The organism is Microcoleus sp. PH2017_09_SFU_O_A (assembly GCF_020738625.1).
Classification (GTDB): domain Bacteria; phylum Cyanobacteriota; class Cyanobacteriia; order Cyanobacteriales; family Microcoleaceae; genus Microcoleus.
Map to the genome: position 1 here is coordinate 112,450 of NZ_JAEQCF010000005.1, position 56,543 is coordinate 168,992.

The following is a 56,543-nucleotide window of genomic DNA, read 5'->3' on the forward strand; positions in this document are numbered from 1 at the left end:
CTTGTTGCTATTTTTCCTGTTTTTCGAGGTAGAACTAATTCCGCTTTACCTGTTAATTGCAATTTGGGGAGGCGAGCGCCGAGGCTATGCCGCTACTAAGTTTTTAATCTATACGGCATTTTCGGGAATAGTATTGCTGGCTGCTTTCTTGGGTGTAGCTTGGCTCAGCGGTGCTTCTAGTTTTGATATGGTTGGTGCAGCCGGTGCATCGCATTTGGAAGGAGGCTCGCCGTTGCCTTTGGTCAGACAAATTGTGTTGCTGGCAGGGATATTGCTCGCTTTTGGGATTAAGATTCCATTAGTGCCTTTTCATACTTGGCTGCCAGATGCTCACGTAGAAGCTTCGACTCCGGTTTCGGTGCTGCTGGCGGGGGTGCTGTTGAAGCTGGGAACCTACGGGATGCTGCGCTTTGGTTTGGGTTTGTTCCCGGATGCGTGGGCGGTGGCTGCGCCTTGGTTGGCGAGTTGGGCGGTGGTGAGTGTGCTTTACGGGGCTAGTTGCGCGATCGCCCAAAAAGACATGAAAAAAATTGTAGCTTACAGTTCGATCGCGCACATGGGCTACATTTTGTTAGCTAGCGCCGCAGCTACTGAGATTAGTATGATAGGAACTGTGTTGCAAATGGTTAGCCACGGTTTAATCTCCGGGTTGCTATTTTTGAGTGTCGGGATTGTTTACAAAAAATCCGGCAGTCGCAACATAGATGTGCTCAAAGGTTTGTTCAATCCCGATCGCGGTTTGCCGGTAATTGGCAGTTTAATGATTGTCGGTGTAATGGCGAGTGCCGGCATTCCCGGGTTGTCGGGATTTATTGCTGAATTTTTGATATTTAGGGGCAGTTTACCAGTGTTTCCGATCCAAACTTTGCTCTGCATGATCGGGACTGGTTTGACTTCAGTTTACTTTTTAATTATGGTCAACCGCGCCTTTTTCGGGCGCCTTTCCGATTTGGTGGTGAATTTGCCGCAAGTCCGCTGGGGCGATCGCATTCCTTCGCTAGTTTTAGCCGTAATCATCACCATCATGGGATTGCAGCCGGGAGTTTTAGTGGCTTTGAGTGAGAAAACTGCGATCGGCTTAGTATCGACTGTACCCGCACAAGTTAAACAAGTTGCTCAAAACTTGGAGTGAAATCTTTCATAGGTATGTAGTTGCGCTTGAGCGCCGGCCGGCGAAGAGAGCAACTACAAACCTAAAACATAGTTATTCAATGTAGTTGTGCGTTGACTCGCTCTCATGAACCCTCAAGCGCAACTACGAACCAAAGCTAAAACATAGTTATTCAATTAAGGTTGAGGAAATCAAATGACAAGTACCGTATTAAAACCATCTTCCCATCCCCTATCCGCCTACATTGACATCTTGGAATCAGGCAAAGCTTTACTTCCAGAATCTACCGAAAATGTAGTAGAAGTGGTTGGAGTTCTCAAAAGTTACGCCATAGTTCTTGATGCGTATTCTCGCAATCTTAACTACATCGCAGAAGAACAATTTTTAGTGCTTTTCCCGTTTTTTAAATATTTCAACGGAGAAGTGACAGCGCCGAAATTACTGCGCTATTTGTGGCACGATCGCATAAATTTTGAGTATGCCGAATATTGCATGAGAACCATGATGTGGCACGGCGGCGGCGGTTTGGACAGTTATTTGGATACTCCAGAATTTAGCAATTTGGCCGAAAAGGCGATCGCAGCTAAGTTAAAAGGCAACTTTTTGATGCAGGGACTCCACAAAGCATTCCCAGAGTTTTTACCCGAACAAGTGCGGATGTTGGCTTATTACACGGGTTTGGGGCAGTTTTGGCGGGTAATGAGCGATTTATTTATCGATTTGTCCGATCGCTACGAAGCCGGTACAATTAAGTCGATCGCAGAGATAGTAGATTTCGTCTTAGCCGGTTTAGTAAGCGCCGCAGCCCTACCAATCACCTACAGCGTCAAGATTCGCGGCGAAGTCTACGATATCCTGCCCGCATCGGCCAACTTGACATTTTTAGCAGATGTAGCAGTACCTTATGTAGAAGCAGTTTTCTTTAGAGGAACAGCTTTTTTTGGCACAGTTTCCTACAACGCCCAAGCACATCAAATCCCAGAAGAACAAAAAGAATTTAGCTACGGGGCTTTGTTTGCAGATCCTTTACCCATCGGAGGTGCAGGAATTCCACCAACTCAATTGATGCAAGATATGCGGCATTATCTGCCCGATTATTTGCACGAAATTTATCGAACTAGCTGTCGCGGTGAAGACGATTTGCGCGTACAAATTTGCCAAAGTTTTCAGAAGTCGATGTTTTGCGTGACAACAGCGACTATTTTCGGTTTAGCACCTCATCCGATGAACACCTCCGATCCTGAGGAAAAAAAGGCTAATCGGGCTTATTTAGAAGGTTGGATGGATCGATTTGGCACTTCTCGCTTGGATTGGGCAAATCAGCCAACTATCAGGGCTTGTCAGTTGTTCCCGGAACGTTAGTCAGTTGACAGTTGACAGTTGACAGTTGACAGTTGACAGTTGTCATTATTCATTAGTCATTTGTTGTTTGGTAATAACGAATGACTAGACCTCTTGAAAAAATAGCTGGGACGGGCAAGATGCCCGTCCCACAAAAAGTTTTTTCTCTTGTGGGATGGGCCGGAGAACCCGTCCGAAAATTTGATTAAAAGGACTTTTGCAAGAAGTCTACTAATTCCCAATGCCCAATGCCCCATGCCCAATGCCCCATGCCCAATGCCCAATTCCCAATTTATCCTACTGCAAATTCAGTTAAATGTCGCCAGTTAGGCGGGTCAAAAGCCAGTATAATATCTTGTTTGGGAACTCCTAATTCAACAAGTTCGTTAGCAATACCCACCTCAGTACCATCCTGCTGAATCCAGATTTTATTATCTATAATATCCAAGTGCAAAACAGGGCCATAAATTCGCTGCTGATTGCGCCAGCCCACATAGATTAATTGATAATGATCGCGAGTGGTATCAAAGATAGTTTGAGCCTGAATGCGCTCATCCCAAACCAGACTGGCGTGTTGGGAGAGCAGATTTTGGATGTGTTGCCGATAAAGGTCTACATTTCCCATTGTGCAATCGCCTCCTGTTCTGTATTATAAACAATCAAATGGATTTGATTTTGTTGAACCACAGACCGAATAAACCCTGTTGTGAAAAAACTATCGTAGACATTGCTAGGTACTGCTAGGTATAAAATTCGGTCAACTTCCTGTTTTTCTAAAGCTGCTCTATAACTAATAAATTGTCCTAAAGCTGTGTAAAATTGGGAAATTTTAGATGGGCCAATAAAGCTTTTGATTTCAACGGCAATTTTCTGTCCGTCTTTTTGGGCCGCAACCACCTTTTCGGCACCCAAGTCGATGTAAAGTTCTAGAGTTCCTGCTTGTAAAATGTATGGATCGTGAGTGATCTGCCATCCATCTTTCTGGAGAGCGGTTTTAACGACTTCGTGAAAGATATCTTTAGCAGGCACGGCTTTACTAACTCTCTGTGTTTAATATCTGGATAGTTGTATTTTAACTCAGATTCAGCACCCAGATGACAATTCGAGTTCGGAATCTGGGTTGTAGGATTTGTGAGAGTGAGAAAACTTTGACTTGTGGCTTGTGACTTTGGACTGTCACGCACTGTTTCCCAATTCCCAATTCCCAATTACCAATTCCCAATTCCCAAAGTATCTAGATTCGGACAAGAAGACTCAGGCCGTGAGAATCAGTTCCACAAGTTCCCAGCAAACCATAGGTTTCAGCTAAATCTTTGACTAAAGCAGTTTGTTTGGGACTCGGTTTCCAAGGATTAGGATTACCGTAAGCATAGTAAATTTCTACGCCGTCAATGCCAAGACGGGCTGCTTCTGGGATTAGTTGATCTGCGATCGATCGATACCGGCAAGGATGTGCTAGAACCGCTAAACCTCCTGCTTCCTGAATCGCTTCAATTACCCTGGCTGCGGAATAAGAAGCGTGGCTTTCAGTGCCTTTACCTCGCAAGTAAGGTGTGAGACTGGGATGTTCAGGATCGAAGGCGTAAGCGAGAATGTGTACGTCGTTTTTGAGCAATTCAGCGTTAATTTCAGCGCCAGTCCAAAGAGTCGGCGCTGCGGTAGTCCTGTCGGGATGCTTTAATTTCCAGTTATCCAGCCAAATTTGAGCTTGAACGTAGCCTTTGGTGCTGTGGTGATCGGTGATAGCGAAGCCTTTGAGGCCACCTGCGATCGCAAGTTCCATCAATTTCTCGGGCTTCAATCGCCCGTCGGAGTAGACTGTGTGCATATGGAAGTTATAGGAACCCGGACAGCTATCGGCATCAATCGTCTGCAAGACTTGTTTGAGTGCCGAGATATTCTGGGATTCTGGTTTGAGGCTAGAACTTGTTGAGGGAGCGAGATTGACCGTCATAAGCATTATTATAAAAAAAACTAGCTTTGTTAACTATATCTAATTTTTTCTTTAAATGTTGGGGGCTGATACCCACAGGTACTTTCAACAGTTGACAGTTGACAGTTGACAGTTGACAGTTTGAGAGAAACCTCTACCCTTAAGTCTGAGGATTGAAGTAATGAATAGTCTGAGTTTAATTTCTCCCGGGCGGGCGGGCTTTCAACCAATTCTTTCTGGCAAAGCGTTAGTCGCACTTTAAACCTGCGGCGGCGGCTGTCGGAAATTCGATCGGCACAAACGTAACACCAAATTGTTCTCTAGCACACGCAACAACGTGCGCTAAAGCTTTAGGAGGGTTTTTCCGATTTCCAGTTGTCAAGTCAAACTCAATTATACCCGTGGCACCGTCAGCTTTAAAGTCTGGAGATGCTAAGGTTTTTTGCATTCCTTCACGGCTGGGTTCTGGCTGTAATTCTAGGGATTTAATCAGCGTTTTAGCGGCATCGTAGGTTAAAGCCGATCGAGTATTGACTGGGCCTCCCCACAATTTTTCAGCATTAACTGGAAACTTTTTATCAAAACTGATTAACGGATGCCAAAACACGGATACGGCGAGTTTTTCAACAGACTTTACCTGTTTTACTGCTTCTAAAGTTCTCGGATCGTATAGAGTCCAAGGGCCAACAATCCAATTGAGACCATCGTTGATTTTAATCATATCGAGCGCGTGTTCGAGAGAATTAGTGACTTGACCGTCGGGAAAGAGAGCTATGGCTGTTATTTTGGCTTTCTCAACTTCTTTGATAGCTGCTTCGGCGTTAAAATCATTTTTAGATAAGTCGTAATTACTGGATCTAAAAGTCGAACCTCCTTCGGCTTCAAATTGCTTTTTGAATTCTTCCCACAAAGATGCGCTAAACGGACTATTGGGATTGTAAAAAACGGCAACTCTTTTTTGACCGACTTTAATCAGTTGATTTACTAAGCCTTCAGCTTCTTTGCTAGTTGTTGGGGCTGTCCGAAAGAAAAATTTCCGAGGTTTGCGCGTTAGTTCTTCTGTTGTGCTTCCCGGAGAAATGAGGGCCAGTTTATTTTGATTGTAAATATCTACTGTTTCTACCGTCATGTCACTGGTGTAGTGTCCGATGACTGCTAGAATATTTGGTTGAGTGACTAGATAATTTGCCCTTTGAACTGCGTAGGATTTGATATTGGCGTCATCAGCAATGATTACTTTTAGACCTTTTCCTTTAATCGATTTTGCTTCGAGAAAGCCTTGACCGGGAAAATCTCGTTCGCTGTTATTTGCAGAGAGGAGACCTAAATTAACTTCGGTTTGAGCTTGACCAATACCGCGCAGCAGTTCTTCGGCTAAACTTGCATTGACTATAGTTCCTGTCCCGTCCTGATTTCTGCGAATGGGAACAACAATTGCGATGGTATAATACTCTGCACCTATCGCCTCCAGCAGAGCATTGTTGGTGTAAATTAAAGTTTCTGGATCTCTGCGATCTTCCCGCCAGGACTGTTTGAACAATTTTAAAGCTTCAGGATAATTTGCTTCTGCAAATTCATTTATTGCCCTTTGTTTTGACCACATGGCGGCGGTTTTTACTAGGAGTTTTTCACCGGAACTTACACCATCTGGGGAGGGTGTAGGTGAGGCTGTAGGTAGGGTCGATTGCGGGGAATTTTTATGGATTATCGGGGATTTTTTGATGTTTGAAATTACGATCGCCCCTGCGGCAATTACCGCAACACCCAACAGCAGCCAGCGAAAGCGCGATCGCCCCTGCGGCGGAGTTTGGCCTGACTCGGGTTCTTTGCTCGGTGGCGAATCCTGGTTTGGCGAAACTTCATCAGAATCAGACGCTCCCAAATTCGGCGCAGGTTCGAGTAATAGAGGCGATCGCATCGCGTTCAAGTCTCGCAAAACCTCAGTCACAGATTGATATCGATTTATTCGATAGTGGAAGCGAACCATCTGATCGAGAATATTTTTTAGATTATCACTCACTGGTAGCGGAGTGCGATCGGACGTGGAGTCATGCCAGATAATTTCACCAGCACCATCGTAGTTTTTGAGCTCTGTGGGATGCTTCCCGGTGAGAACTTGAATCACGATCATCCCTACGGAGTAAATATCATTACCAGCATGGGCAGTACGCCCATTTGATTGTTCCGGAGACATATAACCGCTGGTGCCGATCGCCTGCGATGTGAATATTCTACCTGTAGAGTCAGCAGTCAAAGTGCTGATTTCTTTGACAGCCCCAAAATCAATTAAAACAATTTTGTTATCTGTTGTGCGCCGAATTAAGTTAGAAGGTGTAATATCGCGATGAATAATATTTTGTTTATGGACGAACTTTAAAATTTCCAGAATTTCCAGCAACAAGGCGATCGCCCGATCCTCTTCCCACTGTGTACCTGGAGTGAGTTCTTCCTTGAGCTGATGTCCTTCAATGTATTCTTGAATTAAGTAAAAATGGTCGTTTTCTTCAAAGTAAGCGAATAATTGGGGAATGCACGGGTGATTGCCGAGACAGCGCAAAGCACTAGCTTCCTTTTCAAATTGCGTCCTTGCCTTCTCCAAGACGTGCGGAGCATTCGATGAAGGAAAAGGAATTTCCTTAACAACGCACTCGGGATTTCCGGGTTTGGCTAGATCGTTAGCCTTGTAGGTAATCGCAAACCCTCCCTGTCCCAATTTCTTGATAATTTGGTACCTTTCGTGAAGGATATACCCTGGCTCTAGACACATATATTTTTCAGCACCTGTTGACTGGCTCCGGTCTTTGATGTTGATTATACGCTTTTTTGTTCCTAGATACACTTTGGCAACATATCAAGTTCGTCTGTGCCCATATCAAAAACATTATAACTTTCAGCAATTTCTCATTTCCAGTTGTCACTGACTAATAAATAATGATGATTGATGATCGATCGCCAATGACTAATTATGTTTCCCCTAACTTGCTAAGAACAAAAGCAGCTAAAAACCCGCAGACAGTAATTAAGCCAGCAAAATCGTGAGTTTCCTCGAATGCTTCGGGAATCATCGTATCTGAGATCGTGGCTAAAATACCCCCTGCTGCGGCGATCGCCAATCCGCTATCGCTTGATTCTGTTTTAGCAGGGTGCAAAGAGCCCGATCGCTTGCGGTGTTTTGCTCCCTGCTGACTCAAACACCAATTGGCGGCTGTATAAACAGCAGCGCCGCCCAAAAAGCCGATCGCCGTTGAGTCAAAACCGCCGCGCTTGTAAGCTTCATCCATCAACTCAAAAGATAGCGCCCAAATCAGCACACCGGCGCCAAAAGCCATAATTGTGGCGATCGCGCGCTGGGGAATCCTGATAAAGTAACCCACCGCCGCTCCCAGTAGCAGAGCCGAACCACCCACTAAACCCCAAAATTCTGCCTGCAACCACACTGGAAACATGACTACGCACCTCAAAGCAAAAATTTTTAGACCTGCATAAAAATTATAGATCTTTTATTGGGGGGAGGCAGCGGATACAGCACTTTTCAACCCAGGGATGTACTCTCCTTTGGGCTGGTATTTTCTAATAAGTTATGACTGACATCACGTCTGGTAAAATCATCTTTATAAGTTCGTAGTGAGGACTTCAGTCCTCTAATTTTTATGAGGACTGAAGTCCTCACTACGAACCAATTTTACCTGTATTTTTAATAAATTATGATTAATGATTACTAATAAAAAAAATCCCAGGCATAACCTGGGAATGGGAAATATTAATAAAAGTAATGTTGTTTTAATAAATTGAATTTGCCGGAAAGCGGCGATAATTTGGGTAATAATCGAGCAGCACTGGTAGATTTGAGAGCGGACTGCGGGGCGGGCATTCCGGTTCCGGTGCCGCACCCATCGCATTTTCCAATCTCAATAAAACACTTGCGTTCATGTTGGATCACCCGTTATGCTTGGCTGCTGTTGCGAGTCTGGCTTGCCAGATCCAACAGTTGCGCCCAACGTTTTTGGACTTGTTTGGGGGTGCAGTTGAGTGCAGTGGCGATCGCCTTGTCGCATTCTTGATTCCGCTTCATTGCTAACAGTTGTTGTTGTTCGGGCGACAGTTGAGCGCGAAAATCTTTCCATTTGTCTGAAGTCATGCCCAGCTTTTGATCGACATCAGCACCCAGCCATTCGTGGACGAGTTTCCAGTTTTGAGTGCGGGCAAATTTTTCGACGTGGTACTTAAACCGTTGTTGCAGGTAGTCGCGCTGGCGGGAGGACAAACCGAGAACTCGATCGATTTCCGAAGCCGAAAGGTCTTGCAATTTTAAAGTTAAGTAGCTAACACATTCTGGCTGATTTTGCGATTCCAGATAAGCAATCAATTCAGCGACTACTCGATCGCGCAACACAGCATCAGCCGGATCGACAGTTTCCGAAACCATTTGTTCGCGGACTTGTTGCAGCGCCGGAGAGCGGCTGTACATTTCTGCATCTTCTCCCTTGCCGGATTCTACAGCCATTTCAATGTCGATCGCAGTTTCGGGAGGTTGGCCCTTAGCAAATCCTTGAGCGCGAAGCACGATCAGGCGTTGGCGGTTGCGGCCGGGTAAACCGATTTGGCGCTTGGCGTATTGTTCGGTGAAAGCCATGTACTCAGCCAATTCAATCTGGGTGCGGGGAGTGTAGTTGAGATCCAGTTGGTGTTCGCGGCGGAAAGCGCGCAAAGCTTCGATGTAAAAGCCTTGCAAAAAGTCTTCAATCATGTTGTAGCGAGCTTGGAAGTTCAAGTTCGATCGGAAAGAAGCAACATGACGGTAAATCATCGATGCGAGGTGAGAGTGCAGTTGGACGCGGCCTTGTTTGGAACCGAGGCGGTAGAATTCGAGAGTTTTTTGCAACCGGTGTTCGGCCAAGGTGATTTGCCAAGCTTCAACTTCGCCGGAAATTTGGATGCGATCGCTTTTTTGGCAAATCCGTTCGACTTCCTTAGCAATTCGCATCGCCACTGCTTGAGCGCTGCGGCTGGCAGTTTTCATTTCTGCTTCCAACTCTTTGAGGGCGAATTCAGCCAAAGCCAAGACATCGATGCTGGAAACTGTATTGATTTCGGCGGTTTGTTCGGTGGAGGCGGCTGGAATGAAGTTGAGGTTAGAAACAGTGTTGCAGTTGACGGGGTTGGTGGCAGTTGTGACAGTCATGGCGTTTATCGGGTGGTAGCGCAGTGCGAGGACATTTTTCAGGGAGCGAGGCGGCAGTTGCTGGCGGTTTCGCTTGGCACGGCTGATTCAACTCTCTATGTATTGAATATAGGGAAATACAGATAGGCACAGTGATGCCAGTGTTCCACTCTCTCATGCAACATTTTTTGGCTGCCGAATCTGATTTTAAGCGCTGGCTGTTGACGATAGATTTTATTGCCTTCAAAGCCTGACTGTACAAGCCTTCTGAGCTGTTATGCGGGTGTGGCGATCGCGACAAAGATGGACGGTGTTCCGGGGCCGCTGAGTGGACAATTTAGCAACTGGCCTTTTGAGGGGGTTTTCGGCGTCGGAGATTGCGGAATTGAGACTCGGCAGAATGTAGCGAACTGCACTATCTTCAGAACCTACGCCACAGCAGTTGGGAAACCCGGTCAATTTAGAAATTTTCTTTTAAAAGGGGCAACGGCTTTTTTTGAACGAACCGCGAAGACGCAAAGGAGGCGAAGGAAGATAAGAGAAGTACAGAGGCCTGTCAAACCTATTCACGCCGATTCTCTCTCCAACACCAAAGTCACCGGGCCGTCATTATCTATAGACACTTGCATCATGGCTCCAAACAAACCTGTTTCAACTTTTAAGCCACTCTGGCGCAACTTTTCGACAAATTTTGCATAAAGTTTTTCGGCGGCTTCAGGGGCGGCAGAGCGATCGAACGACCAGAAGCCGACCTTTGCGACAGTCGCCGTAGAGAGTAAACTGACTGACCGAAAAAATTGGGATACAAGCCCCGTCTTTTTAGGACGGCTTTAATTCTGGATATTGTTAGCAACTGGCAGTATATAGCGGTTCTCAGAAAGATTCGCGGATGTTGTTGGGCTTGGGCCCTCTTGGTTTAAGCGGTTATATAAGCTGTCAGTCATACCTCATCTTTTTGATAAAGGCTATAGCAGTATAATAGAGTAAATAAATAGCCAGTAAAAATGAAAGCAAGGTATCAATTCCGTTTCTATCCCAGCAACCAACAGCAACAGAGTTTAGCTCAGTTGTTTGGTTGTGTGCGGGTAGTGTGGAATGATGCTTTAGCCGTTTGCAAACAATCCGAAAAAAAACCGAAATCGGCAAACCTTCTTCATCAGGTTATCACTCAAGCCAAACAAACTGAGGAAAGAGCATGGTTGAGTGAAGTCTCAAATATTGCACTACAGCAATCTGTAGCAGATTTGGAGACAGCCTTTAAGAATTTTTTTGAGTCATGCAAGGGAAAAAGAAAAGGGCGCAAAGTCGGTTATCCAAAGTTCAAAAAACGCACGAATAGCCAGTCTGCCCGGTTGACTCGCGGAGGCTTCTCAATCAAAGAAGATGGGGTTTATTTAGCTAAAATTGGTATTGTTAAGCCAATTTGGTCGAGAGCACTGCCGTCAGTTCCTAGCTCTGTCACAATCATCAAGGATTGTGCTAACCGCTACTTCCTGAGCTTTGTTGTAGAGATAAATCCCGATATAGTCGAAGCTAAAAAACACAGCATCGGCATCGATTTGGGTATTAAAACCTTTGCAGCAATGAGCGACGGAACATCAGCTAAAAGTCCAAGCTACAAACAGTTAGACCGAAAAAATCGCAGATTGCAACGCAAGTTGGCAAGGCAGCCCAAGGACTCAAAGCGCCGAAACAAAACTCGCATTCAGATTGCTAAATTACACAACCAAATGGGGGATACCCGTAAAGACTTTCTGCACAAACTATCGACCAAAGTTGTTAGTGAGAATCAAACTATTATTTTGGAAGATTTGAATGTGTCGGGTCTGGTCAAAAATCGGAAACTTGCCAGAGTAATTAGTCAGCAAGGATGGTACGAGTTTAGAGCTTTATGTGAGGCTAAATCTGAAAAGTTTGGCAGAGAATTCAGGGTAATTAGTCGCTCTTAACCAACTAGCCAAGTGTGCTCAGATTGCGGGTTTAAGTGGGGTAAAATAGACCTATCTGTTCGTTCGCTAGTGTGCCTTAATTGTGGTACTCAGCAAGACAGGGATTTAAACGCTGCGAGAAATATAGAAAAAGTCGGGATAGGGCATTGCCACGACTCTAAATGTACGCAGAGAGAAGGTAAGACCACGAAGGAGGCACATCTCGATGAAGCGTAAAGAATCCCCGCGCGTTTACGCCGGGGAGTATGTCAAAACCAGCAACTCGCCGCCGATGTCTTGTACGGACTTGTCCCAGCGCCCGCCGTCGCTGGCCGAGTCGGGAAACAAACGCAATTATAGGCATTTCCGAGCCATCCAGTCGAGTTCTGCTTCGGTGTCGGTGTCCGCAATACCTACAAGCAAGTTGAGTCCGCAGCCAATTTTGCCGATAATTTTACCGTTAACTTGGACTTGAGATGATTTGACTCGCTGGATGATGACTCGCATGGGAAATCTCAAACAGTCCTGGACATATATAGGGATAAATTCTTAGGTACGTAGTTGCGCTTCAGCGCTCTTTCCGATATCCCAAAAAGAGCGCTTAAGCGCAACTACGTACCTGGATTTTAAGAGCGCTTAAGCGCAACTACGTACCTGGATTTTAAGAGCGCTTAAGCGCAACTACGTACCTGGATTTTAAGAGCGCTTAAGCGCAACTACATACCTGGATTTTAAGAGCGCTTAAGCGCAACTACGTACCTGGATTTAATGTGACAGTTGCGTCCAGGTTAGTTTTTCCCGAATCCTTTGCCGCGATTGGGTGCAGGCATACAGAGACAGTTTTCGATTTGCGATCGCAAAGTCTCGGTATCCAAACCCTGACCGATCAGAACAAGTTGGTTTTTCGGCTCACCTTTCCACTGATCGTCATCCATTGAAAATCGCTTGCCGCTCAAGTGAAAAATATGCCGTTTCGGACTTTCTTCAAACCACATAATCCCTTTCGCGCGAAACACGTTTGTTGGCATTTGGTGGTCTAAGAAATATTGAAATTTCCTCAGAGAAAACGGCTTGTCGCTTTGGAAAGAAATTGAGGTAAATCCGTCATTGTCTAAATGGCCGGAGTGGTCGTGATGACCGTGATCGTGATGATCGTGATGACCGTGATCGTGATGATCGTGATGGTCGTGATGGTCGTGATGATCGTGATCGTGATGGTCGTGATCGTGATGATCGTGACTGCTAGAAGTTTCCTCAGATTGGAAATATTTGTCAGATTCAAACAATCCGACGCTGAGGACTAAAGGTAAGGGAACTTGCGATTTTACCGTTCGCAAAATTCGAGCGCCTTCTTTGATATCGCGAATCTTAACTTCCAACAAATCTAAATCTGCTTCTTCAACCAAATCTGTTTTGTTGAGAATAATAATATCGCCGTAAGCTATTTGACTGTAGGCTGCTTCTGAGTTGAACAAATCTAAGCTGTAGTTGGCTGCGTCTACTACTGTAACTATTGAATCTAGACGGGTCATGTCGCGCAGTTCTGTGCCTAAAAAAGTCATCGCTACTGGCAGCGGGTCTGCGAGTCCGGTGGTCTCGACTACTAGATAGTCGAGCTTTTCTTGACGTTCTAAAACTTTGTAAACTGCATTAACCAAATCTTCGTTAATTGTGCAGCAGATGCAGCCGTTGTTCAGCTCGACCATGTTGTCGTCTGTAGTGACAATCAGTTCGTTGTCGATGCCGATTTCACCAAATTCATTGACTAAAACTGCTGTTTTCAAACCTTGCTGGTTGGTCAGGATGTGGTTGAGCAGGGTTGTTTTGCCGCTGCCGAGAAATCCTGTAATGATTGTAACGGGCAATCCGTGTTTGGGAGCGTCCATCGCCGTTTCTGTCTCGGACTGAGTTGTAGATTGCATAACTTGACTGTCAAATAATGTCGATCGCACTTTCCTTGTGGTTCTTATTGTATCTTATTTAAGCTCAGCCCCCATCAACCCGGTTTCTGGGAGAAATTTTGGGTTTCGCGGCATGGCATCTACGCATCAACCGCAAATAAGCTTCAGAGTACGAATGCTATTGGCTTACAGCCTGTTTTTCCGGTAAATCCAGCGGCGACAAATTTGGGGCAGACAATCGCTTCGTGCGATCGACCAATTCCCCCTGCTCTATGATGGTTTTTGCGATCGCGCTGCTTCATTCAGTTGACCGCTTGACCGCTTGACAGTTGATAGCGACATCTACCTGGAAGTCCGAGGATTGGAGTAATGAATAGTCTGATTTTAATTTCTCCCTAAAAGGGTTCCGGCTTTTAACCAATTCTTGGGTGCATCTGGTTTTTGAAGAGGGCGAAGCATGACCGCATATAAGTTATTAGTTATAATCTCATATTGATTTCGGTCATGCTTCGCCCCTACAAACATATTTACCAAAGTGAGATGCACCCCAATTCTTTATGGTAAGATATTTATTTTTAACTATCAATTAAAATCGGGCGGTGGCTAACAACAGCCACCGCCCTCAAGATAGTATTATTGCACTATCTAAATCTGTGCTTACGCAGGAAGCAAGACTGTATCGATGATGTGGATGACGCCATTATCAGCAGCAACATCGGCTGTGGTAACGGTAGAATCATTGATTTTGACGCCATTGGAAGCATCAATTTTCACTTCTGAACCTTCAACTGTTTTGGCAGATTTCAGCTTGACTACATCAGCAGCCATAACTTTGCCAGCAACGACATGATAAGTCAAGATTTTTGTGAGCTTAGGAATGTCCTTAAGCAGTGCTTCTACAGTACCTGCGGGAAGCTTAGCAAAAGCTTCGTCTGTGGGTGCGAAAACTGTGAAGGGCCCGGTGCCTTTGAGAGTATCGACTAAACCAGCAGCTTTGACGGCAGCAACCAGAGTTGTAAAAGAGCCTGCCGAAACGGCGGTATCAACGATGTCAGCCAAGTGAGTCACCTAGGTTTTGTCTTCCATAAATCAATATAACGCTTAAAAGTTAATTTAGCTACCTAAATTTTTCTTTTATTTATTCAGTTATTCTGATATAAATAGCAAAATATTCTTCTAGAAATAACTTATAAAATACCTGTCTAAAGGTAGATAAAAATATCGAAATTTTATTGTATTTTAATGCAAAACAACCTGTTCCTAAATACATTGGTAAGCCGATCGCGAATCGTGCGATCGCCCAGGCGCAGTATGAAATGTAAACGCAGAGCGATCGACATAAATAACTGAGCTGGCAAAACCTTCAAGATCGATCTTTGCCAAAAGCGCACACAAAGTTTCTGCCTGCTGAGGTCATTGGTATCCTAAAAACTGCGTTACACTTATACAGGTATCTTTACAAAACAACATACAAACATGACAGTTGCCTATCCCCGCAAGCTTCGCAACGGCATGGGAGCGCGCGAGATTTTAAGTCAAGTGGTGCGCGATCGCGAAATCCACTTGATTACCCTCAACCGCTACCGCTACAGCGAACAGCGCAGTTGCAAAGACCTCACCGACTTGATCGAGCAGCTAGACGGCGAACCGGCCGAACTCGTGCGGGATCTTTCCCGGCATATCTCGGACGAAGCGCGACACGCCATGTGGCTTACAGACTTGCTCGCAGACATCGGCGAGAAGGTGGGAACGCCGCCAGGAGTCTCCTACATTGACGAATTTGAAAGGTTGCTCGACAGCGACCAAAAAGACCCTACCAAAGACCGCGAAGATTTTGTAATTTCTTCCCTAGCGGCGATTAACGTCACCGAGAAGCGGGGATGCGAGTATTTCTCAGCGCACATCCACGCCCTCAAAAATGCTCCTCAAACCGACGAAAACGTCAAAATCCGCGAAACCATCGAAAAGATTTTTCCCGAAGAAGCTGGTCACGTCCGCTGGGGCAACCGCTGGCTGGGTAAAATTGCTGCGAAGAGCCCGGCACACCGCGAGAAGGTGGAACAGGCGAAACGCAAGTATGCAGCGATCGAACAAGCAGCATTTGCATCGGGAATGGATATCATGCTGGGAGCAGAACTGCGTCGCGTCACCCGTCTCGTGGACATTGCCAACACGATGCCGATGTGGGAACGCCCACAATACCTGATGGAACGCTTGCCAGCCACTCTGCTCGCCCCCGATTTGCAAATGACCAGAGTCGATGTAGCTCAGCGGGCCTGGAACCGAGATCCGCAAGCATTTGTGGAGAAATTTGTGCCGATGTTCCTCAATGGATTAAAACCGATTGAGAAGAAGCCCGCGGCTGCTAAGCCCAAGGCTTAGATACAGGTGAGGGAGAGCTCAGGATATGGGTTCCCAGGCACAGCCTGGGAACCACTCATTATTTAAGTCATACCGAATTCTTTAATGTAAAATCCAAAACCTAAAATCCAAAATCCTATAAGTCCTATTTTGCTAAGTCCTGAAGAGGAAGTAAACTGTATTGGTAAAGATTATTGGAACACTTTTCCGTTTAAATATTAATCATGACTAACAGCGAGCCAAACCCACAAACACCTTCCGCAGAAAGCCTCTCTAGCGAAAGCGCGATCGCCTCCGAGCAGGTCGAAAAAGCCACAGCAGTGAGCTATGCCGAAGAAATTGAAACTGTGATTGCCAGCATGGCTGTAGACCAAAAAGTGATGGTCGGTCAAAATGAAGCTGGCGGACATCTTTGGAAATTCAAGTACGGGAGCGTTGAAGTGTTCGTGCAACTCACGGGCGAAACCGAAAATGATACTTTAACTGTTTGGGCTTTTGTGCTTCAGTTGCCGGCAAAGAATGAAGCTGAATTAATGCGGAAACTGCTAGAAATGAATTGGCTGGCTACTTTAGAATCTCATTTTGCGATCGTTGACAACCAAGTTGCCGTAATATCAACTCGGACGATCGCCGAAATCTCTGCTGGGGAAATGTCACGCGCTATTACTATTGTAGCCACCATCGCCGATGACAACGATGACTTGCTGCAAGCAGAATTTGGTAATTAGTCATTAGTCATTAGTCATTAGTCATTGGTCATTAGTCATTAGTCATTGGTCATTAGTCATTGGTCATTGGTCATTGGTAATTTGAACCAACTGTCAACTGTCAACTGTCAACTGTCAACTGTCAACTGTCAACTGTCAACTGTCAACTGTCAACTGTCAACTGTTAACTAATGACTAATGACTAATATGCAGGCCCTGCGATCCAAGAAATCGCGATTCCCAGCCCCAAACCGACGAACACTTGAAAAGGAGTGTGTCCCAGCAACTCTTTCAGGCGAGCCTCATTAAAGTTGTGGTCTTCCTCAAAAAACTCGTCGATAATTTGGTTGAGGATTTGAGCTTGTTTCCCTGCTGCTTGGCGGACTCCAGCAGCGTCGTACATGACAATAATTGCAAAGATGGCTGCGATCGCAAATTCTGGACTTTCCCATCCCATCGTTTGTCCGACTCCCGCAGCCAAAGCGCCCACAAAAGATGAGTGAGAGCTGGGCATTCCGCCCGTTGTTACCAAATACCGCAGATTAAACTTACGATTTTTGATTAATTCGATCGGCAATTTAATGATTTGAGCCGACAGACAAGCGATCAAAGCAACTATCAGTACATGATTGTGTAAGATGCCGCTGCAAATTTCCTGCATATTCTTTAGTATTTCTAGTTACTGCGGCTGGTAATAAAATCGGCGATTCCCAATAAAGGCTGGGCTTTACTTCCAAACACTGCCAATTGAGCCTTAGCATCAGCAACAAGCTCTTTGGCTTGGCGCCGAGACTCCTCAATTCCCCACAAACTCGGATAAGTCACCTTTCCGGCTTGAACATCTTTGCCAGCGGTTTTGCCCAATTCTTCTTGAGTAGCAGTAATATCCAGAATGTCATCAATTATCTGGAAAGCCAGCCCAATATTTTTAGCAAAACGCGAAAGCCGCTGCAAATCCGCAGCAGAAGCCCCAGCCAGAATTCCCCCACAAACCACGCAGGCTTCTAACAGCGCGCCGGTTTTGTGAGCGTGAATGTAGGTCAAAGTTTCTATAGAAACATCTTTCAATCCTTCCGATTCCAGGTCAAGTACCTGACCGCCTACGAGTCCAGCAGCGCCAGATGCCCGCGCTAAATGGGCGATCGTCTGCAACACCTGTAGGGGGGGTACGTTCTCAGTTTTAGTGGCGATAAATTCAAAGGCATAGCTCAACAAACCATCGCCAGCCAAAATTGCGATGTCTTCGCCGTAGACTTTGTGGTTAGTCAGTTTGCCGCGCCGATAGTCGTCGTTGTCCATTGCCGGCAAATCGTCGTGAATTAGCGACATGGTGTGGATCATTTCCAAAGCGCAAGCTGTGGGCATTGCCATTTGGGAAGTGCCACCGGCGATTTCGCACCCAGCCAGACACAGGATCGGACGTAGCCGTTTGCCCCCTGCTAGCAGTGAGTAGCGCATGGCTTCGTAAATTTTCTCTGGGTAGATGACCTGGATCGCACCGTCGAGAGCTACCTCGATCGCCTTTTTTTGTTCGACTAGGTAAGTAGATAAGTCGAAAGCGGATTCCGGTTGAGACGAATCCATTTCTGTTGCTGCAAATACCATCCCTTGCTCTCTTGTACTGAATGTGACGAAAGGATACTGTGAGTTGTTTTGGTCGATCGCGCCGACTTTTAGGGGGGCGATCGCTCGAAATCTGAGACTCAATTTAATCATTTTACGGGTGTTGTTGCACAGAAACTTATTAGTGTGGATGTCAAGGATTTAGTTTTGCTTGAGGGTTGGGATATGAAGTTGTTGACACCGGAACAGATTCGGGACTGAATCTGCTTTTCTGAGCAGTCAAGAGATGTGCGATCGATCGCTCTGCTTCACCAAACTATTTTGTTAAATTTTATTGAGTCGAGCGCTACCGTGGATATGAACTAGCCTACTGTACAATCACAAACCACATATTGGACTTGGCTAGGCCGACGAGAGCGATCGCCAACCGCCACAACTCAGCCGTTGGTCGGCAAAAATACCAATAAGACTCAACAGAAGGTTACACGCCGATTATGCAACCATTTAAATTGCCAGAATTTTATATGCCTTGGCCGGCGCGGCTGAACCCTAATCTGGAAGCCGCGCGAGTTCATTCCAAAGCATGGGCTTACGAGATGGGGATACTTGGCTCAAAAGAAGAAGCCCAAGGCCAGCCTATTTGGGACGAACGCAAATTCGATGCCCATGACTACGCCTTGCTTTGCTCCTATACCCATCCAGACGCACCAGCAACGGAACTAGACTTAGTAACCGACTGGTATGTGTGGGTATTCTTTTTTGACGACCACTTTCTGGAAATCTACAAGCGTAGTCAAGACATGGTTGGGGCGAAGGAATACCTCGATCGACTGCCAGCATTTATGCCGATCTACCCTAACGACACCCCTCCCGTTCCCACCAACCCAGTAGAGCGGGGCTTGGCAAACCTGTGGTCTCGCACCGCCTTTACTAAGTCTGTGGAATGGCGGCAACGATTCTTTGAGAGTACCAAAAACCTCTTGGATGAGTCGATGTGGGAACTTGACAATATCAACCAAAATCGAATTGCCAACCCCATCGAATACATTGAGATGCGGCGTAAAGTTGGCGGCGCACCCTGGTCTGCGGATCTGGTGGAACACGCCGCGTTTGTAGAAGTTCCGGCCAAAATTGCCGCAACTCGACCAATGCGGGTCTTGAAAGAAACATTTGCCGATGGAGTACATCTACGCAACGACCTATTCTCCTATCAAAGAGAAGTAGAAGATGAAGGCGAGAACTCGAACTGTGTATTGGTCTTAGAACGCTTCCTCAATGTGAGTACCCAAGAGGCGGCTAACCTCACTAATGAACTGCTGAACTCACGGTTATATCAGTTTGATAATACTGCTGTCACCGAGTTACCTTCCCTGTTTGAGGAGTACGGAGTAGATCCAGTAGAGCGTGCCCATGTTCTCCTTTATATCAAAGGACTTCAGGACTGGCAGTCGGGCGGTCACGAGTGGCATATGCGATCGAGCCGCTACATGAACAAACAGGAAGCGGATAATTCTGCGACACCAACGATTCTGGGTGGGCCTACTGGACTAGGCACATCGGCGGCGCGGCTTGAGTCGTTATACGCCAACTTGGGTTTAGGAAGGTTCAAGAGCTTTACTCACGTTCCCTACCAGGCTGTAGGGCCAGTGAAATTGCCCAATTTTTATATGCCCTTCTCTACTACTTTGAATCCCAATCTGGATGCCGCGCGGAATCATTCTCAGGAATGGGCGCGCCAAATGGGGATGCTGGACTCACTACCGGGCATTCCTGATGCTTTCATCTGGAATGACCACAAGTTTGATGTTGCTGATGTAGCCCTATGCGGTGCGTGGATACATCCAAAGGGGTCTGAGCATGAGCTAAATTTAACAGCTTGCTGGCTGGTTTGGGGAACCTATGCCGATGATTACTTCCCAGCACTCTACGGGAATAACCGCGACATGGCTGGCGCGAAAGTGTTCAACGCCCGACTGTCGGCGTTTATGCCTCTCGACGACTCCACCCCCCCAGCGGTGCCTACCAATCCGGTGGAACGTGGCTTGGCAGATATTTGGTCTCGAACTGCTGGCCCGATGTCTGCTAATGCGCGGACTGAGTTCCGCCGTGCGATCCAGGATATGACTGACAGTTGGGTGTGGGAACTTGCCAATCAAACTCAAAATCGGATTCCAGACCCGATCGATTATATTGAAATGCGTCGTAAGACGTTTGGTTCGGATTTGACAATGAGCTTGTCTCGACTAGCCCAGGGCGGCGAGATACCAATGGAGATTTACTACAGTCGGCCAATGCGATCGCTGGAAAATTCCGCGGCCGACTTTGCCTGTTTCACTAACGATATCTTCTCCTACCAGAAAGAAATCGAATTTGAAGGGGAAATCCATAATATCGTACTGGTTGTGCAGAATTTCCTCAACTGCGATATAATCCAGGCTGTCGAGATTGTGAACAATCTGATGACCGCGCGGGCGCAACAGTTTCAACACATTGTCGCCACCGAACTGCCAGCCCTTTTTGACGATTTCAACCTGGATGAAAGCACTCGCGAGAAACTGCTTGCATATGTCGAGAAACTAGAACAATGGATGTGTGGCGTACTCAAGTGGCATACGAAAGTAGACCGCTATAAAGAGTTTGAATTGCGTAATAGTGCTTCGCCAATAGTGCGACTGCTCAACGGGCCCACAGGGTTTGGCACTTCGGCAGCACACATCAAATCTTTGGTCGGTGCAAGCAGTTTTTTGGCCAATAATCGGTAAATTTGAATCGAATTGTATCTTTTTGTCAAAGATACGATTTGATTGTCTCTTTTTACAAGATAATCTGTCTTGCTAACTTAGGTTTTTCTCGATCGCCCATTCGGTGAAGTAAAACCAAGTTGTTTTTTGAGTAACTAGAAAGTGAAGAATTAGTTTATGACCTATTCCAATGATTCGGGTTCAGATGTTGAGAATCAGCAGCCTCAGTTGAGTTTAAGTACAGCAGCAGCCCGTAATTTGGCGACGACCACCAAATCTGCACCGCAGATGCAGGAAATTACCTCGCGGTGGTTGTTGAAACTGTTGCCGTGGGTGCAAACAAAGGGTGGTGTATATCGAGTTAACCGTCGATTAAGTTATACCGTAGGTGATGGAAGAGTCTCTTTCACCAACACTGGCGCAACTGTACAAGTAATTCCCCAAGAACTTACTGAGTTGCCATTGCTCAGAGGGTTTGAGGACACAGAAGTTTTAACTGCGTTGGCCAACCAGTTTGTGCAGGAAGAGTACGCTGCCGGGGACACGATCGTTGAAATAGGTCAAGCAGCCGATCGAGTATTATTGATCGCCCGTGGTAAAGTTAACAAGATTGGTCTTGGCAAGTATGACGAACAGGTTGTTTTAGATGTACTCGCTGATGGCGATCGTTTCGGTGATGAATCTCTAGTAGAATCTCAAGACACCTGGCAGTATACCCTCAAAGCTCTTACCAGATGTATCGTATTAGCATTACCTCAACAGGCGTTTGAGCAAATCCTTAACCAGTCCGAAGCTTTACAAAATCAGGTCGATCAGTTCCGCGCCATCCTCAGCCAGCCACAAACTACTGAAGGTGAAGCTGCTATTAATGTATCTGCGGGACATCGCGGCGAGACTGAGTTGCCTGGTACTTTCGTTGATTACGATCTCTCACCCCGCCAATATGATTTGAGCATTGCCCAAACCGTGTTGCGGATCAGTACCAGGGTAGCCGATCTGTACAATGAACCAATGAATCAGACCGAGCAACAATTGCGTCTGACTGTTGAGGCATTACGGGAACGTCAAGAACACGAAATGATCAACAACCCAGAATTTGGGTTGCTGCATAACGCTGACCTCAAACAACGCATCTACAGTAGCACTGGCGCACCTACGCCGGACGACATGGACGAATTGCTGGCTACGGTATGGAAAGACCCTGGCTTCTTCCTGGCTCATCCCCGCACGATCGCAGCCTTTGCTCGCGAGTGTAACCGCATAGGCATCTATCCACAAAGCATTGACATGGGCGGCCACCAAGTACCGGCTTGGCGTGGTGTACCGATCTTTCCCTGCAACAAGATCCCCATCACAAATACCCGCACCAGTTCTATCCTCTTACTCCGCACTGGTCTTGAAAAACAAGGCGTTATCGGTTTACATCAAACTGGTATCCCTGACGAATATCAACCTAGCTTGTCTGTCCGCTTCATGGGCATCAGCGAAAAGGCAATTATGTCTTATCTCGTCACAGCTTACTACTCCGCAGCCGTCCTAGTTCCTGACGCACTCGGCATCCTCGAAGATGTAGAAGTCGGTCGTTAATTAGACCTCGACCATATTTATTGTGGAACAGGCATCCTGCCTGTTCAAAACTTGTTTTTCCAATAATTATTGTGGAACAGGCATCCTGCCTGTTCAAAACTTGCTTTTCCAATAATTATTGTGGAACAGGCATCCTGCCTGTTCAAAACTTGCTGTTCAAAACTTGCTTTTTTGGAGAGGTCTAAGAGGTCTATTGGTGCTGAGAGGTTAAGGCAAATGATTTTTGTCGATCGGTAATTACGCTCTATTTTAAGCGTTAAATCCAGTAGACTTCTCTCAAAAAGCTTGTCTGGAACAGGCAAGATGCCTGTTCCACAATAATTATGGGAGATGTCTAGTAATTATTGACAAAACAATTGCCTTAACCTCTCACCTATTAGAGCGGGTATTTTTGTTAGTAAGTAAAGGATGAGGTAATGACATATTCTAATGATTCGAGTTTGGAAGTTGAAGGTCAGCAACCTCAACTGAGTTTAGGTACAGCCGCAGCCCGTAATTTGGCGACGACAACCAAATCTGCACCACAGATGCAGGAAATTACATCGCGGTGGTTGTTGAAGATGTTGCCGTGGGTGCAGATAAAAGGTGGTAATTATCGGGTAAACCGTCGTTTAACCTATACCGTGGGTGATGGGAGAATTACTTTCACCAATACAGGCGCGACTGTGCAGGTAATTCCCCAAGAACTTTGTGAATTACCCTTGCTGCGAGGGTTTGATGATGTTGAAGTGTTGACGGCTTTGGCCAGTCGATTTGTGCAACAGGAGTTTGCACCCGATGATATCATCGTGCAGTCAGGTCAACCAGTCGATCGGCTTTTCCTGATCGCTCATGGTAAAGTTAATAAATTTGGTCTTCCCAAATATGAAGAAGAACCTTTATTGGGCGCGTTAGCTGATGGGGATCATTTTGGCGATGAGGTTTTAGTAGCGTCTCAAAGCAATTGGAAGTTTACGGTTAAAGCTGTGACTCGATGCACAGTATTAAGCTTACCACAACAAGCGTTTAGGGAAATTCTGAACCAGTCGGCGGCTTTGCAGACTCAGATCGATCGAGCCGTAACTCGCGCACAATTACCACAGAATAAGCAGGGTGAAGCCACCATTGCTTTATCTTCAGGACATACTGGAGAAACTCAATTACCAGGGACTTTCGTTGACTACGAACTTTCTCCCCGCGAATATGAGTTAAGTATTGCCCAAACTGTGTTAAGGATCAATACTCGCGTCGCTGATTTGTATAATGAACCAATGAACCAGACGGAACAACAATTACGTCTGACGATTGAGGCATTACGGGAACGTCAAGAATATGAATTGATCAATAACCGTGAATTTGGTTTACTGCACAATGCTGACCTTAAACAGCGCCTCCACCCCCGCACTGGTGCGCCTACTCCTGATGACTTAGATGAATTGCTTACTCGCCGCAGAAAGTCGAAGTTCTTCCTAGCTCATCCTCGCACTATTGCAGCCTTCGGCCGGCAGTGTAACCGCCTCGGTATCTATCCACAAAACATCGACATGGACGGAAGTAAAGTTATTGCTTGGCGCGGTGTACCTCTTCTTCCTTGTAATAAGATACCCATCACCAAAAACCAAACCAGTTCTATTCTTGTGATGCGTACTGGTGAGGAAGATCAGGGCGTGATCGGTTTACAGCAAACAGGAATACCTGACGAATACCAACCAGGCCTATCTGTGAGATTTATGGGTATTAGTGAAAAGGCGATTATGTCCTACCTTGTTACTGCATATTACTCCGCAGCCGTGCTAGTACCTGACGCACTTGGTATCGTTGAAGATGTTGAAATCGGGCGCTAGGAGAGATTTCGGTTGGGACTAATCGATCGGCGATCGAGGTCGATCGCGCCGACTTTTACGGTGGCGATCGATCGGTACGACTCTAATCCCTAATATTGAAGACTTGACAAGTCTCTGGCTGTCTGCAAAAACCGCTGCACCGCTGGCGTGGGATTGTCGCGCCAAATTAGAGCAATTGAGACGATCGGACTTGGTTCTTGTAAATGTTTGTAAACAACCCCAGTGCGCTGGAAGTTTTGCATCGATGCGGGGACGATCGCCACCCCCATCTCGGCGGCTACCAAGCTGATAATTGTCTGCATTTGAATCGCTTCTTGACCGGCGATCGGGCTAAAACCTTCTTGCAGACACAGACTGACGATCGGATCGTACAATCCTGGAGCTAGGGAACGGGGAAATAGTATGAAAGGTTCGGCAGAAAGTTCGCGCAATTCTACAACAGCGCGATCGGCTAAATAATGCGTTTCTGGCAGCGCCACGATCAGAGGTTCTCGAAAAACGATTTCGGAATTTATGCCATCTTCCTCGATCGGAGGGCGCACGAAGCCGATATCAATGCGCCCGAACCGCAGTCGCTGCAATTGTTCGTTAGTTGTGAGTTCGTGCAGTTCGAGCTTGACGGCGGGACACCGAGTGCGAAACGCCTGCAAGATGGCTGGAACTACATTGTGCGCGGCGGAACTCACAAAGCCTACAGTGAGTTGGCCGAGTTCCCCGCGGCTGGTTTGTTTGCCAAGTTGAATAGCGCGATCGACTTGTAGCAGAATTTTCTGTGATTCCTCAAAAAAAACCTGTCCGGCTTCCGTTAGCACAACTGTCCGCTTGGTGCGACGAAAAAGTTGAAAGCCCAACTCTGCCTCCAAATGCTGAATTTGTTGACTTAGCGGAGGTTGAGCCATGTGCAATCTTTCCGCTGCACGAGTGAAATTCAGTTCCTCTGCAACGGCAATAAAGTAACGCAAATGTCGCAGTTCCATAGCTTCCCAATCATTAATATTTTAAAAGTATAAGTTATTAGCTAAAAAGATATTGGACATTGATGATGGCATTTAATACAGTAATTAATAGGTGAGATTGAGAATTAAACAATGGTTAATTTGGATATTAAAATCAGAGAAGCAGAACTTGGAGATTTAGAACTAATTCTGACTTTTATCGCGCAAAAAAGCGAGTTCGATGGAGCTAAAAATCTGTTGGCAGCAACAGCCGATAAATTGCAACAAGCGTTATTTTGTCAGTCTCCGCTAGTGCGGGTAGTATTGGCTGAAGTTGCAGGCACTGCTGTAGGATTTGCGATGTTTTATGCTACCTATTCAAGTTTGTTGGCGCAGCCTTGTCTGTGGCTTGATGATTTATTTGTGCAAGCTCCCATGCGCGGTATGGGAGTGGGTACAGCTTTGTTGAAACATTTGGCACAAATTGCTGAATCCACAAATTGCGGGCGAATTGAATGGACTGTTAATGCTAAAAATTCAGCGGGAGTTGCTTTTTATGAGAAGCAGGGAGCGCGGATTTTGGAAAATATTAGGGTTTGCAGGATTGATGAAAATGCGATCGCGGAACTCGCTAGCAAATGATTCGCTCGCTTTTGTGAAGGAGGATTTTTTTATTAACCGCAGAGAACACAGAGAACACAGAGAGAGAAGAAAGGTTTAGAGTAGTTATGATGACACAAGATTCTTGGAATACGGATCTCTACGAACAGCAACACGCTTTTGTTTGGCAATACGGCGAATCGCTCTTAGAATTACTGGCTCCGCAGGCGGGAGAAGGAATTCTGGATTTGGGCTGCGGTACGGGACAGTTAACTGCAAAGATTGCTGAAAGTGGTGCTTTTGTGCAAGGTATTGATTCTTCTTTGGCGATGATTTCCACTGCTAAATCAAATTATCCTCACATTAACTTTGTGGCGGCGGATGCGAGGAATTTTCAAGTGGAAGAGCCGTTAGATGCTGTGTTTTCTAATGCGGTTTTGCACTGGATAAAACAACCGGATGCTGCGATCGCTTGCGTGGAAAAAGCGCTGAAGCCGGGAGGGCGTTTTGTGGCTGAGTTTGGCGGTAAGGGGAATGTGGGGGCGATCGCCCGCGCGCTTTTGAATGTTTTGTCGGAAATTGGCTGCGAGGAGCCCCAATCGCTTAATCCTTGGTATTTTCCGAGTATCGGCGAGTATGCTCTGCTGCTGGAAAACCACGGTTTTGATGTGAGTTATGCGGTTTTGTTCGATCGCCCGACTCCCCTAGAAGGCGGCAGCGCTGGTATGGTAAATTGGATCGAGATGTTTGCAGGCGGGTTTTTGTCGGGTTTGTCGCCGTTCGTGCGATCGCGCGCAATTAAACAAGTTGAAGAACGTTTGCGGCCCGCTCTTTACCGCGATGGTAATTGGAGTGCAGATTATCGCCGAATTCGCGTTGTTGCTGTCAAGAAATAGTCGGCATTACCCAAATTAGCCGGAATTATCTCAGTAGGAACCGCTCATTTTTGTAAAAAGCATTTGGGTACATCTGGGTTTGGAAAATATTTTTGTAGGGGCGAAGCATGACCTCCGTCAATATGAGATTATAACGAATAACTTATATGCGGTCATGCTTCGCCCTCTTCACAAGTTAGATGTACCGAAAGCATTTTCTGATTTTATTCCTGTATCCGCTCCTGCTTCTGCAATCAAAAGAGCGGATACAGCAATCTCATGTCAAGGCAAAACTGCACATTTCCGCTATGATTCGCGCGCTCGTCAAACCATCTTTTTCGTATAACTAGAAACTGTATTTTCCAACAACATAGCAACAGTCATCGGCCCGATTCCTCCCGGCACCGGCGTAATCGCTCCGGCTACTGTTTTCACAGCATTAAAATCTACATCTCCGGCCAAACGGCTAGTACCATCTGGATTGACGACGCGGTTAATGCCAACATCAATTACTACTGCTCCCGGTTTTACCATATTAGCTGCAATCATTTCGGTGCGGCCGACGGCGGCAATTAAAATATCGGCTTGGCTGGTAATTGATTCTAGGTTTTGCGATCGCGAATGAGCTACAGTAACAGTGCAATCGGCTTCTAACAGCATCAGCGCCATCGGTTTACCCACCAAAATACTGCGGCCCAAAACAACAGCATTTTTTCCTTTCAAATCAATCTGGTATTCCTGCAATAACCGCATCACTCCGGCGGGAGTACAACTCCGCAAACCTTGCTCACCCCGTACCAAGCTACCTAAATTTACCGGGTGAAGTCCGTCAGCATCTTTGTCAGGTGCAATTTGGTACAGCAGCGAAATTGCGTCTAGGTTTTCTGGTAGCGGAAGTTGTACTAAAATGCCGTCTACTCGATCGTCCTCGTTGAGTGCATGAATTGCAAGTTCGAGTTCCGCTTGAGTCACGTTTGCTGGATAATGCTGGCCAAAGGAAGCTATGCCAACTTTAGCGCAGGCTCGCTCTTTGTTGCGGACGTAAGCCGCGCTGGCTGGGTTGTCTCCCACCATCAGCACCGCAAGTCCCGGAGGACGCCCAATCTGGGGTTGTAGGGCGCGGACTTTTTCGCTCAGTTCGCTTTGAATCTTTGTCGCTAAAGCTTTGCCATCTAGTATTTGAGCAGTTTTGGCATCCATTGTAGACTCTAGGTTAGGGGCTGACGAGTTTAAATTTTAGCTTAACTGCCGTCAAGGACTACAAAGCGAGAAATTTCTGACTCGCGATCGACTCTGAGGATTCTGTTACAGTAAGTCGTATCTCACAATCTCAAATATCAAATCCTTTGACAAATGACTACTATAATTCAGCAAGTTTGGATTCAAAGATACTCCATAGGCTCTTTATTGCTAATACTGACTAGCGGTTTGCTCAGTTGTGGCAATGTACCCATGTCTCAACTCAATCTCGGTTTGAATGTTGCTAGCATTGGCGACATTCAACAAAAGCGGCAAGTTGATGGTGAAGTTTATCTCCGAGGGAAGGTGGAAAATCGCGCTCCGTTTGTGGGGAATGCGGCTTATCAAATTCAAGACGGTACTGGTAAGATTTGGATTTTAACTAAGCAAGCTTTGCCCAAGCTTGGCGATGAAGTGTTGCTCAAGGGAGAAGTCCGCTTTAAGAGTATCACCGTGAAGGAATTGGCAGGGAAGGATTTAGGTGAAGTTTATATTGAGGAAATGGAACAATTAAACCGCACTCCAGCGGCTGATAAAGCAAAATAGCTACACGCTAATTTTTTTTCAATAATTAAGTACCTGTATTTCATGAAAATCCAAGGTATGTAGTTGCGCTTGGGCGCTTTGGCTTTGGTTATTGGTGATGAAATGCGATCGCGTTTACGAGCTCTTTCGTTTATATTACAGATTGGGTGAAACAAAGTTTTGACTGGGCTTGTTTATGAGCTTGTTCGTTTTTATTACAAATTTGGGTGAACCCGTCTCTAGTCAAAATTCTTCCCTCTTCCTTCTTCCTTCTTCCTTCTCGGTGCATTTCACTTTTGAAGAGAAGAGGGCGAAGCATGACCGCATATAAGTTATTAGCTATCATCTCATATTGATTGCGGTCATGCTTCGCCCCTACACACATATTTGCCAAACGCCAAACTGAGATGCACCCCTTCCCTCTTCCTTCTTTTCTCTTCCTTCTTCCTTCTTCCTTCTTCCTTCTTCCTTCTTCCTTCTTCCTTATGACTAAAATTCACGTTGCGATCGCCATTTTACACAAAGACGGCAAATTTCTCTGCCAGTTGCGGGACGATGTTCCTCATATCAGGTATCCCGGACATTGGGCTTTGTTTGGCGGACACTTGGAACCGGGAGAAACTGCCGAAGTGGCTCTGCTGCGCGAGTTAGTAGAGGAAATTTCCTGGGTTCCTGCAAGTGCCTCTTTTTTCTGTCGCGATGTCGAAGGAGATATTGTGCGCCATGTTTTTCACTCACAACTTACTGCGGATGTCAACGATTTAGTTTTGCAAGAGGGTTGGGATATGCAGTTGTTGACAGTGCAGGATATTCGGGCTGGTAAATGCTATTCTGAAAAGTCTGGAGATGTACGACCTTTTGGCATTCCTCACCAGCGGATTTTATTGAATTTTATTGAGTCGATTTGATATTCTATTAATAGACCTCTTGCAAAAGTCCTTTTAATCATATTTTGGGACGGGCTAGAAGCCCATCCCACAAGAAAAAAAAATTGTGGGATGGGCTAGAAGCCCGTCCTAAATATTTTTGCAAGAAGTCTAATGATTTGTAAGGTGCTTGTGGCGCACCCTACATTAGACCTCCTGCGAAAGTATTTTATCGATCCTTTAACAGTCGCCATTTCAGCCATTATTAACTAATAATAAAAGATTGGCCAGACATACTGGTAATTATCGGTTTTGTCGATTAGGTGAGGACTTTCGCAGGAGGTCTATTAACTTAGCAGTTAAGAACGAGCCGCAATCATTCCCGTTTGGCGTGCGTAGGCAAACAGCCCTCCGGCATCAATCACCGGCCCGACATCTCCTAAAGGCTTGAGGGAGTAAGTGAGATTTTGAGTGTGGTTGATAATTTTATCGCCCGCAAAGTCGATCGTCACTTCTTGGCCTGTTACAAATAGGTCGCAAAGTCGATCGACCGATTCGATCGGATACAATTCGCCAGTCGCCGAGCAATTGCGAAAGAAAATCCGCGCGTAAGACAAGGCTACCACCGCTGTGACGCCCGCAGCCCCCAGAGCGATCGGAGCGTGCTCCCGCGAAGAACCGCAACCAAAATTTTCGCCCGCAATGATAATCGGATACCGGGTTTTGGTTTCGCCGGCTTCCATAAACTTGCCGTAGCGATCGGGCAACCCAATCATCGCATAACTGCCTAGTTTCTCGTACTCGTCCGGCTTCGAGGGAACCAAGGTCAGGTATTCGGCTGGGATAATTTGATCTGTATCGATGTTGTCATCTAGAACAAAAATTTGACCGCTAATTACTTTACCCATAGTTTATTTCCTGTTGTCTCGCTCAATTCTGTGGCGATCGTGTTAAGTGGGATCGGTATGCAAGATTTGCATCTGTTCATTTTAACCTGGCACTGTCAGTGATAACGTGTATAGATAAAAATTAGATCCGAGACTTTGGATTAAAAATTAACAGATTGCGAAGCGTCAAAATAGTGTTATGGCGAATCAAATAGATGACATTGCTCGGCAAGCTCGCGAGGGCTCCGTTGCATCGATTATTCAAATCCTTAACGACAAACTGGCACACGTAGGTGTCAGAGCTAGAGCCGTGTTTGCTTCTGGGATACTGCAACTGCTGTGCGAAGCTGCAACACCCCAACTGCTCGAACAGTCTAGTTTGGTCGATCGCATCCGAGAAATTTTGGAGAATCTCTCGCCCCGCAATATTCGCCGAGTCAACATCAACACCCGGCTGGTGCGAGAACACCAACTGCTGTGGCTCGAAGAAATTAGCCGCGATCCAGAAAATCAATTGCTGTGGTCCCAAGAAATTAAACTCAGAAAGCCAAATTTGTTCAAGCGTTTGGCCGCCGCCCATCACGAACGCCAAGCTGAAGAGCGGGCTTTGCCCAGAATCGCTGCTCCTCGATCGATGCAGCAACCGCGGCAATTTAAGCGCGGTATCGTCGGCGGCGTCAGCTTGAGCGTGTTGTTGCTGGTTGCGGTGGCCGCCATCTACAAAGGACTCAATTCCCCAGTGCCAAACAGCACAGCCGCCACCACCCAAGCAGTTGCCAGTCCCAGTTCCTCAGAAGCAACACCTGCTGTCAAAACTTCTAAGGAAAATCCTAATTCTGCTGTTGACTCTTTTTCCCAAGCAGTGCGGGTGGCAGAGCAAGCAGCCACCCAGGGCAAAACCGCTCAATCTCGCGAAAATTGGTTAGTAGTGGCCGCTAAGTGGCAGCAAGCTTCGGATTTGATGGCCGCCGTATCCCCAAATCATCCCCGCTCTGCAACGGCTGTTAACCGGACGGTACTTTATCGCCAAAATAGCGATCGAGCCCAACAGGAAGCACAAAATAAGTAAGCAGGGAAGTCGGATAAATTTAACAATAGAACTAGCAAGCGCGTTTCTAGAACTTGCGATCGATGAGTAGTCGAGCAAAAACTTCGTAACTCTCAGATCGATCCTGAGGGAGGATTTTTTATTTTTTATTTTTTGCGATCGGCGTCACTCGATCGCATGATTTATATCACAATAAAATTTTATCAGGATCACAAACTTAAATAAGAAACATCACAGAATCAGGAGAGGGGTCTCACAAAGCAGTCTCAAAAATAAATTCATTCTCAGAACAGTTCAAATTAGTGGGAATGGGATTTATCCTCATCTGGTCAAGGATGCTAAAGTTCATCCCGTACAGATCCAAGGGTAGAAAACAGCAAAATAGAACTCGGTCGGATCTGAGTAAGTCTTTTAAAGATTTAGTTACCCGCCGACGGGCTGCGCCAACGCAGAAAGCAGGCTCATAACAGTCCAACCGACTGTTATCAGAAAACTGGGTTGAAAACCCGTCGTTCTACGACGGCTTTACAAGATTTTACAGGCAGCTTACGATTGAGGTGTGAAACTGGAAACATGACACTCAAAGCCTTCAGCTATCGATTCTACCCAACGCCAGAACAGGAAAGCCTGTTGCGACGCACGATAGGTTGTGTTCGTTTGGTCTACAACCGTGCCTTAGCTGCAAAGACTCAAGCTTGGTATGAAGAACAAAAACGGGTAGCATATACTGAGACTTCAAGTATGCTAACTTCCTGGAAGAAAACTCTTGAATTAGAATTCCTAAATGAAGTTTCTTCAGTACCGTTGCAGCAGTGCTTGCGACATTTGCAAACTGCTTACAATAACTTCTTTGACGGGCGAGCAAAATATCCCAATTTCAAGAAAAAACGCAACGGTGGCAGCGCGCAATTTGCTGCGTCGGCATTTAAGTTCAAGGACGGACAAGTTTACTTAGCCAAGTCTGTTGACCCCTTACCTATTCGTTGGAGTCGAACACTACCGGACGGTTGCCGACCATCAACGATTACGGTAAAGCTGGCACCATCTGGTAGGTGGTCAGTTTCTTTGTTGGTAAATGTGGAAATTGAAACATTACCCGACGAGTCAGACAACCAAATCGGTATTGACTTGGGAATTACCAGTTTGCTGGCACTGAGCACAGGCGAAAAAATTGTCAACCCCAAAGGATTTAAGGCAAAATATCGCCAACTTAGAAGAGCGCAGAAAGCTTTAAGTCGAAAACAGAAGGGGTCAAATAACCGACACAAAGCAAGGCTGAAAGTAGGGAGAGTGCATCAAGAAATTGCCGATGCAAGGAAAGATAATCTTCACAAGTTAACAACGCGGTTGGTGCGTGAAAACCAAACCATCGCCGTAGAAAATTTAGCTGTGAAGAACATGGTAAAAAATCGAAAACTGGCTCTTGCCATCAGCGACGCAAGTTGGGGTGAATTGGTCAGGCAACTTGAATACAAGTGCAATTGGTACGGTCGCACTTTAATCAAGATTGACCGATGGTTCCCGAGTTCAAAACGGTGTTTTGAGTGCGGATATATTGTTGAAAAACTGCCGTTAAATGTTCGGGAGTGGAAGTGTCCTAATTGCGGGTCACACCATGACCGAGACATCAACGCCAGTAAGAATATTCTGGCCGCAGGGCTTGCGGTAACAGTCTGTGGAGCGACTGTAAGACCAGAACAGAGTAAATCTGTTAAGGCAGGTGCGAAAAACCGATCCGGAAGGAAGCAGAAACCCAAATCGTGAGGCTTGGGAATCCTCGCTCTTCTAAGGCGGGGAGGATGTCAAAGATAGGTTCTATATATGCAGCACGAATCTGCTTAAACATCATTAAAAAAAAGAAAGACTTCGTTGCCATGATCGATTACCAGGGAAATCAAGACTTTACTCCGATCGACCAATCGCCTTCAGAGTCTCGCACTTTGCATCTACCACCAATGGCAGAACCAGTATCAGTCCAAAAATTTCTGGATCGTCTTATGCAGTACCAGGTCGATCCTGCCCTTGTCGGGCGGCAAATTTACCAAATTCTCGCGACCAACATCGATCGAGAAATCCTGCTGCTACAAATAGCAAAAACTTTGGGGGTTGCTTGTGGGGTAGATTTCTGTTTGGTTGCTGCTGTAGCTGACCAGAAAGTAGTAATTCCGAATGCTTGCTGGCTTCAGAAGAGCGATCTGCTAAACGCTGCGGATGCAAGTAAGATACCCGAAGACTCCCAAAGCACAAAATTAGAATCGCCTAGCATATCGCTCGAACATCCTGTTTTCGCAAACCTGCTAGCAGACGGCGAGATAGTAGGGATCTCCGACTATCTTGATACTCCTTTGACAGCTTCATCGCCCAATTCCCCTGTGACACCGCTGCCTTGTCGGGCAATTTTGGCAGCGCCTGCGCGATTTGGAGGGGCTGTAAATGGGACGATCGTTCTTGGTAAGTTGCAACCTCACGAGTGGTCAGCAACCGATCGCCAGCGCTTAGAAGCAGCATCAGAGGCGATCGGTATCGCGATTGCTCACATTCAAAAAACTCAAGAAATTGCCAGTTTAAACGAACAGTTACAGCAACAAGCTAAATACAAAAATCTACTCAGGTCAGTGGCTACTGCGATCGACACCAGTTCAGAAGTCGATCAATTTTTGCAGCAAATTATTGAAAATACCGTCAATACCTTGCAAGTAGATAGAGGTCAAATACTGCTGTTCAAAGATACAGACTTCCCCTTAACAAAAGCCTCCGTCAATCAAACTCCCAAAGCAAAAATAGTATTAATTGGCGAATCTGCATCAACCAAAAATGAAGGTAAACTAACAATAGAACCAAAAAATTCTGGAAAACAAAGCTCGAAAGCCAAACCCAAAACCCAGGCAAAAAGTGCTAATTCCAAATCCAAAAGTTCTAACTCCAAACAAAATAACTCTCCCGCTTTTTGGCTGTCGGAATCTAATTTGTGCGGTCAAGCATTCCAGAGCGCACCCCAACCTCTCGCCCTTGCTGACGCCAGCGAATTAATCGACAAGGAAGAAGAGGGAGCCGCAGAAATCTTGAAACTCCAAGGTATTCGGGGGTTGCTGGTAATTCCCATCATGCACGCAAGCAGACAGGAAATTGTCTTAGGGTTCTTGGTTTTGCAGCACTCCGAGCCGCGCCCTTGGAACCCTGAAGAATTAGAAATTCTGGAATCAGTCTGCGCTCAAGCGAGCAGGGCGATTATTCAAACTCAGATATTCAAGGAAGTGCAAACCCAAGTCCAAAAAAGAGATGCTGAGTTGGAAGAAAGTATCAACGTGCAGGAGAAACTGCACGAACAATCTGCCAATCAACTAGATCAACTACGCAAATTGAAGCTGATCAAAGACGAGTTTATCGACAATGTTAGTCACGAGTTGCGAACCCCTTTGACAATCATGAATCTGGCGATTCTGATGCTCAAACAGGCCGAACAGCCATCAGCAAGTCGGGCTAATTATCTCGACATTCTAGAGCAGCATTGTGCTAAGGAAGCCGCCCTGGTTCAGGATTTGCTAACCTTCAAGCAATTAGAGCGTCAGCCACTCCCTCTTTATCCAGTCAACATCGATCTCAACCTTTTAATTAAAGATTTAGTTGTGGATTTTGAGAAAAAGTGGGCGGATAAGGGATTGACTCTGAAGGTGGATGTGCCGAAGTTTACCCCTTCCTTGGAAAGCGACCCGGACAGTCTTAAGCGGGTACTACTGGAACTGCTGACGAATGCTGGAAAATACTCGACTTCAGAAACAACGGTAGTTTTCAAGGCGTCTGAGGTAGCCAGCGATATTGTCCTGAGTGTGTCTAATTTCGGGCGTGGCATTCCTGATGCTGATTTGCCCCACATCTTTGAAAAGTTCCGTCGCGGTACTGGCATTACCAACAAAGCGATCGCCGGTACGGGTTTGGGTCTAGCCCTGGTAAAGTCTTTAGTGCAGCACTTGAATGGTACTATTGATGTGTCTAGTTGTCCGGCAGAAAGTTCTGAATCTGACGAGTTGTGCCGCACATCTTTTACTCTGACTTTGCCAAAAATTCCAGCGGAACTGTTGAATCTATAATAATAGTTCGGTTGAGAAGCGGCCCTGAATTGCCAGCGAACAGGCTAAAACTTGCGTTAATAGGGAGATTAGAAAATATAGCAAACCTTACCAAATCATCCTTTTTGATTTGTTTGTCTGATTGCGGGAACTTCTCTGAGTTTCGCGTGGGAAGAGGGGCTGTTTACCGCATAGCCGACGACTCGACACCCGTACCGGTACCGGAGGGGACTGTAATTCCCGGCTTAGCATTGGAATTGGATTGTTGATTCAAAAACGCAAGCATCTGGCTGTGAAATAAACTGACCAGAAAGAATTGGTTAAAAGCCCCAAGTCTTTGAGGGAGAAATTAAAATCAGACTATTCATTACTCCAATCCTCTTCCTTCTAGGTAGAGTTCGCTTTCAAACTGTCCCAGGTCAACTGTCAACTGTCCCAGGTCAACTGTCAACTGTTGAAGGTGTTTGGCTGCAAGTAAATTCCGTTATTTGTCGGGTATTTCTATCTGAGCCGATCGCTTGCTGCAATTTCCAGTTAAAATCGTTGCGGTGCACCTCAATAGATCGCGACGAATCTTATGCTCACAAAAGCTGCACCTAAACTCCTGCGTTGGCAACGTTCTAAATATTCGCCGCTGGCACGACAAATAGACGTTTTTGCTGCGACGGCAAAGTTTATGTTTTTTTTGTGGTGGGATGGACTGCTGCAAGATAAGTCTGCTCATACTAGAAGAATTCGTGCCCATTGGTTGGTCAATACTTTGCTGGATTTGGGCCCGACTTTTATTAAAATCGGGCAGTCTCTCTCCACTCGCGCGGATTTGCTGCCGCTGGAGTACGTGAAGGAGTTGGAACAGTTGCAGGATCGGGTTCCTGAGTTTAGTTCCGAAGAGGCGATCGCCCTTGTAGAATCAGAGTTAGGCAAGGATATTTACGCTTTGTACCGGGATTTTGACCCGTTGCCCATTGCTGCGGCGAGTCTGGGCCAGGTGCACAAAGCGAGGCTGCACACCGGGGAAGATGTGATTGTGAAGGTGCAGCGTCCGGGTTTGGAAAGGTTATTCGATTTGGATGTCAAGGCGGTGCGCCAAGTAATGCGTTTGTGCGATCGCTATTTACCAGGGACGCGCAAGTACGACCTAGAATCTCTTTATCACGAATTTTTTAAGATTTTATATCAAGAGATTGACTACGTACAAGAAGGCAAAAATTCCGATCGCTTCAGCCATAATTTTCAAGAATATCCTCAGATTATTGTCCCGAAAGTCTACTGGCAATACACGACTAAAAAAGTGCTGACTTTAGAATACGCGCCGGGGATTAAGGTGGACGACAGGATCAGTTTAGAGGCGATTGGAGTAGATATTACGAAGCTCAATCAACTCGGAATTTCCTGTTACTTGAAGCAGTTGTTAATTGACGGTTTTTTTCAAGCTGACCCGCATCCGGGAAATTTGGCGGTAACAGAAGATGGTAGCTTGATATTTTACGATTTTGGGATGATGGCAGAAGTGAAGTCTCTGGCTAAGGACGAAATGGTCAAGACTTTTTTTGCTGTGCTGAGAAAGGATACCGATCGGGTACTGGATACTTTAATTGCGATCGGCTTAGTGGAGCCGATGCCGGATATGATGCCGGTACGCAGGCTGATTGCTTTTCTGTTGGATAAGTTTATTGATAAGCCGATCGACTTTCAAGCATTCAATGAAATCAAGAACGAACTGTACATCATGTTCGAGCAACAACCGTTTCGCTTACCAGCAGAAATGATGTTTATTGTCAAGTCGCTGACGACTCTCGACGGCATTGCTAGAACTCTCGACCCTCACTACAATTTCCTATCATGCGCTCAGCCTTTTGTCAAGAGTATTGCGGTGAGTAAAGGGCGCAGAAGTGCGATCGGAGAATTGGCTCTCCAAGCACGAAATTTTATCACCTACAAGTTACAGCAGCCGAGTAAATCGCAAGTTTTTATCAAGCGTTTGGAACAGCGGATAGAAGATGGGGAGTTGCAAATTCGAGTCCGCAATATCGAGAGCGATCGCGCCCTGAAACGCATCAATCTCGCCCTGAAAACTCTGATTTTTGCCTGTATGGCTGGTTTTGGGGGGCTGACGGGTGCAGTGCTGCTGGTGGGCGGATATCAAACGGGGGCGATCGTAGCTTTTGCTGTGTCGGGATGCGCTGGCTTGTTTGTGCTGCGTTCTTTGCTAGATTTGTTAGTGAGGGAAAAGCTCGATCGAATAGCCGAAAAATAAATATACTTACTTGGTAATTAGGTTCGTAGTGAGGACTTTAGTCCTCATTTAAAACACTAAAGTAAAGACGAATTCAGCTCATGCTGTCTCCTGCATTTTTAGCAGATTTAATGCTGCAAAACGTTCATATTCTGCTTGTTGGGTCGCTAAATTTGCTTCTATTTCTGGTCGATTTGCGTGATAATAAGTCAGTGCAGCATAAACCTGCGCTAGGGTGAGATGATCCAGATCCGCTGCTATTTCCTCAGCACTATTACCTTGTTTGTATAAGACTACGATTCGCTGCACCGATGTGGCAGTACCTGCAATAATAGGGATGCCACCGCGAAGGTGCGGATCGCGGATAATGAGAGTGCCAATATCAGTTAAAGTTGGCATAGGTGAATCTGGGGTTAAAAATTAGAATTCAATTCTAGCATAAATTTATTAATTTTTTAAGCTATAATCTAATCAACCTGCCCTAAGTGTTCCAGAAGATAAGCAGCAGGAGGATTTGCTATGTCAACTACTGTTCGAGAAGTTTACGATCGCGTTCTTTCTACCCTTTCACCAAAGGATAGACTGCGCTTGGCAACTCTTATTCTCAACGATTTGGTGCAGCAAAATCTATCGGTTGTCGATGAAAGCGAGACTTGGACTGAAGAAGATAAACTCGATGTGACTACATTTTCTTTGCAGTATGCGGCCACCATTTTTCCTGAAAACGAGGAGATTTAATAGTGTCTTTTAATCCTGGTGATGTGGTGACAGTAGATTTTCCTGGTGTCACTGGCATTAAACGTCGTCCGGCGGTAATTCTATCATCAGTTACCTATAACACAACCCGCCGCGATGTAATAGCTGGACTACTGACTACACAGACAACTGCTTTAGGTATAACTGATTATATACTCCAAGATTGGGCCACAGCAGGTTTACGAGTCGTTTCGGTTTTTCGCAGTTTTATTGTCACTCTACCGCCATCTTCCAACTTAGTTCTAATTGGTCATCTGTCGGAACGTGACTGGAAGGAAGTTCGTGCTTGCTTGAAAGTCGCTCTTGCGGATTTGGAATGATATAGTTGTTACTGTTGGACGAAGAAGTGTTCGACAATATCCTCTTTAGAGTAGATTATCCTTGAATTTTGCCGACTTAATTTATGAAATATTTTGTCCTACTACCGTGCTTCTAGATACTCACAGAGAGTAGTTGGTTCGGGAATTGGTAAACCCTCCTCTCGCAACCCTTCTAAGTGAAATTCGATCGCTTCTTTAATTTCCTGCTGTACTTCCGCAAGGGTAGCGCCTGTGGCTGCACATCCAGGTAAATCTGGCGCATAAGCTGAATAGTTATTGGGTGTTTTTTCAATGACGATCGCATAACGCATCATTTAGTCTCGAATTTAGAGTTGATTAGTTAATTGTAGGGTGTGTGACGGCGATAAATCTTTACATCAAAACCAGGAAAATATGTACAGTCAATCGATTTTAGATTTTAGATTTTAGATTTTAGATTAACCCCACGGATAAATTCGGGGGAAGAGAGGATTTTAGATTTTCGATTTGGGATTGATTCATCACGTGGCGGGTACCATCAAAAAATTATTGGTCACGCACCGCCTCAGTCGCGATCTGAATTTCAACAAAAAAATACTGCCGAATAAATGTTGTGTTTATTTATAAAACCATTGTGTTCAGGTGCGGATATCTTAAATTGTCGATAGGTAGCTAGGAATTTTTCGTGGATCCACACCCTACGAATTAAGTAAACATTATTGCATGATATATCAGCTCGATCGAGAGTTGATTCACTTGATTTGATAAATGTAAGCATCATCAATGTACCTATGATTGACGCTTTGATTCGTTATCCGTCTCCCTGAGAAACTTGATTTGAAACGTTGTTGTAACTCGCGCAATCCCTGAATTAATTCATCTTTGACACTGACTGCGACAAGGGCTGTCCAATCAATTTTCAATTCTGGCTCTACCTCGCGAAAGACTGATAGTATCTCGTGGTAAGTTTTAAGTGGGCCTTTCTTATCATATGAAGGCGATGTGAGCATCAATCGCCAGGTTTCGGGTTCTGGTGCGTAGAACCAGAGAGCAGAATCAACTGATACACCTGCTGCATTAAGAGCGTCTATTAGTCTTTGACCTTCTGCTATTTCTTGACTTACCAATGTTGCTGTACCCATTGTAAAATTCCGTGATTGCTGTCGGTAATTGCTGAGTAAATATCGAGGGCTTTTTGTCGGTCATGTTTTTGGTAACGGCTTTCTTCTGACCAGTCTTTAAGAACTACCCATGCAGTTAAAAACTCTACATCTTTTAGCAGAGTTTTTAATTCGGAATCAAGTTTAGCAACTTTAACAAGTTTTTCTAAATCGTGGGTGTAACTGTCGAAAACAGTTTTTTTGTCAGGAAAGTCGAATTTCCGCGTTTGTTTTGCGATGCAAGCTTTTAAAGCGCATTCAACAACATAACCGCTGAGATAGTAAGCACCAGAGTATTGACGATTTTCGAGCAGCACTTCTACTTCTTTAAGTCGAGTGAGTGCGATGTTTTGTAAATCTCGTCTATTCACAAGTTTAGCTTACCTCCATGAAATCAGCAAGAAGACCGGGCGGTTGAAACCGCGTCTGGATTTACAATTATCCAATACGAGAGGAAGTTCAACCAACCAAATGCAAAAATGATACCTAGCGTGTGGGTTGGGGTTGTTGCCTTTACCACTTGCTAGATATCATTTTGATATCAGAGTTAGATTTTCAATACCCCCAGGGGAATTCGAATCCCCGTCGCATCCGTGAAAGGGATGTGTCCTAGGCCTCTAGACGATGGGGGCGCGTTTTTCGTTGCGTTTGCTTGTGTTCCGCACCTTTATTACCTTAACTAATCTTTCTGAATTTGTCAACTACTTTGCGAAAGTTTTTTTCTAGTCGTCCGAAAGTTGCTCGCAGTAGGCTTTGAGAATGGCGGCGCAATTGCCGATCGCCCCGAGATGAGCAATCTCGAACCCGTGGGTGTTCTGGGTGGGGAAAGCCAAACAAGCGGCGCGGGCCACATGGCCGAACTTCATGGCGATCGAAGCATCGCTTCCAAAACCGCTAATTACCGCCAACTGCACCTCTACATCGACTGCTGCGGCTGCTGCGCCTAATTGGCCGTTCAATCCTTCATCGTAGACTCCGTAGCCGTCCTGAACCAGCAACACCGGGTTTTCGCCATCTGCGATCGGGTATTCCGGCGCGATCGGGCAAATTTCCAAAGCAATCAGCGCATCCAACGGCTGGCGCTGCGTGAAATACAAAGCCCCGATCGCCCCAACCTCCTCCTTCGCCGACGCCACCAAATAAACATTCACCGCAGGCTCTGTCAAATATTCCGCCAGAGCCAGCAAAATCGCCACAGAAGCCTTGTTGTCAAGGGTGTAGCTCGCGATCCAATCCTTCAAGCGAATCGGCTGTTTGCGGTGCTTTCCTACCACCATCCGCGTGCCCGGCCGAATTCCGGCCTCGGCTAATTCCTCGGTAGTACACTTGGTTTCGATCCAGGCATTTTCCCACTTGACAGCAGCATCTTCCTGCTGAGCTTTTTGAGGAGATTCGTGAGAAACGTGGCGACTCCCGAAGCTGAGAATGCCGCTAATTGTTTGCTTGTCGCCCAATAAATCGACGACGCCTTCGCCATAAACCCAAGGAAACGCGCCGCCCAATCTGCGGACTTCAACGCGGCCGATCTCGCCTATTGTTTTAACTAGGGCGCCAATTTCGTCTTTGTGGGCGGTAATGGCGATCGACTTGGAGGGATTGCGGCCCGGAATTAGGGCGATCGCATTGTCAGCGCGATCGATCCAAGCATTCACTCCCAGGGCGGCGAACTTTTCCATCAACCGCTGGTTAATTTCCGACTCCGCACCGCTGGGTGAGTGCAGCATGACTAATTCTTCGATTGTTTGAAATAGGCGATCGAACTCTAACATTTTTGATTCCCGGATTTGGGAGCGTATTTTGACATATATTAAAGCAGATTTTTTCTGGGTAGGAATCGTATTTTCTGAAGTGAATCTGATTTTTTTTGAACCGCAGAGGGCGCAGAGGGCGCAGAGAGCGTTATTATAAAAATGATTTTTTTTTAATATTCTTCTATGCTTGTCAATAAAATACTGCAACTTTTGCAACGTAAAATCCGCGCCCAAAAGTTAGGTGTAGAATTCAAGAGAGTTGCTAGCTTTAATTTGCCCGGTAATTTAATTGTGCAAGGAAATCGCCAACAAGTAAACTTGCCGGAGGAGAAAGGCATGGATGGAGAATTTATTGAAGTGCTTTTAGATGACTGTTACGGAGTGGAACAATTATCTGAATCGCTGATGAAAGTTCTCGATATCGGGGCGAATGTCGGGTTATTTCCGATCGCCGCCCGGAATCGATTTCCTCAAGCTGTAATTCACGCCTACGAAGCTAATCCAAACTTAGAAATTTACCTCAAACATCAATCTGAAATTGCCAATTTTACCTATTTTATGGAGGCTGTGGGAGCCGAAGATGGTAGAGTAGTTCTGGATATTCGGGAAGTATCGGGAAAAACGCGATCGCGCGTCAGCGAAAACGGTGATGTACCGATGGTATCGTTGAAAAGGGCGATCGATCGCATTGGCGGCAGCGTCGATTTAGCCAAAGTAGACTGCGAAGGTGCAGAATGGCTGTTATTTGAAGACCGAGATTCTTGGCAACTCGTGCAAAACCTGTCTTTAGAATATCACTTGTGGTCTGGTCACACTCACGCCGAAACCCGACAAGTTATTGAAAATTTAGGATTTCGGGTCACAAAGCAAACGCCAATAGATAAATGGTACGGCTCGATCTTAGCATCCCGAACCCCCAACCCTAAATAAGGTTCGTAGTTAGGACTTCAGTCCTCAGACTTTTTGAAGGACTGAAGTCCTAACTACAAACCAATTTTAACAGAATAGGACTTACGCGCGGGAGCCAGAAACCGGGTTTTTTCGAGAAAACTTTGTTGTGATTCGCAGATTTAGGGAAAAACCCGGTTTCTTTGTCGGAGTGCGCCCAGGACTGCTGAACTTGGATTAAATCAGTTCTTCACCTTGATTAAAACTGTGCATTCCTTGATTTTCCTCGACGCGCACAATAACATCTTCGGGAGTATTGATGATGCCTTTGAATGATTCTTGACTTGCTTGCAAAGCTTGTTCCTTGTTTTTGCGATCGGCAAGTTCGCGCTGCAACTTATCAATTATCCGTTCAAAACGAGCTGCTTGCCTGAGCATTTCCTGCTCCGAAAAATCCAGCAATTGAATCAAACTAGCAATTTGATTTTCCAGTAATTGATTTTCGTAAGCATTGTGAGATTGCACAATATTTGCCGATGTTTTTGAATTATTAAAAACATCTTTTTCGTCAGACAAAGACAGAGCCGTTTTGACACTAAGTGCAAAATGTTTAAACAATTGAGCTGTGCTATGGGGAATTTTTACTTTAAGGAAAATGACTACAGTAAACAAACTTCCCGATCGCAAAAGTCCCCCAAATGCCAAGACAGACTTGACTTTGTACGGGATAATTAAGGAATCTTGTTCCGGAATAAAGGGGCTGCCTTTTGCCTCGGATACGTGAAAAATATTTAATACTGCTGGTTCTAATTGCAGAAACCTTTCTCCCTCGATGCCGAGGACTGTAGGAATATCTAAACCGAACTGTCTGATGGTTTCCGAAATCGCCGGCATTTTGGCTACTACTTCGGTGCTAACTAAGGGAATAGCTGTATTTTCTACTGCTGTGTGCCGAGAATTCCACTGCGGTTCTATGCCTGCGGTTGCTAGTAGAGTCCAGCATTTCATGTCGGCGGCAGGGGATTTGCCATTCATTAAGCGGCGGGCGGATTGTTGCAATGATTCTTCTAATTCCCCGTAGGGATGAGTTTTGAACAAACGCACCAAAACACAGCTATTTTCTCCAGTTTGCGAATCGCAAAAATGTTGGTAAATATACTTGACAATTTTCTGGCTGCTAGCTTCCATACTAGCAGAATTTCTACCGAACTGGCGCAGCACTAAACTGCATTTCGCGATGTCTTGCGGGGTAAATAGGGTAATATCGTACATTAGAAAACGCTCTCCCAGACTCAAACACTCTTTTTCATTTATCCTTACGTCCGTTACCCCATCCGGAATTCTACTGAGAGTTTTTCCAAGTGTTAGTTAAAATATGTACAAAGTTTGCCAGCCAAATGCAGCGCTTGTCTGGCAGGATACAGAAATTAAGACTAAGCAAGAGTAATAGAAAACATCTATCCCGTAGCGCGCGCACCGCGCACAGAGAGGCAGATGTATGATTTATGGCGTTTGCAAGGATTTGTGGCGGTGACTCGGGCAGAGAAATTAAAGTAGCGAGACTTTTCTACCAGAGTCAGGATGATAATCTAACAGGTTTTTAGTGAGGACTTCAGTCCTCAGCAAAAGAAGGACTTAAGTCCTCACTACGAACCTGTAGTGAGGACTTCAGTCCTCAGCAAAAGAAGGACTTAAGTCCTCACTACGAACCTTTTTTTGTTTAAGTTGATGCTTTGTGCAAAATTTTTAAGCATCCCAAACAACTCTACTGGGCTGGTTGAGACTTGGCTTGCAGAGCATCTTTAGCCGACAATCCCTGATCTTGAATGCCAAAATACCACAAACTTGCAGCAGCTTCGGCGCGAGTCACGGATTTCTTCGGCTGAAAGAGAGTAGTAAAACCAAAAACCCGACGAATATTCGCCAAATCTCCATTGTTGAAATCAGCTAAAACTGCCCGCGACGCCTGGGAATCAATCTTAGAAGCGTCTTGAAAACCCCATTTTTCTTTGACTCCCTCAATGTTGGCTGTGGGCAAAACTTGACGAGTATCTAATGGTACTTTCCAGAGAATCATTGTTTCGCGGGTTAAAGGTGCATCCGGACGAAATTTCATATCTTTCGTTTCTCCAGAAAGCGAACTCGGAATTAAACCGGCTTCTGCTAAACCTTGAATTGCTGCAAAATCTGGATCTGTTTTGGGTATGTCAGAAAAGGCCGGTTCGCTAGATTCTACTGCTAATCTAATTTGTTTGGCTTGACGGCTGGCATAAATCTGATTGTTTGCTGCTACTAACCAGCGGGCGTATTCGCGGCGGGTGACAATTTTGTTGGGTTCGGGTAAACTGTTGCCAGTTTCTAAATTGGCACCGCTTTTAGATCGCACTTTCAGTGCTTCTAACTGAGCCAAATCTGCCACGTACTGCTGCAACTGTTGAGGAATTTTGGTGTCTAGTTGGCTAACTTTTTCTGATTTTGGCGAGGCGGATGGGGTTGGAGTAGTTCCTTCTGAATTTGATGGACTTGGTGAAGCGGTTGGAGATGGGCTAGACTCGGAATTGTTAGGTTGGGGACTGGCTGCTATTTCTGGGCCCTCTTTGCTGTAGTCGATCGCAAATTCTGTAGAACCTCCTACTTTTTGAGTCCCAGAAAGCGACACTGTTACCCGCAATTTATCTCGGGTTGCTACCAAAGAACCTTGTCCTTCGGCGGTTGGGCGGCTGACTATTTGCCAATTCCTGCGCCCAAATTCTGTCTGATAAAAGTTCTGAACCGAATTAACCGGATCTGTGCTTTCCCAGCGCAGCCGCACGTTTTTTGACTGTCCATCGCTGGGCGCACCAACTTCGATTAACTGAGCATTAGGATAGAGTGGAATCTCTGTCGGGAAATCGGCAGGAAGTTTGGCGGTTGTGCTGGTTTCAACTGCTGTCGCTGGGGGAGCAACAGGGACGGGAAGCGGAGTTTCGGTTAATTTCGGATCGGCGGCTACCGATTCTTCGAGGGCTTTGCTGTTGGGGCTGTTTGCACAAGCTGTCACAGAAACCAGCAGACTGATAGCCAGCCAAGTCTTTGCAGTAGCGAGTATATTGGTTTTATTAGTTTTACTGGTTTTGGTTGGGCCGATCGAGTTGCCTCGCCGTTGAGTACGTATAATATTCAGCATAAATCCCTCGTTTGCGGATATATTTCTAGGCTAGCGCAGATCGGACAAATATAATTTTTACCCAAATGAAATTTCTGCATATAATCCTAGTTACTGCTACGTTACTTGTTTCGGCCGTCAAGTTTGGCAGTCCCGCAAAAGCTGAAGCAGCCCCGCTGCGGGCGCCACTTCCTCAGCCGGAGTGGCAGCCGTTTTGCTCGGCAATGGGTCAGTTTGCGATCGATATGCCGGGAAATCCCAAAATTAATACTGAAACTTTTTCAACTCAAATTACCACTCATACATACAGGTCGATCTTAAAAAACAAAGAAACTTATTTACTTCAATATTTTGACCTAGATTTTCGGACTAGCAACAAGAATATCAAAATTACTTTAAATAATGCAGTAAATTTTTTTGTCGTGGCTGCAAATGCTAAATTGCTGCAAGTGCGTGATATTTCCCTGGGCGGCTACCCGGGAAAAGAGTTTGAGTTTCAGCCACTTTCTCCCAAGGAACCTATAGGTGTCGGTCAAGTTTTTTTGGTCGAAAAGCGCGTTTACGGGCTGGTTGCTACTACTCCAGAGCCAGAAAATGCTCAAAAATTTCTCGACTCTTTTCGTTTGTATTGAAGCAGGAAGTTCGGCAACGGATGTCAGCGATCGGTCATCAGTCATCAGTCATTAGTCATTGGTAATTGGTAATTGGTAATTGGTAATTGGTAATTGGTAATTGGTAATTGGTAATTGGTAATTGGTAATTGGTAATTGGTAATTGGTAATTGGTAAAATTGGTAATTGGTAATTGGTAATTGGTAATTGGTAATCAGAAAAAATTAGTTTTGAGTGGCGATCGAATCTATTAATAAAACTTACGTTTTTCAACTTGGTGTTTCTGAAAATTTTAGGTTTGGTAACTAAAAATCTCGGAATCAACCTGATTGATGATGAATAGTGCGTCCCGGAATAATTAAGTTAAATTTAATCTAATACCAGTTTGAAAAAAGAATGCAACTGGCTTAGAAGCTTCAAACCCATATTCAGTAACTCATCCCCAATCGCAAATCCTTCGACACTCCGACAAGCGCTCGCGCCGAAATCTAAAATCTAAAATCTAAAATCTAAAATTTATAATCTAAAATCTAGAATCTAGGATCTAAAATTTAAAATCTAAAATACTCTAAGACCTTATTTTCTTTTTTGTACTCTATCTAAAGACAGAGGTAAATTTTACACCTGTAGAGCGATGTAGCGGATTGCTCAATTATATATGTTTGATATAAGGCTTTTTAGAGAGCAGAAAGCAGCAGCTAAAATTCTGTGTGGCTTAATCTCACTCAACGAAGTCTCACTCATCGACAGCTTACCCGGAGGGTATTAACATATTATGAATAAACTAACACCAATTCTCATCAGCGGTCTCCTATTATTTGGAGCTGCTGCTTGCACTGAGGGGGCTAAAACTAGCGCCGATGCTCCTAATTCTACCACAGAAAATGTCAAGAGCCCGCCCCCAGCCGAGAATGTTCAAAAAACTCAGTCCGACGCAACTAGCGATGTTCGCAAAGCCCAAGCAAATTCTGATATCAGAGCCAGAGAACAGCGCAACAACGTGACTGGTGGCGATGCAAGCAGAGCCGATGGCGACCTGAAAAGTGAAGTTCGTTCTAAGTTGGAAGTGAACATTACTAAAGGTGCGCTCACTGTTGAGGCAAAAGACGGGGCTGTTACCGTAGGTGGCACAGTTCCGAATCAAACTGATTTAGCTAAAATAGAGCCGCTAGCTAAAGAAATTAAGGGTGTCAAAAGCGTGAATGTTACGGCTGTTGTCGCCCCCGCTGCACCCGCCGCATCGCCTACCAAGTAATAAATTAGAAGGAAGAAGGAAGAAGGAAGAAGGAAGAAGGAAGAAGGAAGAAGGAAGAAGGAAAGTTGGGAATTATAAAATTTTTTTCAAAGCGGATCGTAACGCTTAGGTGACTCTTCCGGGTAGCGGGGTTTTAATTTATAGAGTTTAAGCAGGTACTCTAAAGTCAAACTCAAAACTCGCCTAATACCCGCAATTTTTTCTTCCAAATTTCTGATTGCCAAGACCTGATAATTAGAGAAAACAGGTCGAAAGATAGAGACGGAGTTTATTCCCAGCGACCGATGAAAAATGTTGGGAAAAATGACTAAATGTGATTGATTGCAGCAAGCAGATCGTAAATTCTGTAGTTGTGTAAAAACAGTATTTTTTGAAGGAGAAAAGAAATGGCTTTAGGTCAACACAAACGGGCTGTAGGATCGTTTTCTAATTACCGCGATACGGAACTAGCTTTGCTCGAACTGCAAAGTACCGGGTTTCCGATGAATCAGGTTTCGGTAGTTGGAGAAAATCTCGATCGCAGCGAAATTGCGGGCGCTACCGCTGGTAAGAGTACCGACGAGAAAGTCGGCGGCGGCGTAAAAGCAGGCGCGACAGCGGGAGTCGTGACGGGCGGTTTGATTGGGTTGCTCGGAAGTATTGGGGCGCTGGCGATTCCGGGAGTTGGCCCGGTGATGGCGGGGGGCGCGATCGCCACTCTGCTTGCTGATACTGTAGTCGGAGGCGCGATCGGGGCTGCTGCGGGCGGTTTGGTCGGCGGTTTGGTCGGTTTGGGTGTTCCCGAAGCCAAAGCTCAGGTTTATAACGATCGCCTCTCGCGCGGAGAATATTTGGTATTCGTAGAAGGAACGGATGCTGAGTTGGCCACCGCCGAAGGAATTATGAGCGTGCGGGGCATTCAGGATTGGGGCATTTACGATGTGCCTACAGACACCGGCCGCAGATCGATGGGTCGCCACAAGCGCGCTGTGGGCGTGTTTTCCACTCGCCGCGAGACTGAACACGCGCTGGGAGAACTGAGAACAGGGGGTTTCGACATGGATCGGGTTTCGGTCATTGCTAAGGATGGCGATTCTAAAGGGGATATCGCAGGCATTGACGTGCACGACAGCGCAGACAACAAGGCCGATGAAGGGGCGACTAAGGGTGCGCTCACAGGCGGAACCCTGGGCGGTTTGACTGGCTTGTTGGTAGGTCTCGGCTTGGTGGCAATTCCGGGTATCGGGCCGATTATGCTGGCTGGAGCCTCGGCTACGGCGATCGCCACTACGCTAGCAGGTACTGCTTTGGGTGCGGCTGCGGGTAGCTTGATCGGAGCTTTAGTCGGTTTGGGAATTCCTGAAGAGGAAGCCAGAGCTTATAACGATCGAGTGGCGAGGGGAGATTACTTGGTACTGGTTGACGGCAGCGAAGCAGAAGTCGCTAAAGCTGGGGCTGTTCTGAGCCGCGGAGGCATTCAGGATTGGAACACCTACGACTCTCCCAGCGTGGATACCGCTCGGGCAGATTACGGCACTCCCGGCACTCCCGGCGCTGATACTACGCCTGGTATTTACGACCCCAATCAGGGCGTTGCTGGCAAGCGTCGGGTTTGATCCTTCAGACTTTGTTTGGGTATTAGATCTCTCCAAAAAAGCAAGTCTGGAACAGGCAAGATGCCTGTTCCACAATAATTATTGGAGATGTCTATTATTTCTACCGACGGCTGGGACGATCGCACTGGCGCACTCGGATTGTTTAGGGCGCAGGCGTTTAGCCGAATGCGGGTAAAATTCTCTCAAAAGTCGGCTTTTTCTGTGAAAGCCGGCTTTTGTTTTGTTCGGGAAACCTCAAAAAAGCGACCAAGCAAAAGTTGAATTTTGAGAGTGCGAGCTGGGCTTTGGGTCGGCTGGTCGATCGGCTCTATAAATTTTTACACTCTAAATCCGCAGCGATTTGTGAGTCTGTAACACTCACTACTGCAAGGGTTGCAAACCCTGGAGTATTATCAAATTGGATGACTAAAATTGCAGCAGAGATTGCCCCGTTAGTCAAAGAGCGACTATCTTTAATTATGGGGTGGCTAATTTCAGCAAATTATATCAGGTGAAGTAGCCAGTCCCGCGCGCCGAGTACGGCCTGCGGTGGTCGGCAATTATTAGAATAATTATTGTCGTCGCCTTGGGGCAAGACTTAGGCTGGTCATTGGTTGGCTGTAGCAGCCCAATTGCCTTTGGCAAGACCGGCTAAAGGAATATAGTTTTTCTGGGAATGCCTCAGCGAAGCATTTTTTCCAGCCCAGGAACAGCTTTTATGTCCGGGAGCGCGTCTGGTGTCGGGCGTTCTGTTAATTAGAAGCGCAAGCGCTCATGGATCGAGTAAACATTAACAACAAGCACAGCAGCGCGGGAGTACGGGAACGGCTCGCGGCGCTTTTTTTGGCGAAATCTCAGGCCCATGGCAGCCTATTGCTGGTTTCGCCTGGGACTCGATCGGCCAGGCGAGCGAAACAGCCTTCCTGTTCGATTTCACGCTGCATTGAGCACAGTGGGGGGAGGTGACACTAGCTGAGCTGACCGGGCTCTGCTTTCATGGGCGATCGAAGAAAGAAGGCAAAAACTAAAAGATATTCGGAGTTGAAGCTTCGAGTCCTTATTTCTTTCGGGAACTAATAGAATAGATTTGCTCCCCTGTACCAGCAATTTGTGGGCTGTGAATGTGGCGCGGGTGCCGCCAGCAAGAACCCCAAAAATATGCGATCGACAACTTATCGATTTATCGATATTTTGTAAATAGTTAGTAGTTAATAGTTAGTGATTAGCAGTTAGTATAAATACAACTAACAATTAACAACTAACATCAGCCGCAACTAACTCTTAGCAGCATAAGACTTACAGGCGGAAGCGAGAAACTCGGTTTCTTCATAAATGCCCCTAGCCAAGCCCTACTTTTACGAAAAACCGGGTGGCTTTTCGTGAGTTCTACGTAAATTATCAGGGTGATGCTAGAAATCAACCAGTTTTGATAATTATTACTGCGGCAGTATTGGTTTAAGAACTGACTAGCAAACACGAGCATACAAACTTTCAGACAACATTGAACATCGAGAAATTAAGGAAACTCACTCAATTTTTTTATGAATTTCACTGAGATTTTAAGTGCCGATGAACTTGTAACTAGACATAGAAACGGGGAACGAGATTTTCGAGGAGCCAACCTCATTGCCGCTCATTTGATTGAATCTAATCTCAGTCGAACTAATTTGAGCAGCACTAATTTGAAAGGGGCCAACTTAATTAGAAGTAAACTAATAGGAGCTAATTTAAATGGTGCCGACTTGAGCGGGGCTAATTTATCTAAGGCGAAATTAATTGAAGCGAACCTAGGCAGTTGTAGTTTAACGGGAACTGTGGCGATCGGAGCCGATTTTAGCGGAGCAAATCTCAGCGGAGCAATATTGTCTCGCGCTGACTTGAGCAAAGCTGTGATGACTGGAGCGAGTTTAGTCGGAGCTTGTTTGCTAAGTGGCTCGAAACTAATTGAGGCTAATTTGAGCGGGGCGACGCTGAGCCGAGCAATTATGAGCGGGGTTGATTTAAGCAGAGCAAATCTGACTAGAGCAATTATGAGCGAAGTAGATTTGAACGGAGCAAACCTGAGCGGTGCAAATCTAATTCGGGCTTATCTCAATCGCGGAAATCTCAGCGGTGTCAATTTGGTTGGGGCGATTTTGAGCGAAGCAAGTCTGCGGGAGGCTTGTATTTGTGCTGCTAATTTGAGCGGTGCTGACTTGAGCGGTGCTGACTTGAAAGGAGCTAATTTAAATGGTTCTAATTTGAGCGGTGCTGACTTGCAAGGCGCTAATTTGAGTAAAGCTAATTTGAATGGTTTAATTCTGCATAATGCTGATTTGAGGGCTGCGAATTTGAACAAAGCTTCTCTCAGGGGAGCTGATTTGAGCGGTGCAAATTTATCGGGTGCTAGCTTGCTGGAAGCAGATTTGCGGGGAGCGAATTTGAGTCACGCCAATTTGTCGGGAGCGGGTTTGCTGCTGAGTTCTTTGACAGGGGCAAATTTGACAGGAACTAATTTGTCGGAGGCTAATTTGATTGGGGCTAGCTTGAATGTTGCTAATTTGAACCAAGCGGCTTTGAGCGGGGCTATTTTGCCGAATGGGGCTACTCACAGCCGCGATTGATCGGATGTCCGGTAGCGTGTTGATTGTCAGTTGCGAGCAGGCTAGCGATCGCGCCTCAAGTCAAAAAGCTTCACTTACGTTACGTCGCTTTTTTGCAGTGGCGCGCTACTCGCCGGTGCGAGATCTCGCACCGGCGTTTGACTGGCGACAAAGCGCCCCAAAAAATAGTTGCGAGGGCCCTCGCAACTATTTTTTGGAATTTTTTTGGTAATTTACTTGAAAATTTCTAGAATCCGTGCTATTGTCAAAAGGTTTGAGACATTGTGAGTTAGAGGTAAAACCCCGCAGAATGAAACAATTGGGAACCCATCTGGTCGCTGATGCTTGGGAGTCTCCTGGAGACCTCCTCAACGATCCTGAACGTATCCGCCGCGCCATACTCGATGCGATCGAAGCCGGAGGAGCTACTCTCATCGATTTGTGCGTACACCAGTTTAGTCCTCACGGAGTGACGGCTACTGCAACTTTGGCAGAGTCTCATATAGCAATCCATACTTGGCCTGAACACGGTTATTTTGCAGCAGACTTATTTTTCTGCGGAGCCGGCGACCCTCACCGAGCCATGAAGGTGCTACAGACAGCTTTGGAAGCTAAACAGGTAAAACTCACTGAGTTCACGCGCGGTTTCGAGCCCGGGGTGGGCATTCTAGGTTCTGCTTGTGAAGAGCAGTATGCACCTCGTTTAGTAGAAACGAGTGCAGCCAGAGGATGATAGCCAATTAGCGTAACTTTGAATATTTTATGCTAGGTTTTCGTTAAAATCCCACGGTTCGAGCCGTGGGATTCTTGTTGAAATTTACCGAAGAATTGGGTCTAAAGTCCCGCCGTTCTAGGGCGGCTTTCAAAATCTTTTGTGGCGTTGCTGATTTACGGTATGAAAGGCTAAATATGCCAGTCATAGAAACCACTATCGACAAAGCTTGGGGATTTTTAACTTATTTTTTTTCATACCCTGATTAAGCAACGCCGGAACCAAGAATCCCCACGCGTTTAGGACGCGGAGTGTCACTTTCCCTTTAACAAAGGGCGAACAACTAAATAACCTGCACCGAAGGCAGCAATAACAATCAGAAAAATGGCGATCGCCAACCACAATCCACTTAAGTCTGAGGCTTTTTTGGGTTGAGATCGAATGCGGTAAGGAGTTTCCGGCACCTCTGCAAATAATTTTTCTGGCAGTGTATCCGGCATGGGAGGGGCTGTTGGCTCCGGTAGAGGGAAGGGGAAAGCCACTTTCTGAGGTGGTTGAGGTACGGCAGAGCTAGTCCGCGAGGTTACAGGTGCTGGGGGCTCCGGTTCAACGCTGAAATTGAATTTGACTGAGGGCATTTGAGGCATCCCAGTCTGGGTGACGTTCTGAGCCGAGTTGACTACTTGTTGTAGCTGCTGGGATACTTGAACTACTGTTTCTACTTCTCGCCGCAGTTGTTGATTTTGTTGAACTAATTGCTGGTTGTGGGTTTTGAGGGAGTCGAGCATTGCTTGGGCTGCTTGCAATTCCGCCGTGACTTCTCGATAGAGGGAAATCGGTACCGATGGAGAGTAACTATTTGAGTTTTCAGGGTTCGTATTGTCAGATAAGGTAGTATTTTGCATAATTGTAGATGGCGAGGGTGAACTTTTTTAAGTTTAGCCTGAGAGTATTTGCAATTAGATCGATCGCAACACAATTCGTCAAGATATTTGTTACAGATTTTGAGAGTGAGTTTAATTAAATCTTAGAAGTTTTCAGTCGATCGCTATGAACAACCACCCAACTGCACAAAGTATGTCGCAAAAGTCAAGTACCGAGGAAATGAAATACGGCGAACGCGAGATTTTGGAAGGAGAGTTAATTACTTTCCCGAACCCGCGAGTCGGGCGGCGCTATACGATTAACATTACTTTGCCGGAGTTTACTTGCAAGTGTCCGTTTTCAGGCTATCCCGATTTTGCGGCGATTCACGTTACTTACGTGCCCGACGAGCGGGTGGTCGAGTTGAAGGCGCTGAAGCTCTACGTTAACAGTTATCGCGATCGCTACATTTCTCACGAAGAATCGATCAATCAAATTTTAGATGATTTTGTCGCAGCTTGCGCGCCGCTGGAAGTGACGATTAAGGGCGATTTTCTGCCACGGGGGAACGTGCACACTGTGGTTGAGGTGCGGCACGAGAAGTAGAAGGTTGAGTCTTCTGCGGCTGGTACTGATTGCGGTAGGGGCGTCCTTGAGATTCTCAATCAGCACCGAAAGCATGATTCTGACGCACCGTTTTTTGCTTTCGGTGCGTCAGTGAGATTGTTGGTTTGGCTCGAAAATAACGCTAGAGTAGAACACCCTACTTAATTGCTTCGGAGAGAGATTCTAAGGAGATAAATTGTTTCACATCTAATATTTCGATCAATACCAGTTCTCCGCTGCTAGAATAGTGCAGAATCATTTGCCCTTCATCTTCGGCATAGGCGATCGGGCTATCGGAAATTTCGATCAGCATCGCATCTACATCTTGGCTGTATCTAATCTTTTTCATATCTTGACCTCTTACCCGGATAAGCAGTAATTACTAAAATTTTATCATTATATTCTTGGTAAACCACTCTCAGGACAAGTCCATTCAATCTTTGTTGACAAATAAACTTTCCTTCACCACTTGATTCTAACTTACTAGGAGTTCTAATAGTTTCCGAAATCAAATCTGTTGATATTGTCACCCCGCGACTTTCTAGAATTTCTATTTTTAGTAAGGCGTGTTGACTGAATTCAATCCTTTTTATCACCTTTATTTCCTGTTTAATTATCGTTTTTACCCGGATGTAAGATGGGCATTGCCCACCCTACAATTAGTTTTAATTAGCTAGAGAAGTCTCAGTAATCGCACTTTTGGTCTCTGCTGTTTTCAATTCTGCCAACTTGTCCAAAATCTCCACAACTTCTCGTTCAAATATCACCTGAGCGCGATTAGTGCGCCCGCCGACGTATAGCTTGCCATTTTTTTCCAAAGCCCAAATCTGCGAGTGAGACAGATAGCTCATCATCACGCTGAGCATTAGCAACCCAAAGCCAGTATAAACGAGCGGAATTCCTGGATCGGCTTTAATTTGCAATCCCGTGCTGCCAACAACTTCATCAATTGCCAGCATCACTCCGTTAACTTCCACCGCTGTACCGGCGCGAACTGTAGTTAACAATTTGCCATCAGTACCGTAGACTAACATTGTACCTTGCAAGTCCTTTGCTAGCAGAGAAACTCCTGCACTCAAATCTGGTTTTGTCGGAATCCAAGCACCCCAAATTCGGCCTTTACCTTGGGTATCTAACTGAGCCATTGGCAATTGTAAAACCGGGCTTTTGTTGAGGCGAACTCGGACAGCGGCTAGGCTCCAATCTGCTTGATAAAAGGTTACTCCCCGGTATCTGAGGGGCTCGTTAACGTGAATGGTTTTCCGATCGACCTCTTGGCCTGTTTTGTCCAAAACTGACAGATCCGAGTAAAATTGGTCGATCGCCCCGCTCGGACTATAATCGATCCAGAACCGATTCACACGCACCGACCAATCCTTCGGTATTTGTGGCCCCGCCCAAGGCCCAGCATCAGTGATATTCTGCACCCGAAACGTTTCACCGCTAGGAACCAATTCTTGACCCATAAATCCAGTCATCGAGCCAAACATCGACCCAGCTAAAATAATTAGCATACTCGCGTGAACAATAATCGGGCCGATTTTACCAATTATGCCCTTGCGAGCATAAACTTTTTCACCTTCTCGAAATATGCGGTAATTTTTTTGCTGCAAAAGTTGTTCTAACGAACTTAAAGAAGTTGTTTCTAATTCCGCACTGAGAGCTAATTTTTCAAACTGCTTCGGTTCTGCATAAAATTTCCAGCGGCGGGCGGCTTTTAGTGCCGGAAATTGTCGGGTAAAAGTGCAAGCTGTCAAGCTGCTGCCGAACAAAATTAGGATTGACAAAAACCACCAAGTGCGGTATACGTGGTCAAGTCCTGCAATTAGCACAACTTTCCAAGTTAGGAAGCCGAACAAAGCCGGGTGTTCTGGATAGTTGGATTGGTAAAATTCTACAGATTGACCTTGTTCGATGATGGTGCCGGAAATGCTGAAAAATGCGATCGCCAGCAGCAAGATAATTGCCAGCCGCAAATCTGCCAGCACTGGCAAAAGTTCTCGCTTGAAAAACTTTAGAGGCGCAGTCGCCCAGTCTGATATTTTAGATAGAAATACTTCTTTTGATATCATTGGTAATTGGTAATTGGTAATTGGTAATTGGTAATTGGTAATTGGTAATTGGTAATTGGTAATTGGGTAACACACTACCAATCACAATTAATTAATTCTCTGTATCCTTCAATTTTGTATTGTTTTCGGTAATTCTTAAAGGACTGAAGTCCTTACTACGAACCTTACTACGAATTTTACTGCGAATTTTAGGCGGGAAGAATGCGGGAAAGCAGAGAAAACACGCCAAATCCTACTAATAAAACGCCACTAACAGGCGTAATCCAACTCGACCAACGGCGCAATTCTAACAACTTTTTAATGCTCGCGGTAAAAGTACCTGCTACAATCAGCGGAGCCACGTAGCCCGCAGCGTAAAACAGCAGCAACACACCGCCTAAAACTAGATCTCCAGTTTTGGAAACCCAAGCTAAAAGGGTAGCTAAAACCGGCGTGCTGCACGGAGAAGCTACTAAACCAAAAGTTAAGCCTAATAAGTACGATCGCACGCCCGCAGGCAAATCTTTCGGAACCCAGCCCACAGCGTCAAAAGACGGCATTTGTAAGGGTAAGGCTTCCAGTAAATTCAGCCCCATTAAAATCGCGATGATGCTGACAACGATCGGCAAACCCAGACCAATTTTGCCATAAACTTGACCAGCAAATGATGCTACAATGCCTAAACCCGCAAGAGTTGTCGCCAATCCCAGGGCAAACCATGCCGACTGGGCAGCAGCTTGCAGGCGGCTTTTTGCTTCGTATCCGCCGATGTAGCCGATCGTGATCGGCAACATGGAAAGCATACAGGGCGTCAAGCTCGTTAGCAACCCTGCCAGAAAAATCACTCCGACACT

59 protein-coding genes, 1 tRNA gene and 2 pseudogenes (2 of these 62 only partly in view) are annotated in these 56,543 nt (G+C 45.8%); 28 read left to right on the forward strand and 34 right to left on the reverse strand.

All coding sequences use genetic code 11. The annotated features are described in order from the left end of the window. Together JGK16_RS03215 and JGK16_RS03220 are read left to right on the forward strand one after the other, a co-directional pair. Positions 1-1,132: the 3' portion of an NADH-quinone oxidoreductase subunit M gene (locus JGK16_RS03215; RefSeq protein WP_293189627.1), read on the forward strand. The gene continues 383 nt to the left of window position 1, outside the view; only the last 1,132 of its 1,515 coding nucleotides appear in the window; its start codon lies off the left edge, out of view; it ends in the stop codon at positions 1,130-1,132. A gap of 174 nt (positions 1,133-1,306) precedes the next feature. Continuing rightward, positions 1,307-2,473, forward strand: a complete 1,167-nt coding sequence (locus tag JGK16_RS03220; RefSeq protein WP_293185541.1) for a CO2 hydration protein — start codon at positions 1,307-1,309, stop codon at positions 2,471-2,473. 271 nt (positions 2,474-2,744) lie between these two features. Here JGK16_RS03220 and JGK16_RS03225 read toward each other — a convergent pair whose 3' ends face one another. From JGK16_RS03225 to JGK16_RS03260, 8 genes and pseudogenes are all read right to left on the reverse strand, one after another. After that, positions 2,745-3,077, reverse strand: a complete 333-nt coding sequence (locus JGK16_RS03225) for a XisI protein (RefSeq protein ID WP_293189565.1) — start codon at positions 3,075-3,077, stop codon at positions 2,745-2,747. Next, entirely contained in the window at positions 3,065-3,481 is a 417-nt protein-coding gene (locus JGK16_RS03230) for an element excision factor XisH family protein (protein ID WP_293189563.1), read from the reverse strand. Before JGK16_RS03230 ends, JGK16_RS03225 begins: the two co-directional genes overlap by 13 nt. Positions 3,482-3,686: 205 nt before the next feature. Continuing rightward, the gene (locus JGK16_RS03235; RefSeq protein ID WP_293189561.1) at positions 3,687-4,406 is read right to left on the reverse strand and encodes a PHP domain-containing protein; all 720 of its coding nucleotides are present in this window, start codon (positions 4,404-4,406) and stop codon (positions 3,687-3,689) included. A 226-nt stretch (positions 4,407-4,632) separates the two neighbouring features. Beyond that, entirely contained in the window at positions 4,633-7,152 is a 2,520-nt protein-coding gene (locus JGK16_RS03240) for a bifunctional serine/threonine-protein kinase/ABC transporter substrate-binding protein (protein WP_293189559.1), read from the reverse strand. A gap of 196 nt (positions 7,153-7,348) precedes the next feature. Continuing rightward, positions 7,349-7,831, reverse strand: a complete 483-nt coding sequence (locus JGK16_RS03245) for a hypothetical protein (protein WP_293189557.1) — start codon at positions 7,829-7,831, stop codon at positions 7,349-7,351. A 334-nt stretch (positions 7,832-8,165) separates the two neighbouring features. Beyond that, positions 8,166-8,315: a hypothetical protein gene (locus JGK16_RS03250; RefSeq protein WP_293189555.1), complete on the reverse strand. Its 150-nt coding sequence runs from the start codon at positions 8,313-8,315 to the stop codon at positions 8,166-8,168. Between the two features lie 13 nt (positions 8,316-8,328). Continuing rightward, entirely contained in the window at positions 8,329-9,567 is a 1,239-nt protein-coding gene (locus JGK16_RS03255) for a HetZ-related protein (RefSeq protein ID WP_293189553.1), read from the reverse strand. 545 nt (positions 9,568-10,112) lie between these two features. Beyond that, a pseudogene (locus JGK16_RS03260) lies at positions 10,113-10,335 on the reverse strand (D-aminoacyl-tRNA deacylase); the annotation flags it as partial. A gap of 215 nt (positions 10,336-10,550) precedes the next feature. On the opposite strand from JGK16_RS03260, the gene JGK16_RS03265 reads away from it, so the two are divergent. Together JGK16_RS03265 and JGK16_RS32675 are read left to right on the forward strand one after the other, a co-directional pair. Then, on the forward strand, positions 10,551-11,495 hold the full coding sequence (locus tag JGK16_RS03265; protein ID WP_363319124.1) for a transposase: 945 nt from the start codon (positions 10,551-10,553) through the stop codon (positions 11,493-11,495). A gap of 12 nt (positions 11,496-11,507) precedes the next feature. After that, on the forward strand, positions 11,508-11,711 hold the full coding sequence (locus tag JGK16_RS32675; protein WP_325315276.1) for a zinc ribbon domain-containing protein: 204 nt from the start codon (positions 11,508-11,510) through the stop codon (positions 11,709-11,711). Between the two features lie 30 nt (positions 11,712-11,741). Here JGK16_RS32675 and JGK16_RS03270 read toward each other — a convergent pair. From JGK16_RS03270 to JGK16_RS03285, 4 genes and pseudogenes are all read right to left on the reverse strand, one after another. Then, a pseudogene (locus tag JGK16_RS03270) lies at positions 11,742-11,981 on the reverse strand (D-aminoacyl-tRNA deacylase); the annotation flags it as partial. A gap of 281 nt (positions 11,982-12,262) precedes the next feature. After that, positions 12,263-13,396, reverse strand: coding sequence for a GTP-binding protein (locus tag JGK16_RS03275; protein ID WP_293189551.1), 1,134 nt, complete (start codon positions 13,394-13,396; stop codon positions 12,263-12,265). A gap of 636 nt (positions 13,397-14,032) precedes the next feature. Further along, a complete protein-coding gene (locus JGK16_RS03280; RefSeq protein ID WP_293185555.1) occupies positions 14,033-14,434 on the reverse strand; it encodes a fasciclin domain-containing protein in 402 nt (133 codons plus the stop codon). A gap of 201 nt (positions 14,435-14,635) precedes the next feature. Next, positions 14,636-14,758, reverse strand: coding sequence for a hypothetical protein (locus JGK16_RS03285; RefSeq protein ID WP_293202748.1), 123 nt, complete (start codon positions 14,756-14,758; stop codon positions 14,636-14,638). Between the two features lie 93 nt (positions 14,759-14,851). On the opposite strand from JGK16_RS03285, the gene JGK16_RS03290 reads away from it, so the two are divergent. Together JGK16_RS03290 and JGK16_RS03295 are read left to right on the forward strand one after the other, a co-directional pair. Then, the gene (locus tag JGK16_RS03290; RefSeq protein ID WP_293185554.1) at positions 14,852-15,757 is read left to right on the forward strand and encodes a ferritin-like domain-containing protein; all 906 of its coding nucleotides are present in this window, start codon (positions 14,852-14,854) and stop codon (positions 15,755-15,757) included. A gap of 203 nt (positions 15,758-15,960) precedes the next feature. After that, positions 15,961-16,464, forward strand: coding sequence for a YbjN domain-containing protein (locus JGK16_RS03295; RefSeq protein ID WP_293176532.1), 504 nt, complete (start codon positions 15,961-15,963; stop codon positions 16,462-16,464). A 181-nt stretch (positions 16,465-16,645) separates the two neighbouring features. Here the strand turns inward: JGK16_RS03295 and JGK16_RS03300 are convergent, their stop codons facing one another. After that, complete coding sequence (locus JGK16_RS03300) at positions 16,646-17,104, reverse strand: divergent PAP2 family protein (RefSeq protein ID WP_293176530.1); 459 nt, start codon at positions 17,102-17,104, stop codon at positions 16,646-16,648. Between the two features lie 14 nt (positions 17,105-17,118). Further along, entirely contained in the window at positions 17,119-18,048 is a 930-nt protein-coding gene (crtE, locus tag JGK16_RS03305) for a geranylgeranyl diphosphate synthase CrtE (RefSeq protein ID WP_293176548.1), read from the reverse strand. Between the two features lie 452 nt (positions 18,049-18,500). Here crtE and JGK16_RS03310 point away from each other — a divergent pair, with 452 nt between their 5' ends. Both JGK16_RS03310 and JGK16_RS03315 read left to right on the forward strand, forming a co-directional pair. After that, on the forward strand, positions 18,501-20,768 hold the full coding sequence (locus JGK16_RS03310) for a family 2 encapsulin nanocompartment cargo protein terpene cyclase (RefSeq protein ID WP_293189549.1): 2,268 nt from the start codon (positions 18,501-18,503) through the stop codon (positions 20,766-20,768). Positions 20,769-20,924: 156 nt separating this feature from the next. Next, the gene (locus tag JGK16_RS03315) at positions 20,925-22,334 is read left to right on the forward strand and encodes a family 2B encapsulin nanocompartment shell protein (RefSeq protein WP_293189547.1); all 1,410 of its coding nucleotides are present in this window, start codon (positions 20,925-20,927) and stop codon (positions 22,332-22,334) included. Between the two features lie 44 nt (positions 22,335-22,378). Here the strand turns inward: JGK16_RS03315 and JGK16_RS03320 are convergent, their stop codons facing one another. Continuing rightward, a complete protein-coding gene (locus JGK16_RS03320; RefSeq protein ID WP_293202751.1) occupies positions 22,379-22,636 on the reverse strand; it encodes a hypothetical protein in 258 nt (85 codons plus the stop codon). A gap of 114 nt (positions 22,637-22,750) precedes the next feature. Here JGK16_RS03320 and JGK16_RS03325 point away from each other — a divergent pair, with 114 nt between their 5' ends. After that, complete coding sequence (locus JGK16_RS03325; RefSeq protein ID WP_293189545.1) at positions 22,751-24,157, forward strand: family 2B encapsulin nanocompartment shell protein; 1,407 nt, start codon at positions 22,751-22,753, stop codon at positions 24,155-24,157. 89 nt (positions 24,158-24,246) lie between these two features. Here JGK16_RS03325 and JGK16_RS03330 read toward each other — a convergent pair whose 3' ends face one another. Further along, the gene (locus JGK16_RS03330; RefSeq protein WP_293189543.1) at positions 24,247-25,134 is read right to left on the reverse strand and encodes a LysR family transcriptional regulator; all 888 of its coding nucleotides are present in this window, start codon (positions 25,132-25,134) and stop codon (positions 24,247-24,249) included. Positions 25,135-25,245: 111 nt separating this feature from the next. Here JGK16_RS03330 and JGK16_RS03335 point away from each other — a divergent pair, with 111 nt between their 5' ends. Both JGK16_RS03335 and JGK16_RS03340 read left to right on the forward strand, forming a co-directional pair. Next, complete coding sequence (locus JGK16_RS03335) at positions 25,246-25,734, forward strand: GNAT family N-acetyltransferase (RefSeq protein ID WP_293176520.1); 489 nt, start codon at positions 25,246-25,248, stop codon at positions 25,732-25,734. Positions 25,735-25,757: 23 nt separating this feature from the next. Then, complete coding sequence (locus JGK16_RS03340) at positions 25,758-26,588, forward strand: class I SAM-dependent methyltransferase (RefSeq protein WP_293176546.1); 831 nt, start codon at positions 25,758-25,760, stop codon at positions 26,586-26,588. A gap of 303 nt (positions 26,589-26,891) precedes the next feature. Here the strand turns inward: JGK16_RS03340 and folD are convergent, their stop codons facing one another. Continuing rightward, a complete protein-coding gene (gene folD, locus JGK16_RS03345) occupies positions 26,892-27,767 on the reverse strand; it encodes a bifunctional methylenetetrahydrofolate dehydrogenase/methenyltetrahydrofolate cyclohydrolase FolD (protein ID WP_293176518.1) in 876 nt (291 codons plus the stop codon). A gap of 153 nt (positions 27,768-27,920) precedes the next feature. Here folD and JGK16_RS03350 point away from each other — a divergent pair, with 153 nt between their 5' ends. Then, positions 27,921-28,352: a DNA-binding protein gene (locus JGK16_RS03350; RefSeq protein ID WP_293176516.1), complete on the forward strand. Its 432-nt coding sequence runs from the start codon at positions 27,921-27,923 to the stop codon at positions 28,350-28,352. Between the two features lie 130 nt (positions 28,353-28,482). Here JGK16_RS03350 and JGK16_RS03355 read toward each other — a convergent pair whose 3' ends face one another. Both JGK16_RS03355 and JGK16_RS03360 read right to left on the reverse strand, forming a co-directional pair. Continuing rightward, complete coding sequence (locus JGK16_RS03355; protein ID WP_293195879.1) at positions 28,483-28,650, reverse strand: hypothetical protein; 168 nt, start codon at positions 28,648-28,650, stop codon at positions 28,483-28,485. Positions 28,651-28,693: 43 nt separating this feature from the next. Further along, the gene (locus JGK16_RS03360) at positions 28,694-28,831 is read right to left on the reverse strand and encodes a hypothetical protein (protein WP_293189541.1); all 138 of its coding nucleotides are present in this window, start codon (positions 28,829-28,831) and stop codon (positions 28,694-28,696) included. Between JGK16_RS03360 and JGK16_RS03365 the strand changes: the two genes are divergently transcribed. Continuing rightward, a complete protein-coding gene (locus tag JGK16_RS03365) occupies positions 28,817-29,239 on the forward strand; it encodes an NUDIX hydrolase (protein ID WP_293189539.1) in 423 nt (140 codons plus the stop codon). The genes JGK16_RS03360 and JGK16_RS03365 overlap by 15 nt on opposite strands. Before the next feature lie 317 nt (positions 29,240-29,556). On the opposite strand, the gene JGK16_RS03370 is transcribed toward JGK16_RS03365, so the two are convergent. Beyond that, positions 29,557-30,105: a 3-isopropylmalate dehydratase gene (locus JGK16_RS03370; RefSeq protein WP_293176510.1), complete on the reverse strand. Its 549-nt coding sequence runs from the start codon at positions 30,103-30,105 to the stop codon at positions 29,557-29,559. A gap of 178 nt (positions 30,106-30,283) precedes the next feature. Between JGK16_RS03370 and JGK16_RS03375 the strand changes: the two genes are divergently transcribed. The 4 genes from JGK16_RS03375 to JGK16_RS03390 all read left to right on the forward strand — a co-directional run bounded on the left by JGK16_RS03375 (position 30,284) and on the right by JGK16_RS03390 (position 37,456). Continuing rightward, entirely contained in the window at positions 30,284-31,153 is an 870-nt protein-coding gene (locus tag JGK16_RS03375; protein ID WP_293176508.1) for a hypothetical protein, read from the forward strand. Between the two features lie 552 nt (positions 31,154-31,705). Continuing rightward, on the forward strand, positions 31,706-32,896 hold the full coding sequence (locus tag JGK16_RS03380) for an RNA-guided endonuclease TnpB family protein (RefSeq protein WP_293176506.1): 1,191 nt from the start codon (positions 31,706-31,708) through the stop codon (positions 32,894-32,896). Positions 32,897-33,006: 110 nt separating this feature from the next. Then, positions 33,007-35,220 (forward strand): GAF domain-containing protein, encoded by a 2,214-nt coding sequence (locus JGK16_RS03385; protein WP_293189537.1) that lies wholly within the window; start codon positions 33,007-33,009, stop codon positions 35,218-35,220. 556 nt (positions 35,221-35,776) lie between these two features. Then, positions 35,777-37,456, forward strand: coding sequence for an AarF/ABC1/UbiB kinase family protein (locus JGK16_RS03390; protein ID WP_293176502.1), 1,680 nt, complete (start codon positions 35,777-35,779; stop codon positions 37,454-37,456). A 78-nt stretch (positions 37,457-37,534) separates the two neighbouring features. Here JGK16_RS03390 and JGK16_RS03395 read toward each other — a convergent pair whose 3' ends face one another. Then, entirely contained in the window at positions 37,535-37,834 is a 300-nt protein-coding gene (locus JGK16_RS03395; RefSeq protein WP_293176500.1) for a DUF433 domain-containing protein, read from the reverse strand. A gap of 120 nt (positions 37,835-37,954) precedes the next feature. Between JGK16_RS03395 and JGK16_RS03400 the strand changes: the two genes are divergently transcribed. After that, on the forward strand, positions 37,955-38,173 hold the full coding sequence (locus JGK16_RS03400; RefSeq protein ID WP_293176498.1) for a hypothetical protein: 219 nt from the start codon (positions 37,955-37,957) through the stop codon (positions 38,171-38,173). 2 nt (positions 38,174-38,175) lie between these two features. After that, positions 38,176-38,511, forward strand: a complete 336-nt coding sequence (locus tag JGK16_RS03405) for a type II toxin-antitoxin system PemK/MazF family toxin (protein ID WP_293176496.1) — start codon at positions 38,176-38,178, stop codon at positions 38,509-38,511. Between the two features lie 101 nt (positions 38,512-38,612). On the opposite strand, the gene JGK16_RS03410 is transcribed toward JGK16_RS03405, so the two are convergent. The 5 genes from JGK16_RS03410 to JGK16_RS03430 all read right to left on the reverse strand — a co-directional run bounded on the left by JGK16_RS03410 (position 38,613) and on the right by JGK16_RS03430 (position 41,419). After that, entirely contained in the window at positions 38,613-38,825 is a 213-nt protein-coding gene (locus JGK16_RS03410; protein WP_325315532.1) for a type II toxin-antitoxin system HicB family antitoxin, read from the reverse strand. Between the two features lie 417 nt (positions 38,826-39,242). After that, on the reverse strand, positions 39,243-39,632 hold the full coding sequence (locus JGK16_RS03415) for a hypothetical protein (RefSeq protein WP_293176494.1): 390 nt from the start codon (positions 39,630-39,632) through the stop codon (positions 39,243-39,245). Next, positions 39,611-40,021, reverse strand: a complete 411-nt coding sequence (locus tag JGK16_RS03420; protein WP_293176492.1) for a HEPN domain-containing protein — start codon at positions 40,019-40,021, stop codon at positions 39,611-39,613. The genes JGK16_RS03415 and JGK16_RS03420 overlap by 22 nt, the downstream gene beginning before the upstream one ends. 188 nt (positions 40,022-40,209) lie before the next feature. Next, a tRNA-Glu gene (locus tag JGK16_RS03425) sits at positions 40,210-40,282 on the reverse strand. A 90-nt stretch (positions 40,283-40,372) separates the two neighbouring features. Then, entirely contained in the window at positions 40,373-41,419 is a 1,047-nt protein-coding gene (locus tag JGK16_RS03430; RefSeq protein ID WP_293176490.1) for a M42 family peptidase, read from the reverse strand. Positions 41,420-41,584: 165 nt separating this feature from the next. Between JGK16_RS03430 and JGK16_RS03435 the strand changes: the two genes are divergently transcribed. Beyond that, positions 41,585-42,331: an FkbM family methyltransferase gene (locus JGK16_RS03435; protein WP_293176488.1), complete on the forward strand. Its 747-nt coding sequence runs from the start codon at positions 41,585-41,587 to the stop codon at positions 42,329-42,331. Between the two features lie 195 nt (positions 42,332-42,526). Here the strand turns inward: JGK16_RS03435 and JGK16_RS03440 are convergent, their stop codons facing one another. Together JGK16_RS03440 and JGK16_RS03445 are read right to left on the reverse strand one after the other, a co-directional pair. Continuing rightward, a complete protein-coding gene (locus JGK16_RS03440) occupies positions 42,527-43,561 on the reverse strand; it encodes a histidine kinase (protein WP_293176486.1) in 1,035 nt (344 codons plus the stop codon). 493 nt (positions 43,562-44,054) lie between these two features. Further along, on the reverse strand, positions 44,055-45,455 hold the full coding sequence (locus JGK16_RS03445; protein WP_293189535.1) for an S-layer homology domain-containing protein: 1,401 nt from the start codon (positions 45,453-45,455) through the stop codon (positions 44,055-44,057). A 65-nt stretch (positions 45,456-45,520) separates the two neighbouring features. Between JGK16_RS03445 and JGK16_RS03450 the strand changes: the two genes are divergently transcribed. Beyond that, the gene (locus JGK16_RS03450; protein ID WP_293176482.1) at positions 45,521-46,066 is read left to right on the forward strand and encodes a hypothetical protein; all 546 of its coding nucleotides are present in this window, start codon (positions 45,521-45,523) and stop codon (positions 46,064-46,066) included. Between the two features lie 55 nt (positions 46,067-46,121). On the opposite strand, the gene JGK16_RS32680 is transcribed toward JGK16_RS03450, so the two are convergent. Next, positions 46,122-46,232 (reverse strand): hypothetical protein, encoded by a 111-nt coding sequence (locus tag JGK16_RS32680; protein ID WP_366517152.1) that lies wholly within the window; start codon positions 46,230-46,232, stop codon positions 46,122-46,124. A 588-nt stretch (positions 46,233-46,820) separates the two neighbouring features. Here JGK16_RS32680 and JGK16_RS03460 point away from each other — a divergent pair. The 6 genes from JGK16_RS03460 (at position 46,821) to speD (ending at position 52,189) form a co-directional block, all read left to right on the forward strand. Beyond that, on the forward strand, positions 46,821-47,300 hold the full coding sequence (locus JGK16_RS03460) for a BON domain-containing protein (RefSeq protein WP_293189531.1): 480 nt from the start codon (positions 46,821-46,823) through the stop codon (positions 47,298-47,300). After that, positions 47,248-47,409 carry a hypothetical protein gene (locus JGK16_RS03465; protein ID WP_293195869.1) on the forward strand — a complete coding sequence of 54 codons (162 nt, stop codon included), beginning with the start codon at positions 47,248-47,250 and terminating at the stop codon, positions 47,407-47,409. The genes JGK16_RS03460 and JGK16_RS03465 overlap by 53 nt, the downstream gene beginning before the upstream one ends. A 277-nt stretch (positions 47,410-47,686) precedes the next feature. Beyond that, entirely contained in the window at positions 47,687-48,895 is a 1,209-nt protein-coding gene (locus JGK16_RS03470) for a general stress protein (RefSeq protein ID WP_293189529.1), read from the forward strand. Positions 48,896-48,982: 87 nt separating this feature from the next. Further along, a complete protein-coding gene (locus JGK16_RS03475; RefSeq protein ID WP_293202756.1) occupies positions 48,983-49,156 on the forward strand; it encodes a hypothetical protein in 174 nt (57 codons plus the stop codon). Positions 49,157-50,415: 1,259 nt separating this feature from the next. After that, positions 50,416-51,477: a pentapeptide repeat-containing protein gene (locus JGK16_RS03480; RefSeq protein ID WP_293176474.1), complete on the forward strand. Its 1,062-nt coding sequence runs from the start codon at positions 50,416-50,418 to the stop codon at positions 51,475-51,477. Between the two features lie 289 nt (positions 51,478-51,766). Next, positions 51,767-52,189 (forward strand): adenosylmethionine decarboxylase, encoded by a 423-nt coding sequence (speD, locus tag JGK16_RS03485; protein WP_293176472.1) that lies wholly within the window; start codon positions 51,767-51,769, stop codon positions 52,187-52,189. A 293-nt stretch (positions 52,190-52,482) separates the two neighbouring features. Here the strand turns inward: speD and JGK16_RS03490 are convergent, their stop codons facing one another. Further along, entirely contained in the window at positions 52,483-53,073 is a 591-nt protein-coding gene (locus tag JGK16_RS03490; protein ID WP_293189527.1) for a hypothetical protein, read from the reverse strand. Between the two features lie 145 nt (positions 53,074-53,218). Here JGK16_RS03490 and queF point away from each other — a divergent pair, with 145 nt between their 5' ends. Beyond that, the gene (gene queF / locus JGK16_RS03495; RefSeq protein ID WP_293176468.1) at positions 53,219-53,638 is read left to right on the forward strand and encodes a preQ(1) synthase; all 420 of its coding nucleotides are present in this window, start codon (positions 53,219-53,221) and stop codon (positions 53,636-53,638) included. A gap of 157 nt (positions 53,639-53,795) precedes the next feature. Here queF and JGK16_RS03500 read toward each other — a convergent pair whose 3' ends face one another. From JGK16_RS03500 to JGK16_RS03515, 4 genes are all read right to left on the reverse strand, one after another. After that, on the reverse strand, positions 53,796-53,987 hold the full coding sequence (locus JGK16_RS03500) for a DUF2283 domain-containing protein (protein ID WP_293176466.1): 192 nt from the start codon (positions 53,985-53,987) through the stop codon (positions 53,796-53,798). Next, positions 53,974-54,234, reverse strand: a complete 261-nt coding sequence (locus JGK16_RS03505) for a DUF4258 domain-containing protein (RefSeq protein WP_293176464.1) — start codon at positions 54,232-54,234, stop codon at positions 53,974-53,976. Before JGK16_RS03505 ends, JGK16_RS03500 begins: the two co-directional genes overlap by 14 nt. A gap of 69 nt (positions 54,235-54,303) precedes the next feature. Next, positions 54,304-55,710 (reverse strand): cytochrome c biogenesis protein, encoded by a 1,407-nt coding sequence (locus JGK16_RS03510; protein WP_293189625.1) that lies wholly within the window; start codon positions 55,708-55,710, stop codon positions 54,304-54,306. A gap of 188 nt (positions 55,711-55,898) precedes the next feature. Then, a protein-coding gene (locus JGK16_RS03515; protein WP_293145339.1) for a cytochrome c biogenesis protein CcdA crosses the window boundary here: on the reverse strand, positions 55,899-56,543 show its 3' portion. 87 nt of this gene lie beyond the right edge of the window; the window shows 645 of its 732 coding nt (coding positions 88-732); its start codon lies beyond the right edge, outside the window; it ends in the stop codon at positions 55,899-55,901.

Excerpts from the sequence above, each read along its gene's own strand:
- JGK16_RS03350 (WP_293176516.1), top strand. The coding sequence starts at position 27,921 with ATGACTACTATAATTCAGCAAGTTTGGATTCAAAGATACTCCATAGGC.
- JGK16_RS03465 (WP_293195869.1), top strand. The coding sequence starts at position 47,248 with ATGTTACGGCTGTTGTCGCCCCCGCTGCACCCGCCGCATCGCCTACCA.
- JGK16_RS03355 (WP_293195879.1), bottom strand. The coding sequence starts at position 28,650 with ATGCTTCGCCCTCTTCTCTTCAAAAGTGAAATGCACCGAGAAGGAAGA.
- JGK16_RS03435 (WP_293176488.1), top strand. The coding sequence starts at position 41,585 with ATGCTTGTCAATAAAATACTGCAACTTTTGCAACGTAAAATCCGCGCC.
- JGK16_RS03460 (WP_293189531.1), top strand. The coding sequence starts at position 46,821 with ATGAATAAACTAACACCAATTCTCATCAGCGGTCTCCTATTATTTGGA.
- JGK16_RS03450 (WP_293176482.1), top strand. The coding sequence starts at position 45,521 with ATGAAATTTCTGCATATAATCCTAGTTACTGCTACGTTACTTGTTTCG.
- JGK16_RS03240 (WP_293189559.1), bottom strand. The coding sequence starts at position 7,152 with ATGTGTCTAGAGCCAGGGTATATCCTTCACGAAAGGTACCAAATTATC.
- JGK16_RS03440 (WP_293176486.1), bottom strand. The coding sequence starts at position 43,561 with ATGTACGATATTACCCTATTTACCCCGCAAGACATCGCGAAATGCAGT.
- JGK16_RS03470 (WP_293189529.1), top strand. The coding sequence starts at position 47,687 with ATGGCTTTAGGTCAACACAAACGGGCTGTAGGATCGTTTTCTAATTAC.
- JGK16_RS03430 (WP_293176490.1), bottom strand. The coding sequence starts at position 41,419 with ATGTTAGAGTTCGATCGCCTATTTCAAACAATCGAAGAATTAGTCATG.
- JGK16_RS03310 (WP_293189549.1), top strand. The coding sequence starts at position 18,501 with ATGCAACCATTTAAATTGCCAGAATTTTATATGCCTTGGCCGGCGCGG.
- JGK16_RS03475 (WP_293202756.1), top strand. The coding sequence starts at position 48,983 with ATGTCTATTATTTCTACCGACGGCTGGGACGATCGCACTGGCGCACTC.
- JGK16_RS03330 (WP_293189543.1), bottom strand. The coding sequence starts at position 25,134 with ATGGAACTGCGACATTTGCGTTACTTTATTGCCGTTGCAGAGGAACTG.
- JGK16_RS03275 (WP_293189551.1), bottom strand. The coding sequence starts at position 13,396 with ATGCAATCTACAACTCAGTCCGAGACAGAAACGGCGATGGACGCTCCC.
- JGK16_RS03445 (WP_293189535.1), bottom strand. The coding sequence starts at position 45,455 with ATGCTGAATATTATACGTACTCAACGGCGAGGCAACTCGATCGGCCCA.
- JGK16_RS03335 (WP_293176520.1), top strand. The coding sequence starts at position 25,246 with ATGGTTAATTTGGATATTAAAATCAGAGAAGCAGAACTTGGAGATTTA.
- JGK16_RS03480 (WP_293176474.1), top strand. The coding sequence starts at position 50,416 with ATGAATTTCACTGAGATTTTAAGTGCCGATGAACTTGTAACTAGACAT.
- JGK16_RS03255 (WP_293189553.1), bottom strand. The coding sequence starts at position 9,567 with ATGACTGTCACAACTGCCACCAACCCCGTCAACTGCAACACTGTTTCT.
- crtE (WP_293176548.1), bottom strand. The coding sequence starts at position 18,048 with ATGGTATTTGCAGCAACAGAAATGGATTCGTCTCAACCGGAATCCGCT.
- JGK16_RS03510 (WP_293189625.1), bottom strand. The coding sequence starts at position 55,710 with ATGATATCAAAAGAAGTATTTCTATCTAAAATATCAGACTGGGCGACT.
- JGK16_RS03300 (WP_293176530.1), bottom strand. The coding sequence starts at position 17,104 with ATGCAGGAAATTTGCAGCGGCATCTTACACAATCATGTACTGATAGTT.
- JGK16_RS03385 (WP_293189537.1), top strand. The coding sequence starts at position 33,007 with ATGATCGATTACCAGGGAAATCAAGACTTTACTCCGATCGACCAATCG.
- JGK16_RS03245 (WP_293189557.1), bottom strand. The coding sequence starts at position 7,831 with ATGTTTCCAGTGTGGTTGCAGGCAGAATTTTGGGGTTTAGTGGGTGGT.
- JGK16_RS03500 (WP_293176466.1), bottom strand. The coding sequence starts at position 53,987 with ATGAAAAAGATTAGATACAGCCAAGATGTAGATGCGATGCTGATCGAA.
- JGK16_RS03250 (WP_293189555.1), bottom strand. The coding sequence starts at position 8,315 with ATGAACGCAAGTGTTTTATTGAGATTGGAAAATGCGATGGGTGCGGCA.
- JGK16_RS03390 (WP_293176502.1), top strand. The coding sequence starts at position 35,777 with ATGCTCACAAAAGCTGCACCTAAACTCCTGCGTTGGCAACGTTCTAAA.
- queF (WP_293176468.1), top strand. The coding sequence starts at position 53,219 with ATGAACAACCACCCAACTGCACAAAGTATGTCGCAAAAGTCAAGTACC.
- JGK16_RS03365 (WP_293189539.1), top strand. The coding sequence starts at position 28,817 with ATGACTAAAATTCACGTTGCGATCGCCATTTTACACAAAGACGGCAAA.
- JGK16_RS03370 (WP_293176510.1), bottom strand. The coding sequence starts at position 30,105 with ATGGGTAAAGTAATTAGCGGTCAAATTTTTGTTCTAGATGACAACATC.
- JGK16_RS03315 (WP_293189547.1), top strand. The coding sequence starts at position 20,925 with ATGACCTATTCCAATGATTCGGGTTCAGATGTTGAGAATCAGCAGCCT.
- JGK16_RS03400 (WP_293176498.1), top strand. The coding sequence starts at position 37,955 with ATGTCAACTACTGTTCGAGAAGTTTACGATCGCGTTCTTTCTACCCTT.
- JGK16_RS03290 (WP_293185554.1), top strand. The coding sequence starts at position 14,852 with ATGACAGTTGCCTATCCCCGCAAGCTTCGCAACGGCATGGGAGCGCGC.
- JGK16_RS03265 (WP_363319124.1), top strand. The coding sequence starts at position 10,551 with ATGAAAGCAAGGTATCAATTCCGTTTCTATCCCAGCAACCAACAGCAA.
- JGK16_RS03295 (WP_293176532.1), top strand. The coding sequence starts at position 15,961 with ATGACTAACAGCGAGCCAAACCCACAAACACCTTCCGCAGAAAGCCTC.
- JGK16_RS03325 (WP_293189545.1), top strand. The coding sequence starts at position 22,751 with ATGACATATTCTAATGATTCGAGTTTGGAAGTTGAAGGTCAGCAACCT.
- folD (WP_293176518.1), bottom strand. The coding sequence starts at position 27,767 with ATGGATGCCAAAACTGCTCAAATACTAGATGGCAAAGCTTTAGCGACA.
- JGK16_RS03490 (WP_293189527.1), bottom strand. The coding sequence starts at position 53,073 with ATGCAAAATACTACCTTATCTGACAATACGAACCCTGAAAACTCAAAT.
- JGK16_RS03410 (WP_325315532.1), bottom strand. The coding sequence starts at position 38,825 with ATGATGCGTTATGCGATCGTCATTGAAAAAACACCCAATAACTATTCA.
- JGK16_RS03220 (WP_293185541.1), top strand. The coding sequence starts at position 1,307 with ATGACAAGTACCGTATTAAAACCATCTTCCCATCCCCTATCCGCCTAC.
- JGK16_RS03235 (WP_293189561.1), bottom strand. The coding sequence starts at position 4,406 with ATGACGGTCAATCTCGCTCCCTCAACAAGTTCTAGCCTCAAACCAGAA.
- speD (WP_293176472.1), top strand. The coding sequence starts at position 51,767 with ATGAAACAATTGGGAACCCATCTGGTCGCTGATGCTTGGGAGTCTCCT.
- JGK16_RS03395 (WP_293176500.1), bottom strand. The coding sequence starts at position 37,834 with ATGCCAACTTTAACTGATATTGGCACTCTCATTATCCGCGATCCGCAC.
- JGK16_RS03380 (WP_293176506.1), top strand. The coding sequence starts at position 31,706 with ATGACACTCAAAGCCTTCAGCTATCGATTCTACCCAACGCCAGAACAG.
- JGK16_RS03415 (WP_293176494.1), bottom strand. The coding sequence starts at position 39,632 with ATGGGTACAGCAACATTGGTAAGTCAAGAAATAGCAGAAGGTCAAAGA.
- JGK16_RS03375 (WP_293176508.1), top strand. The coding sequence starts at position 30,284 with ATGGCGAATCAAATAGATGACATTGCTCGGCAAGCTCGCGAGGGCTCC.
- JGK16_RS03225 (WP_293189565.1), bottom strand. The coding sequence starts at position 3,077 with ATGGGAAATGTAGACCTTTATCGGCAACACATCCAAAATCTGCTCTCC.